Genomic DNA, 57671 nt, shown 5'->3' on the forward strand with positions numbered 1-57671 from the left:
TTCTCGATCCGGATCACCTGCGGCCGTCCGCTGATCACCTTGTCCTTCTGCACGGCGGCGAGCGCACGGCGCACGGCATCCTCGTGAGTGGCATAGGTGATCAGGATGACGGGCACCGGGACAGCCTTGCCGTCAGTGGGCGCAGCGCCGCCATTGGGATGACGCTGCACGATCGACTCGATCGAAATCTTCTGCTCGGCAAGCCGCGTCGCGATCGCGGCCGCAGTGCCGGGGAAATCGCGCGCGAGCAGGCGAATGTAATAGCCGCCCTCGTGGCGCTCCATCGGCGCCTTCTTGGTGTCGCGCAGCTGCCCGATCGGCCGGCCGAACGGATTGGCGCGGATGCCGCGCGCGACGTCGGCGATGTCGGCGACGACGGCGGATGCGGTCGCGGCACCGCCCGCGCCGGGGCCGACCAGCGTGATCGGCGGAATGCCTTCGCCATCGATCGTGACCGCATTGGTGACACCCATCACCTGCGCGATCGAGGAGGATTTCGGCACCATGGTCGGATGCACGCGCTGCTCGATGCCCTTGGCGGTGCGAACGGCAACACCGAGCAGTTTGAGCCGATAACCGAGATCGTCGGCGGCGCGAAGATCTTCCGGCGCGATGGAGGAGATGCCTTCGACATACACCGCACTTTGAGCAACTTTCGTGCCGAAAGCGAGGCTGGCGAGAATGGCGAGCTTTTGCGCGGTATCGTGGCCATCGACGTCAAAGGACGGATTGGCCTCGGCATAGCCGAGCCGCTGCGCGTCCTTGAGGCATTCGGCGAAGGACAGGCCCTCCTGCTCCATCCGGGTCAGGATGTAATTGCAGGTGCCGTTGAGGATGCCGTAGACGCGGTTGACGCCGGTTCCGGCAAGCCCTTCGCGCAACGTCTTGATGACGGGGATCGCGGCGCCGACCGCTGCCTCGAAATTCAGCGCACCGCCGTGCTTTTCAGCCGCCTTGGCCAGCTTGAGGCCGTGCTTGGCGAGCAGCGCCTTGTTTGCTGTGACGACCGACTTGCCGGCACCGAGCGCAGCGTCCACCGCCGACAGCGCGGGATCGCCGGCGCCGCCCATCAGCTCGACGAAGCAATCGACCTCCGGATGCGTGGCGAGCGCGATCGGGTCCTTCGCCCAATCGAAGCCGCGCAGGTCGATGCCGCGTTTCTTCGCCTTCGAACGCGCTGTGACCGCAACCACGCGGATGCCCCGGCCGCTGCGCCCTGCGAGCACGCGCGCCTGTGTTTCGATCAAACGGATAACCTCGGCACCCACGGTGCCGAGCCCCGCTATGCCCACTTTCAGCGGTGCGACCATGATACTTCAGAAAACCTGCAGAAGAGAATTACCGCCGATTGGCGAGAGGAACCACGTTGTGCAACGTTTCGATGCCGCTTTCAAGGAAGCGGCGGACGCCGCGCGCGGCCTGCCTGATCCGTTGCTCGTTTTCCACCATGGCGATGCGGACATATCCTTCACCATGCTCGCCGAAGCCGACGCCGGGCGAGACCGCGACGCCGGATTTCTCCACCAACAGGGTCGCGAACTGCATGCTGCCGACGCTGCGGAAGGCTTCCGGCAGCGGCACCCAGGCGAACATCGAGGCCTCCGGCGCCGGGATTTCCCACCCCGCCCGGCCGAACGATTCCACCAGCGCGTCGCGGCGCTTGCGGTAGGTGTCGCGCATCTCCTTGATGCAATCGTCGGGGCCGTTCAGCGCGGCGGTCGCCGCGACCTGCACCGGCGTGAACGCGCCGTAATCGAGATAGGATTTGACGCGGGCGAGCGCGGCGATCACGCGCTCATTGCCGACTGCAAAGCCCATGCGCCAGCCGGCCATCGAATAGGTCTTCGACATCGAGGTGAACTCGACGGTGCAGTCCATGGCGCCCGGCACCTGGAGCACCGAAGGCGGCGGGTTGCTCTCGTCGAAATAGACCTCGGCATAAGCGAGATCGGACAGGATCAGGATCTCGTGCTTCTTCGCGAAGGCGACGAGGTCCTTGTAGAAGTCCAGGCTCGCGACATAGGCGGTCGGGTTCGAGGGATAGCAGACGACGAGCGCGAGCGGCTTGGGGATCGAATGCACGATCGCCCGCTCCGCCGCCTCGAAGAACTGCGGCGTCGGCTCCGACGGCACCGAGCGGATGACGCCGCCCGCCATCAAGAAACCGAAGGCGTGAATCGGGTAGCTCGGGTTCGGACAGAGGATGACGTCGCCCGGCGCGGTGATCGCCTGCGCCACGTTGGCGAAACCCTCCTTCGAACCCAGCGTCGCCACGACCTGGGTGTCGGGGTTCAGCTTCACGCCGAAGCGGCGGGCGTAATAGGCGGCCTGGGCCCGGCGCAGCCCGGGGATGCCGCGCGAGGCCGAGTAGCGGTCGGTGCGCGGCTTGCCGAGCGTCTCCTTCAGCTTCTCCAGCACATGCGCCGGCGCCGGCAGGTCCGGATTGCCCATGCCGAGGTCAATGATGTCGGCGCCGGCATTGCGCGCAGCCGCCTTGGCCCGGTTGACCTGCTCGAACACGTAAGGCGGAAGGCGGCGAATGCGGTAAAATTCTTCCATGGCTCTCTGGGCTCCGGGCAACCGGTCAGGACCGAATCGACAGGCCGCGAGGGCCGGCACGAAAGCACTCAGGCTCCATCGCGAAAATTACTCAGAATCAAATACTTAGAGCAATCGTCGGCGACGAAGATTGAAGTCGTTCGCCCTGACTCCAGGCTGAACCGAGGTCTTTTAGCACGGCAAAGCGGAGGCGCCAGCGATTACGTTGGCAGTCTCGCGGCCACGGGCCTATTTGGCGTCCTTGGCGGCAGCGGCCTGGCGATCGCGCGCGGCGGCGAGCTCGGCCTCGATCTTGGCCCGCTGCTCCAGCGGGATGATCGCCTGATCGCGATCCGGCGGCAGATCGTGCACGGGCAGATAGCTCCCGGGCTCCCTGGCGCGCGGCGGCGCATCCGCGGGCGCCAGATCCGCGAGTTGACTCGAACACCCGCCCAGGGCGAGCGCCGCCATCAGCACCGCGCCGCAGATCGGCAGCGTCTTTTGCAGGTCCCATAACGCCAACACTTGGGAAATCCCCTACTCGTCCCAAAGCACGGCCCCGGGCAAGCTTACCCAAGACCGTGCCCAAGCTCAAACCATTGCTGCCCAAATGGTGCGAGCGAGAAAACAGCCGATGCCCAACAAGCCGAGCCGTGCGGCTCCATTGTGACGGAACCAAGAAGATTTGTCGCAGTGCAACACATCTTCGAGAGTGTTTAACGTCAAACATGCGAGCTTCGCGGTGACGAATACGGAATGAATCGTTACTGTTCTGCTCATGAGTATGGCCACGACCGATACGCCGAAACCCGAGACGAAGTTCGACGCCGAAGCCTTTGCGATGAACGTCGCGCGGGCGATGGAGAGCGGCGGCAAGGCGCTCGCCGCCTATCTCAAGCCGCGCGAGAGCGGCGAGGTGCAGGACCGCCCGCCGGCCGAGCTTGCCGAGGTCGTCAAGACGTTCACGTCGGTCGCCGAATATTGGCTGTCGGACACGTCCCGCTCGTCCGATCTCCAAACCAAGCTTGCCAAGGACTATCTCGACCTGTGGGGCTCGGCGGTGCGTCGCATGGCCGGTCAGGACGCCGAGCCCGCGATCGCGCCCTCGCCGCGCGACAAGCGCTTTGCCGATCCGGAATGGAAGTCGAACCAGTTCTTCGACTTCGTCATGCAGCTCTATCTGCTCACGACCAAATGGGCGCAGGAGCTGGTGCGCGACGCCGAAGGGCTCGATCCGCACACGCGCCGCAAGGCCGAGTTCTACGTCCAGCAGGTCACCAACGCGCTCTCCCCGTCGAACTTCGTGCTGACCAACCCCGAAGTGCTGCGCGAGACGGTGGCGTCCAGCGGCGAGAACCTCGCGCGCGGCCTGAAGATGCTGGCCGAGGACATCGCCGCCGGCAAGGGCATGCTGAAGATCCGCCAGTCCAACCCGGACAATCTCGTCGTCGGCGTCAACATGGCGACGACGCCGGGCAAGGTGATCTACCAGAACGAGATGATGCAGCTGATCCAGTATTCGCCGACGACGGAGAAGGTGCTGCGCACCCCGCTCCTGATCGTGCCGCCCTGGATCAACAAGTTCTACATCCTCGATCTCAAGCCGGAGAAATCCTACATCAAGTGGTGCGTCGATCAGGGCATCACCGTCTTCGTGATCTCATGGGTCAATCCCGACAAGCGGCTCGGCAACAAGGGCTGGGAAGACTACATGAAGGAAGGCCCGCTCACGGCGATGGACGTGATCGAGAAGATCACCGGCGAGATGAAGGTGCACACCGCCGGCTATTGCGTCGGCGGCACGATGCTCGCGACCACGCTGGCCTGGCTCGCCGAGAAGCGCCGCCAGCGCGTGTCGTCCGCGACGTTCTTCGCGGCCCAGGTCGACTTCACTCATGCCGGCGATCTGCTCGTGTTCGTCGACGAGGAGCAGATCGCGGCGCTCGAGCAGGACATGAAAACGGTTGGCGTGCTCGAAGGCTCGAAGATGGCCATGGCCTTCAACATGCTGCGGTCCAACGACCTGATCTGGTCCTACGTGGTCAGCAACTATCTGAAGGGCCAGCAGCCGAGCGCATTCGACCTGTTGCATTGGAACTCCGATGCGACACGGATGACCCAGGCCAACCATTCCTATTACCTGCGCAATTGCTACCTGGAGAACCGGCTCTCCACCGGCACGATGGCGCTCGACAACACCCTGCTCGATCTCTCCAAGGTGAAGGTGCCGGTCTACAATCTCGCCACCCGCGAGGACCACATCGCGCCCGCGGAATCGGTGCTCTACGGCTCGCAGTTCTTCGGCGGCCCGGTGAAGTACGTCTTGTCCGGCTCGGGCCACATCGCCGGCGTGGTCAATCCGCCGGCCGCGAACAAGTACCAGTATTGGACCAACGACAACATCAAGAACGTCAACGTCGCGCAGTGGATGAAAGGCGCCGTGGAGCACAAGGGCTCGTGGTGGCCGGACTGGCGGCAGTGGCTGGGCGAGCTCGATCCCGAGGAAGTCCCGGCGCGCGCGGTCGGCAGCGAAGCCTTCCCGCCTATCGAGGACGCGCCCGGCAGCTATGTCAGAGTTCGCGCGTAACGGAATCCGGCGCGCTTTCGTATAGACTTGTTTGAGCATGATCTTTTCGGAAAACCGCTACGCACTTTTTCGGATCATGCTCTAGCCTCAATCCAGCGACGACACAGGGGACCGGCACTATGACACGCGAATTGTTCTGGCTGACACTGACGGTGATCCTGACGGGAGTTCTGTGGGTTCCCTACATCATCAACCGCTGCCAGGTTCGCGGTTTGAACGGTGCCATGGCCAACCCCTCGCGCGGCGACAAGCCCCAGGCGGAGTGGGCCAACCGGCTGATGTTCGCCCATGACAACGCGGTCGAAAACCTCGTCATCTTCGCCCCGCTGGTGCTGATCCTGAACGCGATCGACTATTCCACGAAATGGACGGTACTTGCCTGCGCCGTCTATTTCTGGTCGCGCATCGCGCACATCATCGTCTATGCGCTCGGAATTCCGGTGTTCCGCACCCTCGCCTTCACCGTCGGCTTCTTCGCCCAGGCCGTGCTGGCGCTGGCGATCTTCGGATTGGTTTGAAGCACTTTCCACGTCATTGCGAGGAGCCCTTGCGACGAAGCAATCCAGACTATTTCCGCGGTGGAAGCTCTGGATTGCTTCGCTTCGCTCGCAATGACTGAGGATAGAGGCCTGCCTCACTCCTCCGGCAGGCCGAGCATCAGCCGCATGTTCTGCACGGCTGCGCCGGATGCCCCCTTGCCGAGATTGTCGAGCCGGGCGACCAATAGCGCCTGGTAATATTTGTCGCTGGCGAAGACGTAGAGCTCGAGCATGTTGGTCTCGTTGAGCGCCTCCGGCTCGAGCCGGCCGCCCTTGCTCGCCTCGTTTTGCAGGGGCATCACCTTGACGTATTTCGAGCCGGCGTAACGTTTTGCCATCGCCGCCTGCAGGTCGGCGCCGCCGGGCTTGCCCGGCAGCGTGTCGAGCTGGAGCGGCACCGAGACCAGCATGCCCTGCCGGTAGTTGCCGACCGAGGGGATGAAGATCGGCCGCCGTGTCAGGTTCGAATAGAGCTGCATCTCCGGCAGATGCTTGTGCTCGAAGCCGAGGCCGTAGAGCTCGAAGGACGGCGCACTGCCATCCTCGAAGCTTGCGATCATCGACTTGCCACCGCCGGAATAGCCGCTCACCGCGTTGACGGTGACGGGATAATCAGGCGGCAGTAGGCCGGCATCGACGATCGGCCGCAGCAGCGCGATCGCGCCGGTCGGATAACAGCCGGGATTGGAGACCTTCTTCGCCGCCCTGATCTTGCCGGCCTGATCAGGCGTCAGTTCCGCAAAGCCGTAAGCCCAGTCCGGCGCGACCCGGTAGGCGGTCGAGGCATCCAGCACCTTCGGCGCGTGAGCCCCCATGCTGTCGACCAGGGCAACGGTTTCCTTGGCGGCATCGTCGGGAAGGCAGAGGATGACGAGATCCACCTCCTCCATCAGCGCCTTCTTGGCCGCGGGATCCTTGCGCTTGTCGTCGGCGATGGTCTTCACCGCAACGTCGCTTTGGAGCTTCAGCCGCTCATTGATGCCGAGCCCGGTGGTGCCGGAGCCGCCATCGACGAAGACGGTGGCCGGCTTCTTGGCCGCGCTGGTGGCCGGAGCTTTGGTGGTGTCAGCGAGGCTCATGATGCGCTCCCTTCGAGCATGTTCGTGTCGTCTGCGAAAATCTGCGGCCTTGCCTGCCGCATCAATTGTGAGATCCGCTTGGCATCGGCATCGCCGCCGTCAAGCGCATTCGCGATCGCTGCATAGTCGGCATCCGACTTGTGCTGGTTCAGCTTGAAGCTGCCTTCGACCTCCTCAACGGTCATGACCAGCCCAACGATCCCTTTCTTCATCGTCTCCAGCCGACCCGCCGCCATCTTGGCCGACGTCCACGGCTTTTTCGGCAGCAGCCAGGCCTCGAACTTGGCGCTGAGCGTGTCGATCTGCACCGCCAGCTCCTCGTCCGACAACAGCCGCACCGGCCCGCTCAGATGCACCGATTGGTAGAGCCAGGTCGGAACCTGATCCGGCGAGACGTACCAGTCCGGCGACACATAGGCATCCGGGCCGTTGACCGCGAGCAGCCACGACGCCTCGCCGCCCGCCAGCTTTAGCAGCGGATTGTGACGGGCGAGATGAAAGGCAGCCTGCGGCGTGCCGTCCGCGGCATAGGTCAAATAGAACGGCAACGGCGAGGCGATCGGCCGCTTGCCGTCGAAGGCGCACATCGTGCCGAAGCCGCGCTCCTCGGCGAATTTCAGGCTCGCGGCGCGGTCCTGCTTGAAAAAGGGTGGCGTGTACATCGTGGTCTCCTGCTGGGCCTCCTAAGGGGCCGCCGGATCAGATCGCGCTGACAGGAGAGAGGATGCCGCGGATCGGGTCCAGCGGCAAAGACGATGATCTCAAACGCGATCGACCGCCCAAACCGCTAAGCTGCGGCGGCGGCGACGGGCGAACAGAATGGTCGCGGCGTTGATCATGGCGCGCGGCTATAATGCCCGCTGGTTCCATGGTCAAGAGCAAATCGGTTCAGTGGGACGGCAGGATGCACACAGATGTCATCGGACCGCCGTGGAATTTCTACTAGAAGTAGGGGTTTTCGAGAACGACCGGCGGGACCAACCTCTTCGCCGGCCCCGAGCCGTTCGCACCCAGCCTCAGGACATCACCATGACCGAGATTACTCGTCGCGCAACGCTAGCCGGCGCCGCCGCATCGGCGCTCCTGCCTTTCGTGAAGATTTCGCCCGCGGGCGCCGCCGCGCCGCTGGCCGAGAAGCAGAATGCGAGCTTCTATCGCTACAATGTCGGCACCCACCAGGTCACGGTGGTCTGCGATGGCGTTGCGACCGTCAACCTGACCGACAATTACGCCGCCGGCGCCAGCAAGGATGACATCAACAAAGTGTTCGCCGAGCACCACCTGCCGGCCGACAAGGTCACCCACACCTTCAACCCGGTCGTGGTCAACACCGGACCGAAGCTCGTCGTCATCGATACCGGGCTCGGTCCCGACCAGTTCACGCAGTCGAAGGGCAAGGTCGGCCAATTTCAGAACAATCTCGCCGCCGCCGGCATCGACAGCGCGGCGGTCGATACCGTCATCATCTCGCACTTCCATGGCGACCACATCAACGGCCTGCTGGCGGCCGAGAACAAGCCCGCCTTCCCCAATGCCGAGATCATGGTTCCGGCGGTGGAATGGAAGTTCTGGATGGATGACGGCGAGATGAGCAAGGGCATGGGCAATCCGATCCTCGAGAACAATTTCAAGAACATCCGCCGCGTGTTCGATGCCCTGGGCCGTAAGGTCACGCAATATGAGGCCGGCAAGGAAGTCGCGCCCGGGATCACCTCGGTGGCGAGCCCCGGCCACACGCCAGGCCACAATTCCTTCATCGTCGCCTCCGGCGCCGAGAAGGTGCTGGTGCAGGTGGATATCACCGCGGGCGCAGCGTTCCTGTTCGTGAAGCATCCCGAATGGAACATCGCATCCGACGTCGACAAACCGCTGGCCCAGCAGACGCGCCGCAAGCTCTACGACATGGCGATTGCCGAGAAGATGCCGATCCAGGCCTTCCACGCCGCGTTCCCCGGTCTCGTCCGGGTCGACAAGGAAAAGGACGGCTCCGGTTATCGCTGGATCCCCGCGATCTGGAACGCATCGCTGTAGGCTTCGCTGACGCCCTGACCGGGCGGCCCCGTTGCCCGGTCAGATCACCCGCCAGATCCATTCCATGATCTTGGCGAGCACGTCGCCGAACAGCAGGAGCACGGCCGACCAGATCAGGGCCGAGACGAAGTTTGCAGCCTGGAAGGTCCAATAGGGCATCTCGAAGATGCCGGCCGCGAGCGGCACCGAGGCGCGCAGGGGTCCGAAGAAGCGCCCGATGAAGATGCTGGGGACGCCCCAGCTGCGCACGAAAGCCTCGCCTCTGGGCAGCAGTCCCGGATAGCGCGAGAGCGGCCACATCTCGGCGACCTTCTCCTTATAGCGATAGCCGAACCAGTAGGAGACCCAGTCGCCCAGCGCCGCGCCGAGGGCGCCGGCAATCCAGACCGGAAAAAAGTTGATGCCGCTGACCCCGATCAGCGCACCGATTGCCACCAGAGCGCCCCAGGCCGGGACCAGCAGCGAGATGAAGGCGAGCGACTCTCCGAAGGCCAGCAGGAACACGATTGGCGCTGCCCAAGCCTGGTGAACGCGCACGAAGTCAGTAAGGGCGTGCGCAAACTGCTCCATCCAAAATAGCCTTCCCGCCCCGTCTCAAGGTGCTGCTCGATGAAAAGGACTGGTAAGCCAAGGACTTGTGTGACATCAAGTCACAAAACCCAGACATCACCAAGCCGGCACGTCAAATTGCCGGGAAATGGTGAGGCTGCGGCGTAAAATCGCCCGGATTCGCTCCCAACCCACAGCGCCCGGCCCGCCCTACGGTAACCTTTCCAAGTCAGAAGTGGCATAGTCGGCTGAACCGATTCGCCGCTTCTGCGGCCCTCAAAACGCATCAAGATATATGTCCAAACAGTTGAAGCCAAAAGCAAAAGACGATTTCTTCGGCGGTGACGAGCCGAAGCCCCGCACAGCCGTCAAGGCGGCGCCGCGCAGTGGCGGGGAAGCCGATTACACGGCAGCCGACATCGAGGTGCTCGAGGGGCTGGAACCGGTGCGGCGCCGGCCCGGCATGTATATTGGCGGCACCGACGAGAAGGCGCTGCATCATCTGTTCGCCGAAGTCATCGACAACTCGATGGACGAGGCGCTGGCCGGGCATGCGACCTTCATTGGAGTCGAGCTGAGTGCGGACGGTTTCCTGACCGTCACCGACAACGGCCGCGGCATCCCCATCGATCCGCATCCGAAATTCCCGAAGAAGTCGGCGCTCGAAGTCATCATGTGCACGCTGCATTCGGGCGGCAAGTTCGACAGCAAGGTCTACGAGACCTCGGGCGGTCTGCACGGCGTCGGCATCTCCGTGGTGAACGCCCTCTCCTCGCGTCTCGAAGTCGAGGTCGCGCGCAGCCAGAAGCTCTACCGCATGACCTTCGAGCGCGGCCATCCCAAGGGCAAGCTCGAGGACCTCGGCAAGGTCAACAACCGCCGCGGCACGCGCGTGCGCTTCAAGCCCGACACCGACATCTTCGGGCAGAAGGCCGCGTTCAAGCCGCAGCGCCTGTTCAAGATGACGCGCTCGAAGGCCTACCTGTTCGGCGGCGTCGAGATCCGCTGGAACTGCGCGCCCGAGCTGCTCAAAGGCGTAGAGGACGTGCCGGCGGAAGCGACGTTCCACTTCCCGGGCGGCCTCAAGGACTATCTCGCTGCCGCGATCCACGCCGACACGCTGGTGCATCCGGACATCTTCTCCGGCAAGTCGGGACGCAACGGCGCGCACGGCGCCTGCGAATGGGCGGTGGCCTGGACCGCGGATGCCGACGGCTTCCTTTCCTCCTATACCAACACCGTGCCGACGCCCGACGGCGGCACCCACGAATCCGGCCTGCGCAGCGCGCTGCTGCGCGGCTTGAAGGATCACGCCGAGCGCGTCGGCCAGGGCAAGCGCGCCGCCTCCGTCACCTCGGAAGACGTGATGGTGGGCGCCGCCGTGATGCTTTCGGTGTTCGTGCGCGAGCCCGAATTCCAGGGCCAGACCAAGGATCGCCTCGCCACCGCCGAAGCGCAACGCATCGTCGAGCAGGCGATGAAGGACCCGTTCGACCATTGGCTGTCGGGCAATCCGAACATGGCCAACCGGCTGCTCGACTTCGTCATCGACCGCGCCGAGGAACGGCTGCGGCGGCGGCAGGAGAAGGAGACCGCGCGCAAGACCGCCGGCAAGAAGCTGCGCCTGCCCGGCAAGCTCGCCGACTGCACCGATGCCGGCACCGAGGGCTCGGAGCTGTTCATCGTCGAGGGCGACTCGGCCGGCGGCAGCGCCAAGCAGGCGCGCGACCGCAAGACCCAGGCCGTGCTGCCGCTGCGCGGCAAGATCCTCAACGTCGCCTCCGCCGGCAAGGACAAGCTGACGGCGAATGCGCAGCTCTCCGACCTCGTGCAGGCGATCGGCTGCGGCACGCTCGCGCAATATCGCGAGGAGGATCTGCGCTATCAGCGCATCATCATCATGACCGACGCCGACGTCGACGGCGCCCACATCGCCTCGCTCCTGATCACCTTCTTCTACCGCCAGATGCCGCGGCTGATCGACGAAGGCCATCTCTTCCTCGCGGTGCCACCGCTCTACAAGCTGACCCACGGCTCCAAGTCGGTCTACGCCCGCGACGACGCCCACAAGGAGGCGCTGCTCAAGAGCGCGTTCAACGCGAACGCCAAGGTCGAGGTGAACCGCTTCAAAGGGCTCGGCGAGATGATGCCGGCGCAGCTCAAGGAGACCACCATGGACCCAACCAGGCGGACGCTGCTCAAGGTGGTGCTGCTGGCCGACGACCGCGACACCACGGCGGATTCGGTCGAGCGGCTGATGGGCACCAAGGCCGAGGCGCGCTTTGCCTTCATCTCGGACAAGGCCGAGTTTGCCAGCGACGAGCTGCTGGACGTTTGAGGCGGCAACCAGACCGGCCACACGCCACCACAGCCCCGGCCTAAAGCCGGGGCTGTGTCTTTTGGGCAGCGGCCGCCGTTTCGGACCAGCTTGCCTTGTGTGCTGCCGGGATCTTCGTTGCTTTCCGGTTTCGTCTCGCGGCGACTCGGCCAGCGACTCAGCGGATGCAGCGGCCGGGAGCAGGATTGCCTCCGTCTCGGACAAAACCGAATTTGCTAACGAAACCTTACTAAAAATCGAGTCGTAAAAATTCGCTCAAGTCATTGAAATATAATAGTTTTTATAGATCTAGGCGACGCCGCCGCAAAATACCCCCGCACCGGCGTTTTCCGGCGACTGTGCCTGTCCGGCAACAGCATTTCGGCGAGAACCGTCTATAGTCCGGACATCAGATGACACGACTTCAGTGCGCTCGCGCCGACAAGGTTTGGGGATTTAAAATGAAGAAGACATTGCTCGCTCTGACCGCGATCGCGGCGATGACCGGCTCGGCCTCGGCTGCCGACCTGGGCGCCCGTCCCTACGCGAAGGCCCCGATGCCGGCGCCCGTCGCCAACTGGACCGGCTTCTACATCTTCGGCGGCGGCGGCGGCGGCCTTTCCAATGCCGACCAGAGCATTGTCGACACCGGCACCGGTACGCCGCTGACGATCACGCAGCGCCAGGGCGGCTCCGGCTGGTTCGGCACGGTTGGCGCCGGTTACGACTGGCAGTTCAGCGGCACCTGGGTCGCCGGTATCTTCGGTGACGCTCAGTTCGGCAGCATCCGTTCGACCATCCAGGATCCGACCTTCGGCATCACCGGCAACCAGAAGCTGGAGACCTCTTGGGCTGCGGGCGTGCGCCTCGGCTGGCTGGTCGCTCCGAACGTTCTCTCCTACGTCAATGGCGGTTACTCCGGCGCTCACTTCGGCCGCACCAACTTCACGACGCTGGGTGGCACTCCGGTCGGTCTCCATCTCAACGGATACGACCGCCACGGCTGGTTCATCGGCGGCGGCGTCGAGAACAGCCTGAACATCTTCGGCATCACCTCGCCCGGCTGGTTCATGAAGACCGAGTATCGTTCGGCTTTCTACGATACCAAGACCGAGGCCATTCGATTTGATGGCACCGACGTCCCGACCATCAACAGCGTCCGCGCCAACAGCTGGAACCAGACGATCTCGACCTCGCTGGTCTATCGCTTCAACTGGACCGGCCCGGTCGTCGCGAAGTACTGATCCGATCTCACGATCAAGCGTCAAAGCCCCGGCATCGCCGGGGCTTTTTCGTTTTGGGCCTAGTGTCCTTGCGGCCACGGCCCATTGTGTCCGTACCAGAGCTACGGCTAGTCTGTCGGCAAGTTTTCGTGGCTGCGGCACTCGTTGATGCCGTGGAGCGCGACAGAAGCGGACCGATGGGAGGAAGGCATGCGCAGACTTCTGCTGGTGGCAGGCCTGTTTGCAACCGCTCTCGGGCTGCTCTGGATCGGACAGGGCACGGGCACGGTTCCGTGGCCGCGATCGAGCTTCATGGTCAACCAGCTGCACTGGGCCGGCTATGGCGCAGCCATGGCCGGGTTCGGGCTGGTGCTGATCTGGCAGAGCAACCAATAGAAGAAACCAGGGAATCCAAGCATGACATCCAGCCGGTTCGATCTCCGCGGCAAGGTCGCGATCGTCACGGGAGGCAATGGCGGCATCGGGCTCGGCATGGCGCGCGGCCTCGCCGATGCCGGCGCCGATATCGCCGTGGTCGGACGCAACGAGAGCAAGTCCGCCGCCGCCGTGGCCGATCTCAGGCAGCGCGGCGTGAAGGCGATCACTGTGGCCACCGACGTGACCGACAAGGCGGCAGTCGCAGCCATGATCGACCGTGTCGTCAAGGAGCTCGGCCGCATCGACGTCCTCGTCAACAATGCCGGCATGAGCATCCGCAAGCCGCCGCACGAGCTCGAGCTCGACGAGTGGAACAAGGTGATCGACACCAACCTCACCAGCGCCTTCGTGTGCTCGAAGCTGGCCTATCCGGCGCTGAAGGCGTCCGGCAACGGCAAGGTGATCAACATCGGCTCGATGATGTCGATCTTCGGCGCGAGCTTCGCGACCGCCTATGCGGCCAGCAAGGGCGGCATCGTGCAGTATACGCGCGCCTGCGCCAATGCCTGGGCGCCGGACAACATCCAGGTCAACGCCATCCTGCCGGGCTGGATCGACACCGATCTCACCCGCGGCGCGCGACAGCAGGTCTCGGGGCTGCACGAACGCGTGCTGGCGCGCACGCCTGCCGGACGCTGGGGCGACATCGACGACTTCGCCGGCATCGCCGTGTTCCTGGCATCGCCCGCGTCGAATTTCGTCACGGGTACGGCGATCCCGGTCGACGGCGGATTCTCGGTGATGGCCTGAAGCCGGCCTGCCCGCCATCCAACAACGCAAAAAAGAAGCCCCGGACGACGCCGGGGCTTTTGAATTGAGCAGTGCTTTTCTTGATCGTTGGTCGCGTTGCGTCGACGTGCTCAGTAGCGGGCAATGGTGGGTGCGTCGAACTTGTAGCTCGCGCGCACCACGGCCCATTGGATGTCGCGCGGCTTGGCATCGAAGGTGTAGTTTCCGGAGGTGCCGCCGAGCTGATAGGTCTGGCTGGTGAACGCCGCGTAATTGTATTCGAGGCCGACGATCCAGTTGCGGGTGACGCCGTATTCCCAGCCGGCGCCGACGGTCCAGCCGTTGGCCCAATGGGTTTGTCCGCCCGAGCCCGTCGCCACACCGACGGTGTCGGTGACCGAGAGGCGGTTGTTCGCGCCGGCATAGCCGCCCTTGAAATAGAACAGGTTATTCTGCACGGCGAAGCCGGCGCGCCCGACCACGGTCGCGAGCACGTTGGTACGCCAGGAGAACACGTCATCCGCGGCGCCAAACACGGTGTTCGTGAACGAGCCCTTGTTGTCGAGACCCGAAATCGTGCCTTCCACGCCGAACACGTAATTGTTGGCCTGCCAATTGTAGCCGATCTGCGCGCCGCCCATGACGCCCGCGTTGCGCTGGCGATAGCCCTCTCCCGGCAGCAGATCGCCGAACGCCGCGCCGGTGCCGTTGTTGATGAACTGCTGGTTGGTCCATGCGCCACCGATGTGGCCGCCGACATAGAAGCCGGTCCAGTTGAACAGCGGCTCGACATAGGCGGGCGCCTTCGTGTAACGCGCACCGAGATCGGCGGCGGAGGCCGCACCGGTCGAAACCAGAGCCGTCGTGCAGGCAAAGGCGGCAATCAACTTATTACGCATGGTACACCCCGTGTCCTTGATGGACGCACGGTCACAGACGGCTCTTACTAAAATTGAAATCAACACGGTTAACGTGGCGGTTGGGCCCGCATCGCGCCGTGAATCCGATGGCGATGTTGCAAGCGTGCAACGCATCGCGCGCGAATGCACGCCGCGTTATCCCTACTGAAGTCCTACGCTAGGATTGCGGTACGGCGCGCGAATGCACGTGCTCGGGCCGCACGCCGAGCGCAAGCAGGCGCGCCGGAATGCCCTGCAGCCATGGCAGCGCGGTGATGAGGCGCACGACCAGCGGCACCTTCAGTAGCCGGTCGCCGCCCTGCAAGGCGCCACTGATGATGTTGTTCTGCACGACCACCTGCATAGCTTGCGTCATCTTCACCGGGAACGCGCGACGGCGCCTGATGGCATCGAGCTCGTGCTCGGACGGGCAGCCATGCTGCAGCTTGTCCGCCAGGAGGTTCGCGGTCGCAACCGCATCCTGGACGGCGAGATTGACGCCGACGCCGCCGATTGGCGACATCGCATGGGCGGCATCGCCGATGCACAACAGGCCTGGCTGCGTCCAGCGCGTCAGGCGGTTGATCGCGACGGTGAGCAGCTTGACGTCGTCGAAGCTCTTCACCTCGGCGATGCCGGAGCGAAGGATCGGCGCCATGCGCACGACGTCGTCGAGCAGCGCCGAAAGTCCCCTCGCCTTCACCGCATCGCACTGTCCCTTGGCGATGACATAGGCGCACTGCCAATATTCGCCGCGGTCGAAGGTGATCATCATCTTGCCGGGCTCGACCCGCGCGAACACGTTCTCGGTTTCGTCGGGTTTGCGGCCGGCGCGAAACCACAGCACGTCCATCGGCGCGCCGATCTCCTCGACGCTAAGGCCGGCGCGCTCGCGCACCGTCGAATGCCGGCCGTCGCAGGCGATGGTGAGATCGGCTTCGATGTCGATGATGCCTTCAGGCGTCTTCGCCCGCACGCCGGCGATCGTCTCGCCGCGGCGGATCAGTTCGATCGCCTCCGTGCTCATCATCACCTCGAGCGAGGGAAAGCGGCGACCGGCCTCGCGCAGAAAATTCAAGAAGTCCCATTGCGGCATGAAGGCGATGAAGGGGTATTTAGTGTGGAGCCGGCTGAGATCGGCAATGCGCACCGGCGTGCCGCCGAACAGGCCGTCCATCTTCTGCAGGCGCTGGTGCGGCAGCTTCAGGAAGCCGTCGATCAGGCCGAGCTCATCCATCACTTCAAGCGTCGACGGATGTACGGTATCGCCGCGGAAGTCGCGGAAGAAATCCGCATGCTTCTCCAGCACCACAACGTCGATGCCGGCGCGTCCCAGAAGGTAGCCGAGCATCATGCCGGCAGGTCCCCCGCCGACGATGCAGCAGCGGACTTTCATGGTCCTGTCAGATTGTGGGTTGGGTGTCACTGCAGACGCGAACCGCGAGGTGAGTATCGATGAAGAGATGTCCGCCGATACTAGCGCGATTCAGGTCAAAAACAGTCCTAATTATGCAGGGCGCAGTTGGATCAATGCCGGTTGGGAGCAGCAGACCGGCGCCAAATGAAAGGCCCGCTTCGTGCGGGCCTTCCGTGACGATCGCGTTCGACTATTTCTGATCCTCGTTGCTGGTCCCGGACCCCGGACTGCCGATCGGCACCCCATTCGGAGCACGCCCGGCACCCATGTTTCGCTCGGCCTGAGCTGCCGTTGGCGACTTGCCGGCGGCAGTCGGCGCTTGAACATTGGGATTGGTCGGGCTGTTATTGGTGTTGATGTTGGCGCCTGTGGTGGTGCCCTGCGTTCCCATGCCGGAGGGAGCCGACGGCCCGGAATTGGCACTGCTGGATGACGTCCCTATTCCGGCACCCGATGAGGCCGCAGATCCGCCGCTGGCCCCGCCTGTACCCGTACCTGCTGCAGCACCTGCACCTGCGCCACCGCCGCCCGCGCCACCACTACCACCGCCTCCTTGAGCAACGGCAGCCGTCGAAAGCGCAGCACAAGCGATCGTGACGAGGATGGATTTACGGATCATGGATCGTCTCCCTGGTTTGGCAGACAATCCAGCCCGGCAGGAGTTGTTCCTTCCGCGGGGGAAGCTAGCTTCTCGTCTCAGGACTTTGGCGACTTGCGGTCCCACGGCCGCTTGCCATCGGCGTCGCGATCCCATGGTCGCGTGGCCGGAGCCCCCTTCTCATCCTCGGCGACCTTCGCGCGGTCCGCTTGGACGCGTTCGCGATCAGTGAGAGGTGGGGCTGTTGGAACTGGATTCGTTTGAGCCAGAACCGGAAGCGTCGTCAGGAGCGCGACAATAAGGAATTTTGTCATTCCCGGCTCTAGCACTTTCACCTTGGCTTGTCCGATTTAAGTTCGGCCGCTGCGCGAGATCATCCGTCACAATCGAACAGCGCATCAATTATTACTCCGGTTCGCGCTCCTGAAGCTCTTGATCTCCGACACGCTGCCGTCGCGATAGGTCAGCTCCACCGAGATGGATTTCGTGCTTGGCGCGAGCTTCATGTAGAGCGGCATGCCGGCGCTGACCGCGCTGGGGTCGCGCATGTCGCAGGGCGGCATCTTCAGCACCTGGTTGGGCACGGCGCTGTCGATGCCGATGCGTACCTCGCGGATGGCGCAGCGGTAGGAGACGAGATGGGTGTAGTAGACGAGCAGCCCGTTGAACTCGCGGAACGACAGCCAGCTCGTCGAGGTCATGTCGAGGATCTTGCGCTGGTCGCGGATCAGCGCGGCCTCGGGATCGAACCTGATCGGGAACGGGCCCTGCATGTCGCCGGACTGATCGACATAACGGACCTCGATGGTGCCAGCCTGCGCATCCGGCGGCAGCTCGATCGACGGGTTCGGCATCCGCTTGCGGGTGCGCGGATCGAGCGTGTCGATGAACCCGGTCTCGCGGAAATCGCCCGTGCCGGCAATGCGCCAGGAAATGCCGAGCGTCGGATCGGCGAAAGAGAAGGTCACGCTCCAGCCGCCATTGTGACGCGAGAAGCTCGCGATCGGCGCGTTGAGGGTCTCCTCCTTGGGCATCTGCGGCACCGACACCGGCGGTAGCGCCGCAAGCTTCGTGGGCGGCGGATCGTCCGAACGCGCGGCGGTGTCCTTGGCGAGGCCGCTGAGGAAGACATCGTCGACCATCTGGTCGAAATAGACCGGCACCTGCCTGTGCTTCACGGTGTCGGCGAGCTCGCTGACGGCACGGCGGGTACGCTGCGCCACCTGCACCAGATTCTCGCCGGGCTTGAGCAGTTCCTTGGCGAAGGTGCGCGTAAACACTGAGTTTGGATTAGCGTCGTCATTGGAGAGCCGATCGAGCGCGGTCTGGCGGGGACCTGCGGAGAACACCGAGAACACGCCCTCGGGCAGCTGGGTCATCGGTGCGAGACCGCCGGCGCCGGCAACCGCACGGGTGCCCTTGCGCTCGAACGGATTGTTGCGGCAGGCATCGAACACCAGGATCGAGGTCCGCGCCTTCTTGTTCTGAAGCCGCTCGACGATGCGATCGGCCAGGATCGAGGCGTCGCGCACCAATTCCTCCTGCCCTTCGGTCGCCGCCGGCACGTCGGTCGGCAGCAGATAGTTCTGGCCCGCGATCTCGAAGCCGTGGCCGGCATAGAAGAAGAACGCGGTGTCGCCCGGCTCGATGGCCTTGTCGAAGGCGAGCAGCGTCTCGGAGAATTGCTGCCGGCTCTGGTTCTCGGCGACCATCACCGAGAAGCCGAGCTGCTTCAGCGTGTCGCCCATGGTGCGGGCGTCGTTGACCGCCTTGAGCAGCTTCGGCACGTTCTTGTAGTCGTTGTTGCCGACGACGAGCGCGACGCGCTTCTCGGCACAGGCGGGCGCTGCGAAACCGCTCAGGCCCGCCGCGAGGCCAAGGGCCGCCAGAATTCTGAAAAGCCGACGCGTCATCGCAAAATTTCCCGTTGCAGAACCGGCCCTGCCGCCGATCTTCGAACGGCAGTTCATGGGACCCCCTGCCGCTGTGTGATAGTCGGCCCAGACCTGACGACGGTTCAAGGACCCCGGGGCTCCGATTGCACGATCCGACTATGGCCGATTCCGCTGGAATCTGTTTCCTTTTGGACAATTTCGCCGGAAGCGAGGGGCTGCCGTGTTGCACTGGTGTACGGACGAGGTCGACCCGAAGGATCGCTTCGACTATTGGCGCGAGGTGCGCGCGAAGGGGTTGTTCGGTGTCACCGCCGAGCTCGCGCGCGAGCGGCGCGCGGACTTCTTCGGCGAATTCTCGCTGCGTAAGCTGGGCGGCGCCGGCCTCGTCGAGCTGAAGGCCTCGCCCTACGCGGTCGAGCGCAGCGCGTCGGACATCGCCTCTGCCCCGGGTGAGGCGATCTGCGTCTACGAACAGCTCGGCAGCGGCGGCTGGTTCGGCGGCATGCGCGCAAGCGACTTTGCCATTGCCAATGGCAGCTTCGCCACCAGCCATACCGACCTGCCGTACCGCACCGCCCCGCTGGGCACCGGGGGCTTCCACCTGCGGATCCTCAAGATCCCCGTGAGCCACATCCCGGTGCAGGACAAGCGCATGCGCGATCTAGCGCCCCGGACCTTCAACGATCCGGCCCTGGTGCCCCTGCTCGCGGCCTGCTTTGCCGATCTCAACGAAATCGCCACGGACGATACGGCCTCTGCCGTCCAGGCGTCCTTGGTCCAGGCGTTGGCCCATCTGGCGCTGATCGAGCGCGGCGTCGTGCGGCCCGGCAGCCGGCGGGGACAGCAGGCACTGCGGACCGCCCGCCTCTCGCAGTCCCAGCGGCTGATCGCGCGCCACCTTCAGGACCCCAATCTTGCGCCGGCCATGGTGGCCGACCTGCTCGGCGTCTCCGTTCGTCACCTGCACATACTGTTCGAGATGGCAGAGAAGAGCTTTTCCCAGACGGTGACCGACGAGCGCCTGAAACAGAGCCGCCGCCTGCTGCGCGAGGCGCCGGAACGGCTGATCGCCGACATCGCGTCGTCGTGCGGCTTCGAGAGCCTGGCGACCTATTACCGGGTGTTCAACGCCGCCTATGGCATGGCCCCAGGTGATTTCCGGGCCAAAGGCTCGGACGGGCGTTAGCTGCCGTGTTGGCGGTTGCGGCCAGGCGGAGGGGGCTCGGGGGAAAACCCCAGCCGCGCCCGTGATTTGGGCAAAAACCTCAGGCTTTTTAGGCTCTTCCCGCGCCCGCTCCATTGACTTTGGCTGATTCCCCCCTATGTTCCGGGTCGACGCGGCTCAGATCGACGAGCGATTCCTGAGCCTTGCGCTTTGTCCGCGTGAGTCAGCACCCCCAGCTTCTTCGAGAGCGCGCCGTTTCGGGGTGGAACGCGACAGCCTTATTACCCTCGATTCCGAACGGCGGTTTCGACCAGAGGCTCAATGTCCTTTTCAGATCTCGGACTGTCCGAAAAAGTCCTCGCCGCAGTGGCGGCCACCGGTTACACCACCCCCACCCCCATTCAGGAACAGGCGATCCCCCACGTCCTCGCACGCAAGGACGTGCTCGGCATCGCCCAGACCGGCACCGGCAAGACCGCGGCCTTCGTGCTGCCGATGCTCACCATCCTCGAAAAGGGCCGCGCCCGGGCGCGCATGCCGCGCACGCTGATCCTCGAGCCGACCCGCGAGCTCGCGGCCCAGGTGAAGGAAAATTTCGACCGCTACGGCGCCGGCCAGAAGCTCAACGTCGCCCTCCTGATCGGCGGCGTCTCCTTCGGCGACCAGGATGCCAAGCTGATGCGCGGTGTCGACGTGCTGATCGCCACCCCCGGCCGCCTGCTCGACCACACTGAGCGCGGCGGCCTGTTGCTCACCGGCGTCGAGCTGCTCGTCATCGACGAAGCCGACCGCATGCTGGACATGGGCTTCATCCCCGACATCGAGCGCATCTGCAAGCTCGTTCCCTTCACGCGGCAGACCCTGTTCTTCACCGCGACAATGCCGCCGGAAATCCGGCGCATCACCGAAGCTTTCCTGCACAATCCGCAGAAGGTGGAAGTCTCCAAGCCCGCCACGACCGCCGTCACCGTGACGCAAGCCCAGGTGCCCGCCGGCCGCGAGGCGCACGAGAAGCGCGAATTGCTCCGCCGTTTGCTGCGCGAGGCCAAGGATCTCAAGAACGCGATCATCTTCTGCAATCGCAAGCGCGAGGTCGCGATCGTTCACAAATCGCTGCAGAAGCACGGCTTCAGCGTCGGTGCCCTGCATGGCGACATGGACCAGCCGGCCCGCATGGCCGCGCTCGACCAGTTCCGCAAGGGTGAGCTGCCCCTCCTTGTCGCCTCCGACGTCGCCGCCCGCGGCCTCGACATTCCCGAGGTCAGCCACGTCTTCAATTTCGACGTTCCCCACCACGCCGACGATTACGTCCACCGCATCGGCCGCACCGGCCGCGCCGGCCGAACCGGCACCGCGATCTCGATCGTGACACCGCTCGACCAGAAGTCGATGGCCGCGATCGAGAAGCTGATCGGCCAGAGCATTCCGCGCGCCGAAGGCGACTATGACGTCCACGCCGAAGCGAGCGAACAAGGCGAGCGTCCGCGCGAGCAGCGCGGCCGCGAGCGTTCACGCGGCGGACGCGGCAAGCCGCAGCGCGGCGAGCGGCGCGGTCATGACCGCGAACGCAGCCACGAGCCGCGCGAGGCGCGTGGCGAGGCACGGGCGGCTCCCGAGGCGAGGCCGGCACGCGAGGCACGGCCTCCGCGCGAAGCCAGGCAATCATCCGAGCCCCGCAATGGTGCTCGCCCGCAAGCGAATCCGTCGCATGTGCCCTCGATCGGCCGTCCCGAGCCGCGCCGCCAGCGTGAGATCGACAGCGAGCCGGGCGATCACTCGCATCTGCCGGCGTTTCTTCTGCGGCCGGTGCGCTCCCCCGCCGGCGCGTGAAGCGCGCTGGCGCGCCAGATTTCGGTTGAAAATCCTCGATCTGCAATTTTCTGGATGCCCCGTAAAACGTATATTTACGGGGCGTTCACGATCGTCCGTTAGCCTACGAACATAATTTAAGGATTGCTGCGGTCGATGGCGCGTCGGCCGCTGTGGGGATGTTCAGTGATCAAGGTGCTCGACGAACACGAACGCACGCTGGCGTTCGCCGAGGTGGCGCTCGGTCAGATCCGATCGCTTCGACAGACGGCCATTCCCCGCAATTACGAGATCTGGTACGTCTACGCCACCGGCTACAACGCACCGCTCAACAAGATCATCAATGAGACGCTGGCGCGCAGCGGCAAGCTGACCGAGGCCGATCTCGAGCAGATCTACGAGACCTATCTCTCCCACATCAAGACCACCGACCGCATCGACAAGGTCGGCGCGCGCGTCGTCGGCGAGATCGACGACGTGGTGAAGGTGTTGGGCGAGGCGCTCGGCATGACCGGGGCCTACGATACCAGTCTGTCGGATGCGACCGAGAAACTGTCGTCGGCCGAGAACCGCGACCAGGTCAAGGCGATCGTCGAGGCGCTGCTGCGCTCCACCAGCGAGATGCGCGAGACCAACAAGGCGCTGGAGGACCGGCTGACGCTGTCGAAGAACGAGATCAGCAATCTCCAGCAGAGCCTGGAGGCGATCCGCGCCGAGAGCCTGACCGATCCGCTTACGGGCCTGGGAAATCGCAAATATTTCGACCGCATGATCGGCATGGCGGTGCAGAGCGCGCTCGTCTCGGGCGAGCCCCTGTCGCTGCTGCTGTTCGACATCGATCACTTCAAGTCGTTCAACGATTCCTACGGCCATCTCACCGGCGACCAGGTGCTGCGGCTCGTCGGCCTTTCGCTGAAGCAGACCATCAAGGGCCAGGACATCACGGCGCGCTACGGCGGCGAGGAATTCGCGGTCGTTCTTCCCAATACCGCGATGCGCCAGGCACTGACGGTGGCCGATCACATTCGCCGCGCCGTGATGGCGAAGGAATTGAAGAAGAAATCGACCGGCGAGATCCTCGGCCGCGTCACCATCTCCGTCGGCGTTTCCATGCTCAGGGAGGGCGACGACACCGACGCGCTGATCGAGCGCGCCGACGCCTGCCTCTACGCCGCCAAGCGCAACGGCCGCAACCGGGTGATCTGCGAAGCCGATCCGGAATTCGCGATCGAGAGCCACAGCCGCGTGGCGTAGGCTAAATCAATTCACCGCCGTCATTCCGGGGCGCGCCTCTTGGCGCGAGCCCGGAGTCCATACTCCCGATGGTGGTTATGGATTCCGGGCCCGCGGCGATACCCGCGCCCCGGAATGACCGCGACCTGAGAGCGAGACCTCCGCCTCGGTAATGCGCGCGATTCAGCCGTCGCTTTATGAGCTACGGCGACCCGCCTTACGCGCTGTTTTCTTGGCCGGTCGCTTCTTTGCAAGGAGCTTCTTCGCCGCCGCCTTCTTCGCCTTCGGTCGCTTCTTCACCTTGGCGCGCTGGGCGGCAGTGAGCGCCGCCCTCGCCCATTGCGCAAGCTCGGCGGAATCGTCGAACAGGCGCGCCGGCAGCTCCCAGTAGGAATTCACAACCACGGTCTTGGCGCGGGTCGAATACTGGAACGGCTTCGAGCCTTCGGCCTCGAAGTCGGGAATGGTCGTCTCGTCGGCGCGAAAAAACAGGCCGGCGCGCAGCGACAGCGCGAAATTGACGCCGTCGGCGGAGATGCCGTAGCCGGAGAACATTTTCCGGATGGTGACCGGGCCGAAATCGGCGAACAGGTCGATCAGGAATTCGCGGTCCATCGGAGGCTTCCCTGCGCAAGCAAGTGAGCCTTCATAGCATTTCCGTCATTGCGAGCGAAGCGAAGCAATCCAGACTTCCGCCGCGGAGGCAGGCTGGATTATTTTGTCGCCAGCGCAAAACTGCTCGCAATCTTGTCGCGGGCTCCTCGCAGTGACGCTGGAGAGTCTACCCGTCGATCTTTGCCGGCCGCAGCTCGACCGATTCGCCGCAACCGCAGGCGGAGACCTGGTTGGGATTGTTGAAGACGAACTGGGCCTGCATCTTGTCGGCCTTGTAGTCCATCTCGGTGCCGAGCAGGAACAGCACGGCCTTGGGATCGACCAGGATCTTGACGCCCTTGTCCTCGACGACCTCGTCGGTCGGGCGGATGTCGTGGGCGTATTCGACCGTGTAGGACTGGCCGGCGCAGCCGCCGTTCTTCACGCCGACGCGCAAGCCCACGATCTCCGAGTCCGCACGCTGGGTCAGCTCGGTGATGCGCTGGGCAGCGGCATCCGTCAGCCGCATCACCTGCGGGCGCGGCCGCCGCGGCTTCGGAGTGGATGCTGGTGTCGAGCCTGACGAAATCTGGGTCATGTTGTCTATGTGGTCCGTTGCGGAGCGAATTCAATGCGGCCCGAGGGCGTCACCACATGTTCAGCACGAGGCGGGCCTCGTCGCTCATGCGTTCCGGCGACCACGGCGGCTCCCAGACAACCTTGACGTCGACCACGCCGACGCCGGGCACGCTCGCGACCGCGTTCTCGACCATGGTCGGCAGCTCGCCGGCGGCCGGACAGTTCGGCGTCGTCAGCGTCATCTGCACGTCGACGGAGCGGTCGTCCTTGATCTCGACCTTGTAGATCAGGCCGAGTTCGTAGATGTCGGCCGGGATTTCCGGGTCGAACACGGTCTTGAGCCCGGCGATGATCTCGCGGGTCAGCCGCTCGGTCTCCTCCGGCGGCAATGCCGAATGGGTCTCCATCGGATTGGCTTTGATTTCGGCCGTGTCACTCATGCAAACAAATCCCGCGCCTTCAGCAGCGCCTGTGCCAGATGATCGACTTCTTCCCGCGTATTATACATGCCGAACGAGGCCCGGCATGTCGCCGTCACGTTGAACCGCTCTAAAAGCGGCATGACGCAATGGGTGCCGGCGCGCACCGCGATGCCCTGGCGGTCGATCACGGTGGCGACATCGTGGGCGTGCGCGCCCTTGAGCTCGAAGGAGATCACGGGGCCCTTGCCCCGCGCCGTGCCGATCAGCCGCAGCGAGTTGATCTCGCGCAGGCGCTCCTGGGCGTAGGCGGTGAGGTCGGCCTCGTAGGCGGCGATGCGTTCCTTGCCGATCGAGTTGACGTAGTCGATGGCGGCGCCAAGGCCGACGGCCTCCACGATCGCCGGCGTGCCCGCCTCGAACTTGTGCGGTGGATCGCCGTAGGTGACGACGTCGCGCGAGACCTCGCGGATCATCTCGCCGCCGCCGTTGAAGGGGCGCATCGCGACGAGGTGGTCGTACTTGGCCCAGAGCACGCCGATGCCGGTCGGACCATAGACCTTGTGACCAGTGAAGACGTAGAAGTCGCAGCCGATATCCTGGACGTCGACCGGCAGATGCACGGCGCCCTGGCTGCCGTCGACCAGCACCGGAATGCCGCGGGCATGGGCGATCCTGACGACGTCCTTGACCGGCACGATGGTGCCGAGCGCGTTCGACATCTGCGTGATCGCGACCAGCTTGGTCTTCGACGTCAGCAGCTTCTCGAACTCGTCGACGAGGAAATTGCCCTCATCGTCGACCGGTGCCCATTTGATCACCGCACCCTGGCGTTCCCTCAGGAAATGCCACGGCACGATGTTGGAGTGGTGCTCCATGATCGAGATGACGATCTCGTCGCCTTCTCCGATATTCGGACCACCCCACGAAGACGCGACCAGGTTGATCGCCTCGGTCGCATTGCGGGTGAAAATCACTTCTTCGGTGCGCGCCGCGTTGATGAACTGCGCCACCTTGGTGCGGCCGCCCTCATAGGCTTCGGTCGCGGCATTGGCGAGGTAGTGCAGGCCGCGATGCACATTGGCGTATTCGGACCTATAGGCCTGCGTCATGCGGTCGAGCACAGCACTCGGCTTCTGCGCCGAGGCGGCGTTGTCGAGATAGACGAGCGGCTTGCCGTAGACCTGCATGGCGAGCGCCGGAAAATCCTGGCGCACGCGCGTAACGTCATAGGCGCCGTTCTTGACTGCCGGATGCATGCTCATGACCGCCGCTCCAGCCAGCGCTCGGCGATGCCGATCACGTGCTCGCGCAAAGTATCATCGGCGATCTGCTCGATCGCCTCGCCGACAAAAGCCTGGATCAGCAGCGCCTGGGCCTGCTTCTCCGGCAGGCCACGGGCCTTAAGATAGAACAGCAGGCTGTCGTCGAGCGCGCCGGCGGTGGCGCCGTGGCCGCAGGAGACGTCGTCGGCAAAAATCTCGAGCTCGGGCTTGTTGTCGGCCTCGGCCTCGTCCGAGAGCAGCAGCGCGCGCGTCATCATCTTGCCGTCGGTCTTCTGCGCGTCGGGACGGACGATGATGCGGCCCTGGAACACCGAATGGGCGCGGTCGTCGATCACCGCACGGAAGATCTCGCGGCTGACGCAGTTCGGCACGGCATGGTCGACCACCAGTGTGGTGTCGCCGTGCTCGGTCTTCTTCAACAGGTTGACGCCGTTGACCGAGAGCTCGCTGCCCTCGCCCGCCAGCGTAATGAAGCCCTGCAAGCGGCTGACCGCAGCGCCGCTGGTCATGTTGAAGACGTTCAGCTTGGTGTTGGCGCCGACGGTAACGAACTGCGAGGTGATGTTCACCGCATCGGCCGCATCGTCCATCAGGCGGATATGCGCGACGTCGGCGTCGTCACCGATTGAGACGATGACGGCGTCGTTGACCTGGTAGGCTGCAGCGCCGGCGGCGACGAAGCTTTCGATGATGGTGGCGCGGGCGCCCTTCCCGATCGCCACCTGCGAGCGGGTGAAAGCCGAGGCCGATGCGGCGATCGCAACATGGATGATCTGGACCGGCGCAGAGAGCTGCGTTCCATCCGCGATCGACAGCACCACGCCGTCGGTCGCCAGCGCCGCGTTGACCGCGATCACGGCATCGGTGGACGCGGTCTTGAGGAGACCGGCATCCTTATCCAGCGTCTCGCGCAGAGTCTTGAAGCCGACCTCGGACGCAAGCGCCTTCACGTCTGAAAGCTCAGCCGCGAACACGCCGTCGACCAGCACCAGCTTGCGGGCGCCCGCGATCGCATGCGCCTTGACCGCGTCCGCGGCGCGCTTCAGCGCGGTCGCATCGGGCACGGCGGCCAGCGGCAGCACCTCGCCGACTAGCGCGCGCAGGTCGGTGTATTTCCATTCCTCGATCCGGCGGTGCGGCAGACCGAGACGCTCATAGGTCTCGAACGCCTCGCGGCGCACTGCTGCCACATCAGGCGAACCCGGCAGGCGGCCTTCGGCGCTGGCGAAGAGATCGCTCACCGCGCGGCCGCTCCCGGTCTTTGCCACAGCAACGTTCATCTTAAAAATTCCTTACGCGGCATCCTCGAACTGGGCATAGCCGGAGGCTTCCAGCTCCAGCGCCAGCTCCTTGCCGCCGCTCTTCACGACGCGCCCCCTGGACATCACGTGCACGACGTCCGGCACGATGTAGTTCAGCAGCCGCTGATAATGGGTGATGACGACCATCGCGCGCCCCGGCGAGCGCAGTGCGTTGACGCCGTCGGCCGCGATGCGCAGCGCGTCGATGTCGAGGCCCGAATCCATCTCGTCGAGGATGCACAGGCTCGGCTCGAACAGCGCCATCTGCAGCACCTCGTTGCGCTTCTTCTCGCCGCCGGAGAAGCCGACATTGACGCCGCGCTTGAGCATGTCCTGCGGGATGTTCAGCGACTTCGAGACTTCGCGGACCTTCTTCAGGAAGTCAGGCACCATCAGTTCGCTCTCGCCGCGCGCCTTGCGCTGCGCGTTCAGCGCCGTGCGCAGGAAATTCATGGTGGTGACGCCGGGGATCTCGACCGGATACTGGAACGCCAAGAACACACCCTTCGCGGCGCGCTCGTCCGGCTCCATTTCCAGGAGGTCCTCGCCCCTGAACAGGATCTGGCCGTCGGTGACCTCATAGCCGGGCTTGCCGGCGATGACGTGGGAGAGCGTCGACTTGCCGGAGCCGTTCGGCCCCATGATCGCGTGCACCTCGCCCTCGTTCACGGTCAGCGTCAGCCCGTGGAGGATCTCACGCTCCTCGACACGAACCTTGAGGTCTTTCACTTCAAGCAAAGCCATAATGTTTTTCCATCTATCCCCTCATCCCAGGGAGCGCCGCAGGCGCGTCTCGAAGGATTGAGGCCACCAATCTTTCTGGTATCCATCCTTCGAGACGGCCGCTTGCGCAGCCTCCTCAGGATGAGGTCCGAGCTAGCCGACCGATCCTTCGAGCGAGATCGAGATCAGCTTCTGCGCTTCCACCGCGAATTCCATCGGCAGCTGCTGCAGCACGTCCTTGACGAAGCCGTTGACGACGAGGCCAACCGCTTCTTCCTGGCTGAGCCCGCGCTGGATGCAGTAGAACAGCACGTCCTCGGAGATCTTCGAGGTCGTCGCCTCGTGCTCGAACGTCGCGGACGAGTTCTTCGCCTCGATGTACGGCACGGTGTGCGCACCGCATTTGTCGCCGATCAGGAGCGAGTCGCAGGCGGTGAAGTTGCGCGCGCCAGTCGCCTTGCGATGCGCTGTGACGAGACCGCGATAGGTGTTCTGCGACTTGCCGGCGGCGATGCCCTTGGAGATGATCCGGCTCGACGTGTTCTTGCCGAGATGGATCATCTTGGTGCCGCTATCGACCTGCTGATAGCCGTTCGAGATCGCGATCGAGTAGAATTCACCACGGGAATTGTCGCCGCGCAGAATGCAGCTCGGATATTTCCAGGTGATCGCCGAACCCGTCTCGACCTGGGTCCAGGAAATCTTCGAGTTAGCGCCCCGGCAGTCGCCACGCTTGGTGACGAAATTGTAGATGCCGCCCTTGCCTTCGGAATTGCCGGGATACCAGTTCTGCACCGTCGAATATTTGATCTCGGCGTCGTCGAGGGCGACGAGCTCGACCACGGCGGCATGCAGCTGGTTCTCGTCGCGCTGCGGCGCGGTGCAGCCTTCGAGATAGGAGACGTAGGAGCCCTTGTCGGCGATGATCAGGGTGCGCTCGAACTGGCCGGTGTTGCGCTCGTTGATGCGGAAATAGGTCGACAGCTCCATCGGGCAGCGCACGCCCGGCGGCACGTAGACGAACGAGCCGTCGGAGAACACCGCCGAGTTCAGCGTCGCGTAGAAATTGTCCGAGGTCGGAACCACCGAGCCGAGATACTTCTGCACCAGTTCGGGATGCTCGCGGATGGCTTCCGAGATCGGCATGAAGATCACGCCGGCCTTCTTCAGCTCGGCCTTGAACGTGGTCGCAACCGAGACCGAGTCGAAGACAGCATCGACCGCGATCTTGCGGCGCGCGGGATCCTCCTCGCCGGGCTTCGGCTCGACGCCTTCGAGCATGGCGACTTCCCGCAAGGGAATGCCAAGCTTCTCGTAGGTCTTCAGGATCTCCGGATCGATCTCATCGAGCGAGGAGACCGTCTTCTTCGGCTTCGGCGCCGCGTAGTAATAGAGGTCCTGGAAGTCGATCTTGGGATAGTCGACACGGGCCCAGGTCGGCTCCGTCATGGTCAACCAGCGGCGATAGGCCTCCAGCCGCCACTGCAGCATCCAGGCGGGCTCGTTCTTCTTCTGTGAGATGAACTTTACGATCTCTTCCGACAGCCCCTTGGGGGCCTTCTCGGAGTCGATCAGGGTTTCAAACCCATAACGATACTGGTCGACGTCGATGCGCTTCACGCGCTCGACCGTCTCTTGTACGGCTGGCATTCCATCCTCCGCTCGCGGTTTCAAGGACCGCGGTGGATCAAACTCGGACGAGTATTACGATATTTCTCTGCGGAAAGCACGGGCTTAGAACCGTTCGAGCCGTGTTTCGTCGCTTAGCCCTTAAGTAGGGTATTACCAAGCTTTCGCCAAGCCTCTAACGCCCTATTGATGTCCGCCGGTTCCGTGGACCAGCCCAGACTGAGACGCACCGCTCCCTGGGCCACCGCGGGATCATAGCCCATCGCGGCCAGGACGTGAGACGGCTGGACCTTTCCGGAGGAACAGGCGGAGCCGGAGGAGACCGCGATGCCTTCCAGATCGAAGCCGATCACGGCGGTTTCGGCCTTCAAGCCGAGTGCGGTGAAAAGGACGGTATTCGGCAACCGCGCCACGTCTTTCGCAAAAACGGTCGTCCCGGGAACCTCGCGAAGGCCATTTTCCAAGCGATCTCTGAGACTTGCCATATGCTTCACATCCTCCGGCAGAGCCTGAAGCGCAGCCTTCACCGCGGCCCCAAAGGCGGCGATCCCGGCTACGTTCTCGGTTCCGGCCCGGCGGTTGAGCTCCTGCCCCCCGCCCCGCAGCACCGGCTCCAGCCCGCCGATTCCTTCGCTCATCACCAATGCGCCGACCCCCTTGGGCCCGCCAATCTTGTGCGCAGAAAAGGTGGCAAGGTCGGCGCCTACCGTGTTGATATCAAATGGCATTTTGCCCAGCGCCTGGATCGCATCGACATGGAGCAAGCCGACGGCCTCGTGGACGATCCTTGCAGCCTCCGTGACGGGCTGAAGGGCACCGGTCTCGTTGTTGGCGGCCATGATCGAGACCAGGGCGGGCGAACCGTCCTTCAGCAGCGCCTCCAAATGATCGAGGTCGACCACGCCGGAGCGCGTGACCTGGATCAGCCCGATCTTGTCCGCCGGGAACCGGCCGCCGGCCAGCACCGAGGCGTGCTCAACCGCCGAGACCAGCAGCCGCTCTACAGGTGCGCCGGAGGGCCCCCGCAAACCCGGCGAGAGCGCCAGCGCATTGGCCTCGGTTCCAGCGGAGGTGAAGACGACGTTGCGCGGCTGCGCCCCCACCGCGGCGGCGAGTGTCGCGCGGGCTTCTTCGACCAGCCGCCGCGATTCCCGCCCCTCGGCATGGACCGAGGATGGATTGCCGACCAGGTCGAAGGCTGCGACCATCGCCGCTCGCGCCTCGGGGCGCAGCGGCGTGGTCGCATTCCAGTCGAGGTAGACACGGTTCGGCATCTGGCCCTCTTAGCACCTTTTGTCGTCCGGCCAATCGGAGGGCATGCGCTCGTCAGGCCGGCTGCTGCTCCATCCTCGCAACACTTCGCGGCACCGCCCGCAATCCGAACAGCGGCCGCAGCCAGGCAACGCGCCGGACGATCTCGTAGCTCGCCACACATGTGAGCGCGGTCCCGACGATGACAATGGACGCTTCGATCCCAGCCGACAGACCGCTGCCGTGCAATTGATGCGCGATCACGATGATCGCGGTCTGATGCACGATGTAGTACGGGAAGATCGCATCGGTCAGATAGCGCCGCGCCAGGCTGTCGGCTGTGAAGGCGCGCCGCGCAAAGCCCAGCACGGCGGCGATCGCGAGCCATTGATAACAGCCATAGGCCGACGCGGCGAACCACTTCAGCGTGGGCGACGGCGCAAACAGGCCGGCGCGTACCAGGATGAAGGCAACGAAGCAGGCGGCGGCCGCCAGCAGGGCTGCCCAGCGCTGGCGCTCGAGTTCGCGCCAGATCCCCTCCTGCTTGGCCAGCAGGAAACCGATCAGGAAGGCCGTGGCGTGGTCCGCGTGGTTGTACCAGTCCCCGAACAACGCGTGTGTCGATGGGAAAGCCGGGAACAGCACCAGGCGCCAGGCCGCATACAGCAGGCAGGGCGCGATCAGGAGCCATGGGCCGGCGAGCACACGAGCTAGCTTTCGGCCAAGCCAGTCAGCGCCGGCCGGCCATAGCGCGAGCACGCCGATCAAGGCTATCGTGTAGACCCACAGATAGACCACGAACCAGAGATGGTTCCAGGTCGGCAATACGATGCACGGCTTCGGACAGAATTGCGCGCCAAAGGCAAAGTAGTGCCGGGTGTAGAAATCGAAGAAGCCAGCGGGATAGCCGAGGCTTTCGACGATCTGGAGATAGGCCTGCGGCGGCACGATCACGAGCATGCCGAAGATCAGCGGGATCAGGAGCCGCCCCGATCGCGCCCCGGCAAGCGAGGCGAGGCTGGACGTACCGAGCATGAAGCGGGTGGCAACCCCTGACACCAGGAACAGCAGCGACAGCCGCCACGGGTTGAGGAAGAGCATCACCGGTTCCAGCCACGTCACCCGGTGCGCGCTCTTGATGTGAAATCCCCAGGACACGTAGAGCATGCCGACGTGGTAGAAGATGAGCAGCGCGAAGGCTAAAATCCGCACCCAATCCAGGTCGATGCGCCTTTCAGAGCTTTGGGATTGCTGTGGTGTTGTCATGGTTTTCTGCTCCTTGACGGGACGACAAACGCGGTTTTGGGGCCAGGACTGACACGAAAATGGCTGACACCGAAAATGCTCCGCCTGCGGCGCGCGTCGAGCCGGTTTGGGATCAGAATCGGACACGAGGGGATGAGCCGCCGGCAGCTGGGACGAGTCGCGGCTATTTCGGGATCAGCAGCGGCGACCGGATGATGTTCGCAGCGATCGCGGCCGTCGCGCTCGTGATCGGAATCGTCAATGCGTTTTCGTTCGCCCAGGACGCGGCCTGGCGCGGCGACAGCTACGACATCGGCCGGCGGCTGTTCTGGGAGATGTCGAGCATCGCCGTCATCCTGCTGTTGCTGCCGATCCTGGTCTTGGCGGTCCGCCGCATGCGCCGGACAGCCGGCCTCGCCGCCCAGGCGGCCATCGGGGCGATCGCCCTGCTCGGCTTCTCCACCCTCCACATCACCGGCATGGTCTGGGTGCGAAAGCTCGCGCTCTGGCTCGCCGGCGGCGCCTACGATTTCCGTTTCTCGCTCGCGACGGTCCTGTATGAATTCCGCAAAGACGCCGTGGCCTTTGTTCTGATCGCCGCCACGATCTGGCTGCTCGAAAGCCGGCGTGAGCTGAAGAGCGCGGCAGTCGCATCGTCGGCGCCGCCCACCCCGAAGCAGCCATCGTCCCCCGATCTGATCTGGCTGCGCGACGGCACCAGCCGCATTCGCGTGGTGCCGCGCGATATCCTCTGGGTCGCGTCAGCCGGCAATTACATCGAATACAGCCTCGCCGACGGCACCCAGCACCTCATTCGGGGCACGCTGGCGGCGGCGGAAAGCGAGCTGGCGCGCTTTTCCATCGTTCGCGTCCACCGGACCAAGCTTGCCAATCTCGACCGGGTGCGCGGTGTGGACCTCAAGCCATCAGGGGATTTCGAGCTCGCCTTCGACAACGGCCAGACGCTCGGCGGCAGCCGGCGCTACCGGCCGGCGGTCGCATCGCTCGGAAGTCGAACCGCGCCAGCGGGAATCGCCCCAGGCGCCCCCTAAACAATCGTGATTTCAATAAGTTGGATAGCGCCCTTCGGCAGGACGGCCGGCTCTTGCCGTGCTTCGGTTGATTCAGGCAGGTCCAGGTCGCGGCAGGCAAGCCAGAGATGACAATGCAATGACTGGCTAAGCTCTTGAGCTGATTGAGAGATGTCGAAGAAGCTTGCTTTTTGACCCTGGCCTTGTGTTAGAAGCGCGCGTCAGTTCACCTGCGCGCCACTCGCGCATCATCCGAGGGCGCGCCTCTCCACCCTTCATCCGTGCTCTCGCCGGCGGCAACGCTGCGAGAGTCACAATCGGACGATTGCGCAGGGATCACCTTCAAGGGACTTAGATCAGAGATCATCGATGCCTGAAGTCATTTTCACCGGCCCCGCCGGCCGCCTCGAGGGCCGCTATCACCCGGCCAAGCAGAAGAACGCGCCGATCGCGATGATCCTGCATCCGCATCCGCAGTTCCACGGCACGATGAACCATCAGATCGTGTACCAGTGCTACTACGCCTTCGCCCATCGCGGCTTCTCGGTGCTGCGCTTCAACTTCCGTGGCGTCGGCCGCAGCCAGGGCTCGTTCGACCACGGCACCGGCGAATTGTCGGATGCCGCCGCCGCGCTCGATTGGGCGCAGACCATCAATCCCGAGGCGCGCGCCTGCTGGGTCGCCGGCTTCTCCTTCGGCGCCTGGATCGGCATGCAGCTCTTGATGCGCCGCCCCGAGGTCGAGGGCTTCATCTCGATCGCGCCGCCGGCCAACCTCTACGACTTCTCTTTCCTCGCGCCCTGCCCGTCCTCAGGCCTGATCGTGCACGGCGAGAAGGATGCGGTGGTGCCCCCTAAGGACGTCAACACGCTGGTCGAGAAGCTGAAGACGCAGAAGGGCATCGTGATCGATCAGCAGATCATCCCCGGCGCCAACCACTTCTTCGACTCCAAGCTCGAGCCGCTGATGGAAACGATCACGGCGTATCTCGACATGCGCCTCGCCAACGTGCGGTGATATCTTCCGACGTGGATGGGTTCGCGGCATGGCTGCGAACCCATCACGCTGGAGATTGCGAGCGATGAAGGCGTATCTGGTTCTTGATCTCTCGGTGAACGACTACGCCGGATTCAAGACTTACATCGCTGAAGTTCCTGCGTTCATCGCCAAGCACGCAGGGCGATACATCGTCCGCGGCGTCGAGCCGACAACGATTGAGGGCGACTGGGCGCCCGAGCGTCTCGTCATCATCGAATTTGCGGACCGCGAGAAGGCTCAGGCCTTCTTGGATGATCCTGACATTCAACCCCTGTTCAAACTGCGTCAGGCGACGACGACCAGCAGGCTGCTGCTCGCGGATGGGTGCATCTGATCGCAGCAACTGACTACGCCAGCTTAAGCGCGACAATCCCCATCAAGACGAGCGCGATGCCGGCAAGCTTCATCGCGCTCAAGGTCTCGCCGAACAGCACCGCGCCCATCAGGAACGTGCCAGCCGCGCCAATGCCGGTCCACACCGAATAGGCGACGCTGACCTCGAGCACCTTCAAGGCGCGCCCGAGCAGGAATACGAAGGCGGCGAGCAGCACGAGCGAGGCGATGCTCCAGCCGGCGCGCGTGTAGCCTTCGGCATATTTCATGGTGATCGCCCAGCCGACGTCGAGCAGGCCCGCGATCACCAGCATGAGCCAAGCAAGGGATTGCGACATCGGACGGGCTCACGCCGCGAGCTTGAGCAGATGCGCGTCGTGGCGGATGAGGAAGGCGCGCAACAATTGCGGATAATCCGCCCCGACCGCGCTGCGCACGCTCGGGCGCTTTGCGAGCTCGGCGCGCCAGGCGCGCACCTTCGGCACGTCGTTGAAAATGCCGTGCGCGGTCAGTTCGTCGAACAGATCGAAGTAACGGAAGACAGGCGCGAACACCGCATCGACCAGACTGAACGCCTCGCCGGCGAAGTACGGGCCCGCGCCGAGCGCGGCCTCGACCCGCGCGAATTTTGCCGCGAGTGCCTGGCGCTTGCTCTCGAAGATCGCCGGATCGGTCGTGGTTTCCAAGCCCCAGAGGTCGCCGAGGATCGCCGAGCCGAACTCCATCCAGGCGCGGTGCTCGGCGCGCTTCAGCGCGTCAACCGGATGCCGCTTCGCGCCGCCTTGGGTTTCCTCGATGTATTCGCAAATCACGTTGCTCTCGAACAGCGCGACCTCGCCCTGCTCCGTCGTCACCACCAGCACCGGCACCTTGCCGAGCGGCGAGAGCTTCAAGAACCAGTCCGGCTTGTTGGCGAGATCGATGTCGATGCGCTCGAACGGCACGCCCTTTTCCTTCAGCGCGATCACCGCGCGCTGCACGTAGGGACAAAGCTTGTGGCTGATCAGTTTCAGTGAAGCGGGCGTATTAAGCGAAGATGTCATGGCAACGATCCCGGCGGTTAGATGCAATTGCATCAAATATAGATGCATCTGCATTCACTCGTCAAGATCGATGCATTCGCATCAACCGAGCGTGATCCTCAGGGTCTGGCGATCACTCCGCCGGTCATCGGCATCGGCACGCCGGTGGTCGCGGGATAAGACAGCGGCAGGCCCTTCATGCCGCGGACCGCAAGAAAGCCGAAGGCCTGCGCCTCGATGGCGTCCGAGGACCAGCCGAGGGTCTCGGCGGCCTCGACCGTAGCCGAGCCCACCCGCTCCCGCAGCATCCGCAGCAGGGTGAGGTTGCGGGCGCCGCCACCACAGACGATCCAGCTCCGCGGCCGCCGCGGCAGAAGCGGAATGATTCGGGCGATCGCGGCGGCGGTGAAGGCGGTCAGCGTCGCCGCGCCGTCGGAAGGCAGCACGTCGCCGAGCCGCAGGGCCGCGAAATCGTTGCGGTCGAGCGATTTCGGCGGCGGGCTTGCGAAGAAGGGCAGCTCCAGCGCCCGCGCAATCCAGGCCTCGTCCACCTTGCCGAGCGCGGCAAACTTTCCTTCGGCATCGAACGCCTGGTTCATGGTGCGATACATGAAATCGTCCAGCAGTGCGTTGCCGGGACCGGTGTCGCAGGCGATCAACGTCTCGTTGCCATCGATATAGGTGATGTTGGAGACGCCGCCGATATTGACCACGACGATCGGCCCTTCGCGCTCCAGCGAATGGGCGAGCGCGCGGTGGTAGACCGGCACGAGCGGCGCGCCCTGCCCGCCGGCTTCGACGTCGGCGGCGCGGAAGTCGTGCATCACGGGTATATGGATGGCCCGTGCCAGCGCCGGCCCATCGCCGATCTGCACCGTCAGCCGCCTCTCGGGCCGGTGCAGCACGGTCTGGCCGTGGAAGCCGACAATGTCGATGTCCTCCGCCCTCATCCGATTCTGGGCGAGGAAGGCCGCGACCGCCTCGGCATGGGCCTGCGTCACCGCACGCTCGGCACCGCCCAGAATGCCCGGGCGAGCGTCGCGCTGCTGCAGGTGCACGGCCTCGCTCAAGGCCTGGCGCAGCAGGTTGCGCTCGGCCGGGCCGTAGGGCCGGTAACCCGTCGGCCCGAACGCCTTCACCTGCTTTCCGTCGGTTTCGATCAGCGCGACATCCACCCCGTCCAGCGAGGTGCCACTCATCAAACCGAGTGCTGTCAACATCATGGACCAGCATCCTCAAGAGACCCGCGCTGGCATGCCGACCTTGTGCCAGAGGGGCACATCTTATAATGCCAACGCGCCAAGTGGCGGGCGGCCAACCGGGTTCCCGCGGAAGACCCTTAAATTGCCCCCAAAACGGTAAACCAAGAATTGTCAGGCACGCCGACAGATGACTGCATTTAAATCGGATTTCCTCAACACCCTGCAGGAACGTGGATTCATCCACCAATGCTCCGATTTCGAGGGGCTGGACGCGCTCGCCGCCAAGGGCGAGGCCACCACCTATGTCGGCTACGATTGCACCGCCCGCTCGCTGCACATCGGCAATTACCTGACCATGATGATGCTGCACTGGCTGCAGCAGTCCGGCAACAAGCCGATTACGCTGATGGGCGGCGGCACCACCATGGTGGGCGATCCCTCCGGCAAAGACGAGACGCGCGCGATGCGCACCATCGCCGAGATCGAGGCCAACAAGGAATCGATCCGCGGCGTGTTTGCCAAGGTGCTGCGCTACGGCGAGGGCAAGAGCGACGCGGTCATGCTCGACAATGCGGAATGGCTAACCAAGCTGAACTGGATCGAGATGCTGCGCGACGTCGGCCGGCACTTCTCGGTCAACCGCATGCTGACCATGGATTCCGTGCGGCTGCGCCTCGAGCGCGAGCAGGAGATGAGCTTCATCGAGTTCAACTACATGGTCTGCCAGGCCTATGACTTCGTCGAGCTGGCCAAGCGCACCGGCTGCCGCCTCCAGATGGGCGGCTCGGACCAGTGGGGCAACATCATCATGGGCGTCGATCTCGGCCGCCGCATGGGCACCCACCAGCTGTTCGCGCTGACGACGCCGCTGCTGACGACCGCCTCGGGCGCCAAGATGGGCAAGACCGCGCAAGGCGCGGTGTGGCTCAACGCCGACCAGTTCAGCCCTTACGACTTCTGGCAATACTGGCGCAACACCGAGGACGCCGACGTCGGCAAGTTCCTGAAACTGTTCACGACACTGCCGATGGCCGAGATCAGAAGGCTCGAGGCGCTCGGCGGCTCGGAGATCAACGAGGCCAAGAAGGTGCTCGCAACCGAAGCGACCGCGCTGCTGCACGGCCGCGACGCCGCGAACGAAGCCGCCGAGACCGCGCGCCGCACCTTCGAGGAAGGCGCGCTTGCCGAGAGCCTGCCGACCGTGGAAATTCCGCGCGGCGAACTCGACGCCGGCCTCGGCGTGCTCAACGCCTTCGTCAAGGCGGGCCTCGTCGGCTCCAACGGCGAAGCGAGGCGCCAGATCAAAGGCGGCGGCCTGCGCGTCAACGACGTATCAGTCACCGACGAGAAGATGGCGCTGTCGGCAGGCCACCTGACGCCGGAAGGCGTGATCAAGCTGTCCTTCGGCAAGAAGAAGCACGTGCTCATCAGGCCTGCATAGGCGTATGAGCTTTTCACTGCTTGTCAGGGCGCACGGATGCGCGCTCCCTGACGGCAATGAAGCAGGACAGGCCCAGGGAAACGAAAGCGGAAACGACAGCGGAAACGAGCAAGGAACGGATCGGTAGCACCCGGCGGGACGCGGTGCGCACCGCACTCGTCGTGCTCGGCCTCTGTTTCACGCTGGCTGTTCTTGGCCGGGGCTTGAGCGAGAGCTTCACGGTCTTCCTCAAGCCGATCTCGGAAAGCCTGGGCTGGGATCGCGCCCAGGCCGTCTCGATCTACTCCCTCACCTGGCTCGTCAGCGGGCTGACCGCACCCTTGGTCGGGCGCCTGTTCGATCATTCCGGGCCACGGCTCGTCTATGCGCTCGGCTTGCTCCTGCTCGGTTCGGCGTTTCTGATCGCGAGCCATGCGCAAGCGCTCTGGCAATTCCAGCTTTCGATCGGCATCTGCGTCGGCATCGGCGTTGGCTTCATCGGCAATGTGCCGAACTCGATCCTGCTCGGTCGCTGGTTCGGACCAAAGCTGCCGACCGCCATGGCGGTGGTCTATTCGGCGATGGGCGGCGGCGTGCTGGCCTTGCTGCCGGCCTCGCAGCTCCTGATCGATCATCTCGGCTGGCGCGAGACCTACCAGCTGTTCGGCTTTGCAGCGCTCGGGCTGCTGGCGCCGCTGCTGCTGCTACCCTGGCGCATGTTCGCGGCCGGCTCGCCGCACGTCGCCAAGAAGAGCGATCCTGACTTCGTCGACAGCGGCTGGACGCTTGCGAGCGCGATGCGCCACCACGCATTCTGGGCGCTGTTCTCGACCTTCTTCTTCACCGCGGTCGGCATGTATGCGATCGCGGCGCAGATCGTGGCCTATCTGATCGACGCCGGCTTTCCGCCGCTTCAGGCTGCGACCGCCTGGGGCTTCTCCGGAATCGTGCTGGTGTTCGGCATGCTCGGCGTCTCCGCGCTCGACGGCCTGATCGGACGGCGGCCGTCGGTGCTGCTCAGCTACGCGATCTCGATTCTCGGCATCGTTCTGCTCTGGCTGCTGCAGTACTATCCGAACGTCATTCTGCTCACCGGTTTCGTCGTCTGCTTCGGCAGCATGATGGGCTCCCGCGGGCCGCTGATCAGCGCCACCGCCATGAAGATCTTTCGCGGCAAACGCGTCGGCACCATCTTCGGCACGATCTCGATCGGCAGCGGCCTCGGCTCGGCCTTCGGTTCATGGAGCGGCGGCCTGATCCACGATGCCACACACGGCTACGATCTCCTGCTCGCCTTCGCACTTGCGAGCGTGATCCTCGGCATGATTCCGTTCCTGGTCGTCCCCGCTTTGCGGGAGTAGGTCTCCTCGACGTAACCTGCACACCCTGGTTTCACCGGAATCCTACGGACGAGCGCAAGGCGAACATGCGCTTAAAAGAGGGTCGCGTGCCGCTGGTGGCGGCGCCTTGCGGTGTTTTGTCCGACATGACGAAAATGTCAGCGCTGAATTGTCCTGGGTGGCTTGCGAGGCGGAAGCGAATGCGGTCCAAGTCGCAGCATTGGGTCCAGCATTGGATGGAGGGCAAACCAATGGACTTTCCTTATCTCACTCGCTTTCAACCGGTTCTCCTGAGCCTGTTTCGCTTCATCACCGGCCTGCTGCTGTTCCAGTACGGCGTCGCCAAGCTGTTCAAGTTTCCGGCTCTTCCGATGTTCGCCAAAGTCGAGCTGCTGTCGCTTTACGGCGTGGCTGGGACGCTCGAGTTGGTGCTTGGCGGACTGTTGATGATCGGCTTGTTCTCGCGACTGTCGGCCTTCATCTTGTCCGGTGAAATGGCCTTCGCCTACTTCATCGGCCACATGTTCAGGGGCGACACGCCGGTGTTCCTGCCACTGCTCAACCGCGGGACCGAAGCGATCCTGTTCTGCTTCGCCTGCCTCTACCTCGCTGCAGCCGGTGGCGGCCCGGTCAGTGCCGACGCAGCGATGGGCAAGAAATAACCGGCGGCGCATCCGCGCCTCGCTGACACACTTTTCCGCCAAGCACGACGGCACCGGCAGATCTCCGGTGCCGTCTCAGCGCGCCCCCAGCACGTTCCAGATCAGAACGAGGGCCGCGACGAGCAGCAGAGACATGATGATGCGATGAACGAATCGATTCATTGCAGGTCCGTCCAGACGGTCTAGCTTCCAAAACCCAAGTTCGATTCCGTTGTCCCGGAAGGGCTGGAGCCCATCGGCAAGGCGATTTGCCTGCACGATTGCGCACGCGCCTGCAAACGCTGTCCGCGCAGCAGGCCGCCGCATGCCTCCATTCATGATTGGTAAGAACTTCATGCTACCGGTGCGAGCAATAACAACCATTCCGTAGGGGCTGTGATGAAACTGCTGAGTCATTTGAAGATCCGCACCAAGCTTGCCAGCATGGTCTGCCTCGCGGCTCTCACGATCACAGCCATCATCGGCGTATCGGCCGTGCTCAGCAAGAGCCGGATGATGGAGGACCGCGTCCAGCAGATGCGGACCGCCGTCGAGCTCCTCTACAACTATGCCCAAGCGCTCCAGGACGAAGTGACTGCCGGCAAGCTGACGGCGGCCGAGGCCAAGAGCCTGTTCCACCAGCGCGGCCGCCGCATGAACTTCAACGGCAACCAGGGCTATCCGGTGGTTTACAATCCGGACGGCTCCCTGGTCGTGAACGGCGCCAATCAGCAGCTCGAAGGCAAGATCACCGGCGCCAAGGATTCCAACGGTGTGCTGATCGCCGACGCCATCATCAAGGCCGGCAGCGAGACTGCGCAGGGCGGCGTCACCTCCTATCTCTATCCCCGTCCGGGCCAGACCGAGCCGCTCCGCAAGACCGTGTTCGCGCGCAAGTTCGCGCCCTGGAACGTGGTCATCAGCTACGGCCTCTATGTCGACGACATCGACGCCGACGTGCGCGCCCTGACGCTGGAGCTTGGCGCTATCGGCATCGGCCTGATGCTGCTGATGGCGGCGCTGTCCTGGCTGATCGCGCGCGACGTGCTCGGCGCGCTCGACCGTCAGAAGAGCCGCATGCAGGCGATTTCCGAAGGCGCCATCGACAAGCCGGTCGAGGAGACCGACCGCGGCGACGAGATCGGCCGCATGGCCGAGACGCTCGAAATCCTCAGGCAGACCGCGCTCACGGCCCGCATGCTGGAGGCCGAGCAGGTCGCGGCCAAGGCCCGCAGCGAGCAGGAGAAGCGCGAGGCCCTGATCGCCCTTGCCGACCGCTTCGATGCCTCCGTCGGCCAGCTCGTCGGCCTGATGGCTTCCGGCTCTGGTGAATTGGAGACCACGGCCAAGTCGATGTCGTCGACCGCCGAGGGCACCAATCGCCGCGCCGCCGTGGTCGGCTCGGCCGCCAATGAGGCCAGCCAGCGCGTCCAGACCGTCGCCTCCGCCGCCGAGGAGCTCTCCTCCTCCATCACCGAGATCAGCCGCCAGGTCGCCCAATCCGCCGAGGTCACGGGACGTGCCGTGGACAGCGCCCGCCGCACCGACACCATCGTGCGCGCACTCTCGGACGGCGCCCAGCAGATCGAGCATGTCGCCGAGCTGATCTCCAACATCGCGGCGCAGACCAACCTGCTCGCGCTCAACGCCACCATCGAGGCCGCCCGCGCCGGCGAAGCCGGCCGCGGCTTTGCCGTGGTCGCTTCCGAGGTGAAGTCGCTGGCGAGCCAGACCGCGGAAGCCACCCGCGAGATCGGCGACAAGATCGCCCAGATCCAGGGCGCCACCAAGGAAGCTGTCGATGCGATCGGCGGCATCACCGCCACCATCGAGGAGGTTAGCCGCATCGCCACCTCGATCGGCGCGGCCATCGAGGAGCAAGGCGCCGCCACCGCCGAGATCGCCCGCAGCGTCTCGCAGACCGCGGAGGCGACCAAAGAGGTCACCACCAATATCGGCGGCGTCTCCACGGCGGCCAACGAGACCGGCAACGCTGCCGGCATGGTGCTCGCAGCAGCCAGCAACCTCTCCAAGCAGGCCGAGCAGCTCTCCGGCGAAGTCGGAACATTCCTGAAGGGTGTGCGCGCGGCCTGACGCCCCGCTCCAGCCTCAAAACGTTTGGCGCGAAAGCATCGCCACATTCGTCATGGCCGGGCTTGTCCCGGCCATCCACGTTTTTGGCCGCGCCGCACGAAGAACGTGGATGCCCGGGACAAGCCTGGACAAGCCCGGGCATGACGAGCACACCTGGGAATGTGGGGATTACCGCCGCGCGAGGGTGCAACCGCTCGACAGCTGGCGCGTCGATCCGGTCGAGCCGTCGTTCGAATGCGATGGGAATTCCTCGAACGGCGAGTTCTGCTTGCCGGTGTTGAACTCGAAGATCTTGCGGAACAGGCCCGGCGCCATCGCCGAGATCGGATTGACGCGCATCACGGGCGCGGCTGGCGTGCCGACGACCTCGTAGGTCACGCCGATCAGCCCCTCATTGTTGCCGCCACCGAGGAAGATGCCGAACAGCGGAATCTGGCCGAAGATGTTGTTGACGCCGTACATCGGCACGAAGGTGCCGCTCATGCAGACCTGGTTGCCGGGATAGTCGATCGAGCCCTCGATGGTGGCACCGATCATCGGCCCCTTGACCACGCCGTCACGGACCGTGAGCGCACCGTTCTGCCGCGTGAACTCGGCGCGAAGTGCGCTGAAGGAGACGCCATTCCCGGTCCCGTTCGGCGCGCCGGCGGCAACGCGTTCGAGCTGCGCCTCGCCCTTCACGGTGAAGTCGCGGACATTGATCAGGCCCTCGCGCGCGACGTTCGGCTCGGCAGACGGCGGCTCCATTGCCACCACCATCTGGCCGCCGACCGCCTTGGTGTAGGTGTCGGTGAAGCGCAGCAGCGCGCCGGCGTCGTTCGTCTGCAGGTAGATCACCTCGCGGTTGCCCTGGGCACGGCCGCCGCGCAGGTCGGCAGCGACAGGCGTGTCGCGGCCGATCTTGCCGCTCAGCGTGAACGCCTTGATAGCCCCATTGCGCTTCGACATCTTGGCATCGAGGCTGCGCATGGCCTCGCCGTTGAAGCCGGCGACGGCACCGAGCTTCACGTCGATGTCGAAATCGACGTTCTTCAGCTTGTTCTTGTCGTCCTTGGAATTGCCTGAGATCGCCGACTTCAGGAAGCCGCGGCCGTCGAACACGTCGCCACGCATGGTGCCGCGCAGCACACCGTCCTGGCTGCGCTCCACCCTGAGCGAGGCCTTGTCGCCGTCGGACGGCGCGTAGGTCGGGAAGTTCGCGTTCACGAGATCGCTGTTCGCGTCGAGCTCGAGCGAGCCCTTGATCGAGGCGCCGCCGCCTTCGATGACGATGTCCTCGAAACGCGTCGATTGCGCCGTCGGCACCACCTTGAAGCTGGCCTTGCCGGACTTGCCCGGCAGCTTGACCCAGCCGGGCAGGATGTTGTCGAGCCTGACGGCGGTCAGATCGGCTTCGACGCCGAGCCTCGTGGTCTGTTCCGCGCCGCCCGCGATCTTGCCCGACAGCCTGATCGGCAGCGATCCGCTGACCGCGGGGCTGAGGTCGAAGCCGAGCCGCGCGCGGCTGGCATCGTCCAGCGTCGCCTGCAATCTGACGTCCGCGTCGCCCTCGGCCGGCTTGCGATAGTCGAGCGAGGCCGCCTGGCCGTTGATCTTGACGTCGCCCTTGACCTGATAGCCCTGGTTGTTGGCTGATATCTTGAGGTTATTGGCTTCCAGCTTCTGGTTCATCACCAGCTTGTCGGCGGCAAAGCCGTTGAGGTCGGCGGTGACGACGTAGGTGGTGTCGGCCTTGGTCAGCTCGCCCTTGACCGGCATTCCGAGCTGGATGTTCGCCGAGAACGTTCCCTTGCTGGTGTTGGGATCGACGACGGTCGCCGACAGGTCGCTCAGCCGATCGTTGGCGAGCATTTCAGCGGCCGCGGGCACCGGCCCTTCCACACGGAATCTGCTCCGCGACGGCGACGGCTTGGGCGCCATGTCGGGCACCTCGAACACGAAGTCGGAGATCGTGACCTTGCGGCCCGCGGGCGTATCAGCAACGCCCTGCCCGATGTTGACGGTCGCGGTCCGCCCGGTCACGCGTGCCTTCAGGTCGGCATCGCGCACCACCGGCATGCCGTCCACGGGCCGGACCGCAACGCCGCTCGCCACGATGTTGACCGACAGGCCGTCGTCCGGAATGGGCGGGCCCTTGCGCGGCAGGTTCCTGGTCGGCGAGTTGACGCCGATCTCGATGCGCTGGAGCGTGCCGCGCTCGATCCGTTCGATCACCCATTCACGCAATTCGGGGACGATCAGCGTCGGCCACATCCGCTTCAAGGCGGAGGCCGACATCGGCGTGCCCGCAAAGCCGAGGGTGAGCCGCGGCTCGCCCGAATAGTCGATGGCGCCGGTGCCGGCGACGCCGATCTCGCCGTTGGAGACGTCGGCCTGTGTCAGCAGGATGCGCTTGTGGTCGGTGTCGAAGCGGAAGCCGATCGCGATGCGGTTGAAGACGAGCGGCGGCTCGTTGTCGATGCCGCCGAGCAGGATCGAACCGCCGCTGAAGCCGAGCTGCCAGTCGTTGATGTTGCCGTTGGGTGGCTCGAGATGGGCCAGCAGCGTCAGGCGGTTCGCGCCGGAGAGAACCTTGAACGGCGCGACCAGCACTCGCCGGTTCGCATCCCACTCGACGTTGATCTCGGCCGAGTCGATTGCCATCGGGTAGTCGGGCGTGTCGGTATCGATGATATTGCCGGCGCCGGCCGCGATCTTGCCGCGGAAGAAAGTCGGCACGCCGTCGCGGCCGAGCTCGCCCTTGAGCTCGCCCGTCAGCGGCAGGTCGGCGGTGTAGGTGAGGTCCTTCACCCGCAGCGCCAGCAGGATGTTGGAGGTCGAGACCTTGTCCGCCTTGATGTCGACCGAGCGCACGCCGTTCTCGGCCGGTCCGATCGTGGCGCGCAGCATCCACGGACGCGCGCCCTGCTCGCCGAGGCTGAGCGCGACGCCGCCGCGGCTCGGCCGCCTCAGGCTGAGCGTGATGTTCTCGAACGACCATTTGCTGCCGCGCTGCTGATCGTCGACGATCAGGACGCCGTTCTTCAGACCGATCTCGTTGAGGTTCTGACCGTCGAGGCCCGTCATGCTCAGGCTGTCGAGCCAGTCGAGGCCCTGAAGGATGCCGCTCTGCGCGGTCGCCTGCGGTGCGGCCTGCGATGCGTCCGGGCTCGCAGGCGCGGTCGCGAATGGCGGCGGGGGGACACCGCTGCGCGGGAATGTCGGCGGCAGGCCCGCGTCCTTCTTGGACGCGACACCGGTCGCGAGCGGCTTTGCGGTGTCGCCGGCGGACACGGTTACGGTGCCGTCGGGCGCAATGCGGATGGCGAGCTCGGCATCGACCAGGTTGAGACTCTCGGCACGCAGGTGCCCCATCAGGAGGGCCGCACCCGACAGCCTCACCTCGGCCTTCGGCGCGCTGGCGACGATGGCGTGATCGCGGTCGCGAACGATGATGTCTCGGATGCGGACGGCGACGCGGACCCGGCCGGCCCGCTCGATCTGAGTGCCGCCGACCTCAACGGTGTTGCCGTGGCCGATATTGTCCTCGATCGCGGCTGCGAGCCACGGCGTTGCGATGTCCAGACTGATGGGACCGGCACCGAGCCGCCACCACAGCGCACCGAAACAGCCGATGAAAATGACGATGACGGTGGCGACGGCCACCGCCAGGCGCTTCAGCCAACGTCCCCCACCCGTCCAGCGGCGCAGCGCGCCAAATCCACCACCGAAGCGAAGAAAGCCCGAACCGGAACGCGCCAGCAACCGGCGTGCGCGATTGCGCGCAGCCGCTTCCTGATCCGGATCCCAGTCGGCGTCGTCCCATTCCTGCGGCTCGAATTGGCCGCCGCGCCGATCAAAATCCCGGTTGTAGTCCTGGGGCGACGTATTCCTTGCCATTGCCTCTCGATACAGGCGCCCGTCATAGGATTGAGCGCCGCCGGGACCGCAGCCGTTCGCGGGAAGTGACGCTCCCTGCGCCGGCACTGCCGCCATACCTCGAATATTCCTGCTGTTCGTCATTTCGCCCCGGGAGCGCGTTCAACGAGCAGTGGGGTGGTGCGTGGAATTCCTTGTAACCATACTCCGGCGTCGCCAGACTTGCCCAGCCGAGGGCACGATTCCGGCTCGCCGGACACGAGCTGCAATACCGCTTCGGTTGACCTGCCGAAAGCGTCGAAAGGAAGGCGTATGTCCAAGAAATCCCGAAAGAAATCGTCCAAAACGCCCTCCGGCAGTCCGACCGCTGAAAAGAAGTCCGCAAAAACGCGGGCATCGACTCAAACAAGATCCGCGAAAACGCAGCGGACACCGGCACGCAAATCAGCTGCGACCATAGCAAAAGCAGGATCACATAAGGCCGCATCGAAACAGTTAAAATCCTCCAAATCCGCCTCCTCTCCGGCTGCCGCCAAGTCGGGCTTGAAGTCCGGCTTGGCCGAGGGCCAAAAGGCCCCGGCCTTCCGCCTGCCGCGCGATGGCGGCGACGTGGTCACGCTCGCCGACTATGCCGGCCGAAAGCTCGTCCTGTTCTTCTACCCCCGAGCCGACACCCCCGGCTGCACGCGGGAGGCGATCGACTTCACGCGCCTCGCCGACGCCTTCGCTGCCGCCGGCACCGCCGTGATCGGCATCTCCGCCGATCCGTTAAGGGCCCAGGAGAAGTTTCGCGACAAGCACAAGCTCGGCGTCCCCCTCATCTCGGACGAGACGCATGAGATGCTGGAGGCGTATGGGGCCTGGGGCGAAAAGTCCATGTACGGCAAGAGCTTCCTGGGGATTCTTCGCACCACAATCCTGGTCGGGGCCGACGGTAAGGTGGCGCGGATCTGGCGCAATGTCCGGGTCGACGGCCATGCCGACGAGGTGCTGGAAGCGGCAAGGAGCCTTTAACCAATCCTTTAAATTCGAGCGTTCCCATTTGCGGAAAATTAACCATGCGCGGCCCAGATTGCGGCGGCAATTGAGCCGCAAGGAACCCATCCGACCGGCGCGGGAGTGCCGATGTCGAAAAGTTCTGCCCAATACTCGCAGTACCCCCAACATCATCCTCACGATCACGGACGAGCCTTCCGGCGCCCTCTGGGTGCCCCGGCGGCGGTGACCGCGATTCCCCTGCCCGCCACCGACGATGCCTACACCATCGTGCATGCCGGCAAGCAGGTCCGCTTCGGGCCCGTGGTGTTCTGGATCGTGGTCGGCACCGTGGTGCTGCTCGGGCTGTGGTCGGCCGCCACCGCCACCTATTTCGCGTTCCGTGACGACGTCCTGACCCGGCTGATCGCCCGCCAGGCCGAGATGCAATACGCCTATGAGGACCGCATCGCGGAGCTGCGCGCCAAGATCGATCGCACCACCAGCCGTCAATTGCTCGACCAGGAACAGTTCGACCAGAAGCTCGACCAGATCATGAAGCGTCAGACGGCGCTGGAATCCAGGGCCACGGCGCTTGGCGCCATGCCCGACGTGACCGGCTCGATTCCCCGCGCCGCCCCGCAGCGGAGTGATGCGAGTCCGACCACGCCAAAACCGTCGCCGATCAGCGACACCGTGATCTTCGTGGCGCCGCCGGATCGCGAAGCGCGCCTCGAATCGCGCGCGCCGAGCGTATTGGCAGCGCCGACCAACAAGTTCGCCAAGAACCAGGGTTTCGACAACGTGCTGGTCCGGCTCACGACCTCGCTTGATCAGGTCGAGCGGCGCCAGATGGCGGCGCTCAACGCCGTCGAGGAAAGCATGGATTCGCGCATGCGCCGGATGCGCAGCGTGGTCAGCGACCTCGGCCTGAACCTTTCCCATCTCGAAGCCGCCGTGCCGCGCAGTGCGATGGGCGGACCGTTCGTCCCCGTCAAGTTGACGGCGAATGCCGGACCGTTCGAGAAGCAGCTCCACCGCATCCACACCACGCGCGCCGAGATGGACCGTCTCAACCGCACGCTGGCGCTGGTGCCGTATCGCAAGCCTGTCATCGGCGAGGTCGAGTTCACGTCCGGCTTCGGCGTGCGCAGCGATCCTTTCCTGGGTCGGCCCGCAATGCACACCGGCCTCGATTTCCGTGCCGCCAGCGGTGACCCCGTCCGCGTCACCGCCTACGGCAAGGTGGTTTCCGCCGGCTGGTCCGGCGGCTATGGCCGCATGGTCGAGGTGGACCACGGCAACGGGCTTTCGACCCGCTACGGCCATCTCTCCGAGATCAACGTCAGGGTCGGCGAGGTCGTAAAGATCGGCCAGGTCATCGGCCTCGTCGGCTCGACCGGCCGCTCCACCGGTCCGCACCTGCACTATGAGACACGCATCGAAGGCGAAGCGGTCGATCCACAGAAATTCCTGCGCGCCGGCGTGCGGCTCAGCGCGGGTTAGGCTCGCGCGCTGCCCACTTACTGGCTGCGTTCGTGGCCGACCTCGCCGGTGATGAAGTCGCCGAACAGCTCCCACGCCTGCCCGTTGAACCGCATCAGCTGCATCTGCTCGATTGGTTTCGTTGGTATTTCATACTGTCAAGAACAACTATAAAACTAGGATTGTAGTTGTATCTCGTCCGAACTTGCGATAAGTGCAAGTGATGAATCGCAAGCTCGCCGCGCGCTGCCTAGCCGAGTTGGGCAATTTGACGCGACTAGACATCTATCGGCTTCTGGTTCGGGCCGGACCGCCGGGTCTCAACATCACCGATATCCAGACCCGTCTCGACGTGCCGGCCTCCACGCTCGCCTTTCATCTGCGCGGGCTGGTTGGCGCTGGCCTCGTCGCCCAAGAAAAAATCGGGCGCACGGTAATCTGTCGCGCTCAGTACGATCGCATGGACGCGATCATGGAGTTCTTGCGCGAGCATTGCTGCGAAGGGTTTGAGAGTGATTTGCGGGCCGCGGCGACGCGCCGGGCGAGTTGAATCGCATGTTGGCGGTGGGCCCACGGTCTTCGGCTGTCCACTATGGCTGGATCATACTGGGTGCGGGCACTTTCGGCTCGTTCATGACACTGCCCGGCCAGACGGCAGGTGTCTCGGTTTTCTTCGATCCGATCACTGCCGATCTCGGCATCTCGCGCACTTCGGCCTCGATCGCTTATGCAGTTGGAACGCTAGCAGGGATTCTGCCTGCGCCCGTGATCGGCCGCTGGATCGACCGGCGTGGGCCTCGCCTGACGGCGACCATAATCGCCGGTGGCCTCGCCCTGGCCTGCGTTTTCATGGCGACCGTTCAATCCGCAGTGATGCTGCTCGTGGGCTTCGCGCTGTTGCGTGGCACCGCGATCGGCGGCCTTAGCCTTGTCAGCCAGCAGGTCGTCAATCTGTGGTTTGTACGTCGGCGGGGGATTGCCGCTGCGGCAGCAAGTCTCGGGCTCGCGGCCGGTTCTTTGGTCTTCCCGAAGCTGTTCGATGGATTCATCTCGCACTACGGCTGGCGGGGCGCCTATCTTGCCGTTGCCGGTCTTGTCGCCCTCACCATTCTGCCGGTCGCTGCCGCGCTGTTTCGTGATCAGCCGGAAAAGTTCGGCCTCAGCACGGACGCCGGGTTGGCGCCTGCCGCAAAAGAGCTACGGGACGAGCCATCGTTTACACGCGAGCAAGCGCTGCGTACCGGCGTCTTCTGGCTGCTCTGCGCTACAGGCTTTCTGACCAACGCCATCGGCACCGCGCTCTTGCTCAATCACTTTTCAATCATGCAGACGGCCGGGATCGCATACGGCGACGCGTTGCTGTTGCTATCGCTGCTTGCCGGCGTTCAGGCCGTTGCTACGCTCGGCACCGGATTTCTGGTGGATCGGTATGAACCCCGGCACCTGGTCCCGCTTGCGATGTTCATGCTTGCGCTGGCGTCAGCTCTCCCGGCGTTTGGAAGTGGAATCGCCGTCAGCGTGCTGTATGCGCTGAGTCTGGGCGGAGCGTACGGCTCGCAGCAAGCTATCAACGCCGCCGGCTACGCGCAGTATTTCGGGCGCGACCATCTTGGCGCGATCAGGGGAGTGTCGTTCGTCTTCGGCATTTCCGGCGCCGCATTCGGGCCGCTGCCTTTCGCGGCAACCCTCGATTGGACGGGGAGCTATGCCGCCGTCCTCGCTGGCTGCTGTGTGCTTTGCGTCGTGTGCGCCGCCGCAGCATCTGCCGTCAAACGCCCGTCCTCGTCAGCGAAGTCGATGGTCAATTGCAAGCTGGAAGTGGCGCCATGACCGGCGGTGAAACAACCATTGTGGCGGGCATTGAAATTCCATCGACCGATCCCGTGTTTCTCGCGGTGGTTCTCGGAGTGCATATCCCATTGGGTATCGCCTGTGTTGCGATCGGAGCGATCGCAATGCTAAGCGAGAAGCGTCGCGGACGCCATTCGAAGTTCGGAACGAACTATTTCTGGTGCCTGCTGGCGCTCAGCGCTTCCGCGACGTTCCTGTCGCTTATGCGCTGGGACGAAAACTATCACTTGTTCATTCTCGGGGCGTTGTCGTTCGCTTGCGCCTGGCTCGGGCGCTCAGCGCTCCGGCATCGATGGCGGAACTGGGTCAGGCTTCATATCGCGGGGATGGGCCTGTCGTATGTCCTAATGCTGGTTGCCTTTTACGTCGACAATGGAAAGCAGTTGCCGCTTTGGAAGGAGCTGCCTCATTTTATGTACTGGCTGATACCTTTGGCGGTTGGTATCCCGCTCATCGTTCGCGCACTTCTGAGGCCGCCGTTGGCCAGTCCGTCATGATTTCCACTTGATGCGATAGTCTTCGATTGCACGCCGTCGAGTCCTACCGCAGCGGTTCGTGACTGCGGCTTATTGGGGTCTTTCAAGTCCGCGTCGGGTCACAAGCCGAACACCTTTCATGGTCGAAGACTTCCGCTCTACCGCTTCTTCGGCCGCGACACCAGCTCGATCATCCTGCCTTCATCATCGTCCGGCATCACCGCTTTCGCCTGCGCGTACGCCTCGACCGCAGCGCGCGCGACCAGCGGCTTGTTGGCCAACAGGCTTTCCGCGAGCTTCACGGCGTAGGCGGCATCCTTGTGCCGTAGCGCCGCGGTGAAGGTCGCGCCGCCGAAATCGCGGGCGACCATGCGCTTGGAGTGACGCGCTACCTGCGGGCTGGCGGCGACGCCCGCCTGGATCGATTCCAGCACCAGGTTCATGTCGAGCCCGGCCTGCTCGGCAATCGCAAGGCCCTCGGCGACACCGGCGATCTGGATCGCGCCCATGAGATTGTTGATGAGCTTGTAGACAGTGCCGGAGCCGACCGCGCCGAAATGGCGGATGGTCGAGCCGATCGGCGTCAGATAGGGCCGCGCACGCTCGAGATCGGCCGCGTCGGCGCCAACCAAGAGCGTCAACTGCCCGGCCGCCGCCGCGTCCGGCAATCCCGTCACGGGGCAATCGATGTAGATCAGCCCGCGCGCGTTGAGCTCGCGGCCCATCTCGCGGGCGTGGTCATAGGAGACAGTGGAGCATTCGATCGCGATGGTGCCCGCCTTCGCCGTCTTGGCGGCGCCGTCAGGCCCGAGCCAGACCGCGCGCGAGGCCTCATCGTCGGCGACCATGGTCACGACCGCGTCGGCATCGATCGCGGCGTCCTCCGGCGAGGTCGCCCAAATCGCGCCGCGCGCGATCAGGTCCTCGGCCTTTGCCTTGCTGCGATTCCAGATCGTTACCGTGAAGCCGGCATCGAGATAGCGGCCGGCCATGCCATGGCCCATCCGCCCAAGCCCGATGAAGGCGATTCGGGACATGGCTAGTCCACGTCCTCAACGTCGCCGGCGGTGGTGCCGAAGGCGCGCTGCGCGAGCGTCGCGGCCATGAACTCGTCGAGCTCGCCATTGAGCACACCCGACGTATCGGAGGTCTGCACGCCCGTGCGCAGATCCTTCACCATCTGATAGGGCTGCAGCACGTAGGAGCGGATCTGGTGGCCCCAGCCGATGTCGGTCTTGGCGGCCTGGTCGGCGGCCGCCTTCTCCTCGCGCTTCTTCAGCTCGATCTCGTACAGACGCGCGCGCAGCATATCCCAGGCTTGCGCCCGGTTCTTGTGCTGGGAGCGGCCGGCCTGACAGACCACGGCGACCCCGGTCGGGATATGCGTCAGGCGCACCGCGGATTCGGTCTTGTTGACGTGCTGGCCGCCGGCACCGCCCGAGCGCATCGTGTCGACGCGGACGTCGGATTCCTTGATGTCGATCTTGATGCTGTCGTCGATGACGGGGAACACCTGCACGCTCGAGAACGACGTGTGCCGCCGCGCGTTGGAATCGAACGGCGAGATGCGCACCAGGCGATGCACGCCGGCTTCGGTCTTCAGCCAGCCATAGGCGTTGTGCCCGGACACCTGGATGGTCGCCGACTTGATGCCGGCCTCTTCGCCCTCGGATTCTTCGAGGTACTCGACCTTGAATCCGTGAGTCTCGGCCCAGCGCGTGTACATGCGCAAAAGCATCTGCGCCCAGTCCTGGCTCTCGGTGCCGCCGGCGCCGGCATGTACTTCGAGATAGGAATCGAAGCGGTCGGCTTCGCCCGACAGCAGCGCCTCGAGCTCGCGCCGCGCCACTTCCTTCTTCAGGTTCTTCAGCGCAGCTTCGGCTTCCGCGACGACGCCGTCATCGCCCTCGGCCTCGCCGAGCTCGATCATGCCGATGTCGTCTTCGAGCTCCTGCTCGACCTTGCCGATGCCTGAGAGCGCATCCTCCAGCGAGGTGCGCTCCTGCATCAGCTTCTGGGCTTTCTGGGGGTCGTTCCAGAGGTTGGGATCTTCTGCGAGCTTGTTCAGCTCAGCGAGGCGCGCCGTCGATTTCTCGACGTCAAAGATGCCTCCTCAGCAGCCCGACTGACTGCTTGATCTCTTCTACCAATCGTTCGATTTCGGCGCGCATGTCGTTCTCTGTCTTGCGGAATCCCGCGTGCAGTTTGAGAGGGGATGTAGCGGCGGCGGCCGCAAAGCGCAACCGCCTGAACCGTGATCGCCCGGTCTTATCCGCGGCCTACCACAACCCGCCAGTGCCCGGCCGGAAGAGGAAGCCGGAATCCGGCTGCTGCTGCACCGGCATGCCGCGTCCGTCGGCGTCGGCAACGCCGATCACCGAATAATTGTCCGGCGGCGCCGTGCCGGGCTTGAAGGCTTCGAGGATGGTTCCGCCGGTCTCGCCGGGGCCGGCGCGCATGCCGGTCTTGGCAACGACGCGCACGAGCTTGATGCCGGCCGGCACCTTGAACGGGACCGCGGGCTTGTCGGCGAGCGCGAGCTTGAGGAAGTCACGCACGATCGGAGCGGCGAGATGGCCGCCGGTCGCGGCATTGCCCTTACCGAGCGGGCGCGGCTTGTCGTAGCCCATGTAGACCGCGACTGCGATGTCCGGCGAGAAGCCGACGAACCAGGCGTCCTTGGCCTCGTTGGTGGTGCCGGTCTTGCCGGCGACGGGCTTGCCGACCTCCTTGATCACCGTGGCCGTACCGGACTGCACCACACCCTCCATCAGCTCGGTGATCTGATAGGCGGTCATGGAATCCAGCACCTGCTCGCGGCGGTCGATCAGCTGCGGCTCGGGCTGGTTCTTCCAGCCGCCCGGCGCGTCGCAGCCGCGGCATTCGCGCTGGTCGTGCTTGAAGATGGTGCGGCCGTAACGGTCCTGGATGCGGTCGATCAGCGTCGGCTTCACGCGGCGGCCGCCATTGGCGAGCATCGAGTACGCCGTGACCATGCGCATCGCCGTGGTCTCGCCGGCGCCGAGCGCGTAGGAGAGATAGTTCGGCAGTTCGTCATAGACGCCGAAGCGGCGGGAATATTCGCCGATCAGGGGCATGCCGATGTCCTGCGCGAGGCGCACCGTCACGGTGTTGAGCGATTGCCGCAGCGCATTGCGCAGCGTCACCGGTCCCTGGAACTTGCCCGAGGAGAAGTTTTCAGGCCGCCACACGCCGGCGCCCTGCCCCTGGTCGATCTCGATGGGCGCGTCGAGCACGACGGTCGAGGGCGTGTAGCCGTTGTCGAGCGCGGCCGAATAGACGATCGGCTTGAACGACGAACCGGGCTGCCGGTAGGCCTGCGTGGCGCGATTGAACTGGCTCTGGTCGAACGAGAAACCGCCGACCATCGCGAGCACGCGGCCGGTCCAGGGATCCATCGCCACCATCGCGCCGGAGACTTCCGGAATCTGGCGAAGCCGGTACTGGCCCTCGACGGGGTGGCCGTCCTTGTAGAGGGGATCGGCATAGATGACGTCGCCGGGCTGGAGCACCTGCGACACCGCTGTCGGCGTCTTGCCTCTCGTGCCGCCCTGCAGCGCCCGCGCCCAGCGCACGCCGTCGACCGTCACGATGCCGGTCTCGCGCTGCTTGCTCACCGCGCCGCCGAGCTCACGGCCAGGCTGAAAGCCGATCCGTGCCGACTGATCGCTGGTCTCCAGCACCACCGCCATGCGCCAAGGCGAGATGTCGGACAGCGACTTGATCTCGGCGAGCTTCACGCCCCAGTCGCCCGAAATGTCGAGTTTGCTGATGGCGCCGCGATAGCCCTGCTGCTCGTCATAGTTCACGAGGCCGGCGACCATGGCCTTGCGCGCCATGACCTGGATCTTCGGATCGAGCGTGGTGCGAACCGACAGGCCGCCCTCGTAGAGCTTCTTCTCGCCGTAGCGCTCGAAAATGTCGCGGCGGACTTCCTCGGCGAAATATTCGCCGGCAAAGGTGTGGGCGCCGTTGGAACGGCTGGTGACGGCGAGCGGCTCCTTGCGCGACTTGTCGGCGTCGGCCTGCTTGATCCAGCCGTTTTCCACGAGACGGTCGATCACGTAATTGCGGCGCTCGATGGCGCGGTCGCGGTTGCGGACCGGATGCAGTGTCGCCGGCATCTTCGGCAGCGCCGCCAGATAGGACGCTTCCGCCACTGTCAGCTCGTTCACCGACTTGTCGAAATAGACCAGCGAGGCCGCCGCGATGCCGTAGGCGCCGAGGCCGAGATAGATCTCGTTGAGATACAGTTCGAGGATCTTGTCCTTCGAATAGGTCTTCTCGATGCGCATCGCCAGCAAGGCTTCCTTGATCTTGCGGGAGAAGGAGACCTCGTTGGTGAGCAGGAAGTTCTTGGCGACCTGCTGCGTGATCGTGGACGCACCCTGCGGACGGCGGTTGGAGCCGTAGTTCTGCAGATAGAGCAGGCCTGCGCGCGCCATGCCGGTGTAGTCGATGCCGCCATGCTCGTAGAAATTCTTGTCCTCGGCCGCGAGGAACGCGTTGATCACGAGCTTCGGCACCGCCTGGATCGGCAGATACAACCGCCGCTCCTTGGCGTATTCGCCGACCAGCGAACCGTCGACCGCGTGCACACGCGTCATCACCGGCGGCTCGTAATCCTGAAGCTGAGAGTAGTCCGGCAAGTCCTTGGAGAAATGCCAGATCAGGCCTGCCACGGCCCCGACGCCAACAAGGAACACCACTGTTCCCGCGGCGAACAGGAAGCCCATGAACCGCACCAGCAAGCGCATTATCTGTTTATCCGTTCAAACTCTGGATCAGCCCAGTATCAGCCCTTTGGCACACAAAACGGCACCAACCTCACGTCGCGAATTCACCGGCTTACGCAATCACATCGAGGCCGGACTTAAGACGCTTGCCGAACAGGTTCTCGCCGATTCCGGAACCCTCTACCGGTTTCTATAAAGCGTCCGCTGTGGCCAAACTAGGGCCTTTGGGCCGGGAGGAACAAACCGGCTCAGTTCGACGTCCCCGCCGTGGCCATCCGCTTGGTCAAAAATCCGTCGATCGCCTGGGCCATCGAGCCCACGGCGCGGGAGCGCCAGCCCTCGGAGACCAGCTGCTCGAGATCGCCCTTGTTGGAGACGTAGCCGATCTCGACCAGCACCGATGGCACGTCGGGCGCCTTCAGAACCCGGAAGCCGGCGGATTTCAGGGGATGCTTGTGCATCCGCACCGTCTGCTTCATTTCGCTCATCAAATGGCGGGCGAAACGGTTTGAAAAGGTGCGGGTTTCGCGCTGTGTGAGGTCGATCAGGATGTCGGCGACGTCGGTCGGCTCCTCCGCGAGGTTGAAGCCGGCGATCGCATCGGCGCGGTTCTCCGCATCCGCCAGCCGCTGGGCCTCGGCGTCGGACGCCTTGTCGGACAGCGTATAGATGGTCGCGCCCTGCGCATCCCCTTCCGCCCGTGGCAGCGCATCGGCGTGGATCGAGACGAACAAGGCCGCCTTGAGATTGCGGGCGATCTTGGTGCGGTCATTGAGCGGAACGAAGGTATCGTCGTCCCGCGTCATGACCACGCGGTACTTGCCGGCTTTTTCCAGCTTATCGCGGAGCGCCAGGCCAAAGGCCAGCACCAGGTTTTTCTCGCTCTCGCCGCTCGACTGCGTCCCGTTGTCGATGCCGCCGTGGCCGGGATCGATCACCACCACCGGGCGAGTATCAGCCTTCTGCTGCGCGCCATCCGGGGCCGCGGCACTGGGAACCGTGGCAGGCGGCGCTTCAGCGATCGCGGGCCGCAGCTCGGGACGGTTTTCGGGGGCACGTGACGACACGAAGGCGGTGCGGTCGACCTCCTCCAGCTCGAGCACCAGCCGGGCCGGTTGGCCGTTGGCCGCCTCCAGCACGTAGGATTTGGCGATCTTCGCCGGTCCGGTCAGGTCGAACACGATTCGAGAGCCGCCGGGCATGACGAGCCCGTAGCGGAAGGCCTTGACCAGCCCCCGCCCCCCACTTCCGGTCCCGGCGGGCAGCTGAAAATTGACCTGCGGCACGTCCACTACGACGCGATAGGGGTCGCCCAGCGTGACGGCGCGGAAGGTGATGGTCTGGTCGAGGTCGAGGATGAAGCGGGTCTGCTTGCCGTCGCCGGCCAGGCGGGCGGCCGAGGCAACCGGAAAATTCGCCGCAACGGCAGCAGGTTGCAGCCGGCTTTCCGCAGCGATCAGGCGCGCGGAATCAGCACAGGGCAATGCCGCAGTGCACAGCAACACGCCCCCCAGCAAAATCCGTCGATTTGTGCGGCTCGCCACCGATTCCGTGCCTCCGAGCAGCTCTCTTAACGCAATAGAACCACAGGGTTAATCGATCCTTAATGACGGAAGCGCGAAACTCGCCGACTGTGACCGCCGTGCGACGCTCCCTTGCACGGATGGCTCATTCCTCGTATGTACGGAATGCTGACGGCCGATATTTCCGGTTGTGTCGCATTCAGCCTCCCGGTGCAGCGCCGGAACTCTCAAGGTTTGAGAATTCCAGCGTTTTCCGCTTCCCTCTATGACCAGCGCGGTGCGCGGCAGCGAGGTGGAGCGGGTCAAGCCCCGGAGGCGGACGGTCTCGGGCTACCACTCATGTTGCCGGGACGGTTCTGACAGCGGCGTAACCCATTACCCGGTCCCTTGATCCCAAGGGGGCGGTTCGTGATCCCCAAGGCGAGCGCGCTCGCGCCGTGCCTGGCCAGCAGCAACTGATTGAAGGGCGGCCTCGCCGCCCAGTGTTTCATACGGGCCGACGCTTGATGCGCCAGACTGTGCCGACGAAATCTGAAGGAGCATTCGCGACGC

Annotated in this window: 50 protein-coding genes (1 of these 50 only partly in view); 23 read left to right on the forward strand and 27 right to left on the reverse strand. The window is 64.5% G+C overall.

Annotated elements, in window-relative coordinates; all coding sequences use genetic code 11:
* The 3 genes from I6F17_RS04220 to I6F17_RS04230 all read right to left on the reverse strand — a co-directional run.
* Positions 1-1310: the 5' portion of a homoserine dehydrogenase gene (locus I6F17_RS04220; RefSeq protein ID WP_036022941.1), read on the reverse strand. Its footprint begins 7 nt before the window's first position; 1310 of the gene's 1317 nt are visible here — the first part of the coding sequence; its start codon is at positions 1308-1310; the stop codon falls past the left edge of the window.
* Between the two features lie 28 nt (positions 1311-1338).
* A complete protein-coding gene (locus I6F17_RS04225) occupies positions 1339-2559 on the reverse strand; it encodes an LL-diaminopimelate aminotransferase (protein ID WP_225130368.1) in 1221 nt (406 codons plus the stop codon).
* Between the two features lie 228 nt (positions 2560-2787).
* A complete protein-coding gene (locus I6F17_RS04230; protein WP_036033514.1) occupies positions 2788-3063 on the reverse strand; it encodes a hypothetical protein in 276 nt (91 codons plus the stop codon).
* A gap of 253 nt (positions 3064-3316) precedes the next feature.
* On the opposite strand from I6F17_RS04230, the gene phaC reads away from it, so the two are divergent.
* Positions 3317-5125 carry a class I poly(R)-hydroxyalkanoic acid synthase gene (gene phaC, locus I6F17_RS04235; protein WP_036033516.1) on the forward strand — a complete coding sequence of 603 codons (1809 nt, stop codon included), beginning with the start codon at positions 3317-3319 and terminating at the stop codon, positions 5123-5125.
* A 119-nt stretch (positions 5126-5244) separates the two neighbouring features.
* A complete protein-coding gene (locus I6F17_RS04240; RefSeq protein WP_225130366.1) occupies positions 5245-5643 on the forward strand; it encodes an MAPEG family protein in 399 nt (132 codons plus the stop codon).
* Positions 5644-5759: 116 nt separating this feature from the next.
* Here I6F17_RS04240 and argC read toward each other — a convergent pair whose 3' ends face one another.
* Both argC and I6F17_RS04250 read right to left on the reverse strand, forming a co-directional pair.
* Entirely contained in the window at positions 5760-6743 is a 984-nt protein-coding gene (gene argC, locus I6F17_RS04245) for an N-acetyl-gamma-glutamyl-phosphate reductase (RefSeq protein WP_036033519.1), read from the reverse strand.
* Entirely contained in the window at positions 6740-7405 is a 666-nt protein-coding gene (locus tag I6F17_RS04250) for an FMN-binding negative transcriptional regulator (protein WP_036033521.1), read from the reverse strand. Before I6F17_RS04250 ends, argC begins: the two co-directional genes overlap by 4 nt.
* Positions 7406-7772: 367 nt before the next feature.
* On the opposite strand from I6F17_RS04250, the gene I6F17_RS04255 reads away from it, so the two are divergent.
* Positions 7773-8774: an MBL fold metallo-hydrolase gene (locus tag I6F17_RS04255; protein WP_225130364.1), complete on the forward strand. Its 1002-nt coding sequence runs from the start codon at positions 7773-7775 to the stop codon at positions 8772-8774.
* 39 nt (positions 8775-8813) lie between these two features.
* Here I6F17_RS04255 and I6F17_RS04260 read toward each other — a convergent pair whose 3' ends face one another.
* Entirely contained in the window at positions 8814-9344 is a 531-nt protein-coding gene (locus I6F17_RS04260; protein ID WP_036033525.1) for a DedA family protein, read from the reverse strand.
* A 274-nt stretch (positions 9345-9618) separates the two neighbouring features.
* On the opposite strand from I6F17_RS04260, the gene parE reads away from it, so the two are divergent.
* From parE to I6F17_RS04280, 4 genes are all read left to right on the forward strand, one after another.
* Positions 9619-11661 (forward strand): DNA topoisomerase IV subunit B, encoded by a 2043-nt coding sequence (gene parE / locus I6F17_RS04265; protein ID WP_225130362.1) that lies wholly within the window; start codon positions 9619-9621, stop codon positions 11659-11661.
* A 440-nt stretch (positions 11662-12101) separates the two neighbouring features.
* Positions 12102-12884 carry a porin family protein gene (locus tag I6F17_RS04270; RefSeq protein WP_225130360.1) on the forward strand — a complete coding sequence of 261 codons (783 nt, stop codon included), beginning with the start codon at positions 12102-12104 and terminating at the stop codon, positions 12882-12884.
* A 189-nt stretch (positions 12885-13073) separates the two neighbouring features.
* Positions 13074-13259 (forward strand): hypothetical protein, encoded by a 186-nt coding sequence (locus I6F17_RS04275; RefSeq protein WP_036033547.1) that lies wholly within the window; start codon positions 13074-13076, stop codon positions 13257-13259.
* A gap of 21 nt (positions 13260-13280) precedes the next feature.
* Positions 13281-14051, forward strand: coding sequence for a glucose 1-dehydrogenase (locus I6F17_RS04280; protein WP_036033541.1), 771 nt, complete (start codon positions 13281-13283; stop codon positions 14049-14051).
* A gap of 110 nt (positions 14052-14161) precedes the next feature.
* Here the strand turns inward: I6F17_RS04280 and I6F17_RS04285 are convergent, their stop codons facing one another.
* Complete coding sequence (locus tag I6F17_RS04285) at positions 14162-14929, reverse strand: outer membrane beta-barrel protein (RefSeq protein WP_036033544.1); 768 nt, start codon at positions 14927-14929, stop codon at positions 14162-14164.
* A 178-nt stretch (positions 14930-15107) separates the two neighbouring features.
* Positions 15108-16325, reverse strand: coding sequence for an FAD-dependent oxidoreductase (locus tag I6F17_RS04290; protein ID WP_081493631.1), 1218 nt, complete (start codon positions 16323-16325; stop codon positions 15108-15110).
* Between I6F17_RS04290 and I6F17_RS04295 the strand changes: the two genes are divergently transcribed.
* Positions 16324-16494 (forward strand): hypothetical protein, encoded by a 171-nt coding sequence (locus tag I6F17_RS04295; protein WP_157785061.1) that lies wholly within the window; start codon positions 16324-16326, stop codon positions 16492-16494. The genes I6F17_RS04290 and I6F17_RS04295 overlap by 2 nt on opposite strands.
* Positions 16495-17342: 848 nt before the next feature.
* Here I6F17_RS04295 and I6F17_RS04300 read toward each other — a convergent pair.
* Entirely contained in the window at positions 17343-18857 is a 1515-nt protein-coding gene (locus I6F17_RS04300; RefSeq protein WP_036033611.1) for a caspase family protein, read from the reverse strand.
* A gap of 202 nt (positions 18858-19059) precedes the next feature.
* Here I6F17_RS04300 and I6F17_RS04305 point away from each other — a divergent pair, with 202 nt between their 5' ends.
* The 3 genes from I6F17_RS04305 (at position 19060) to I6F17_RS04315 (ending at position 23067) form a co-directional block, all read left to right on the forward strand.
* Positions 19060-20025: a helix-turn-helix domain-containing protein gene (locus I6F17_RS04305; protein WP_225130358.1), complete on the forward strand. Its 966-nt coding sequence runs from the start codon at positions 19060-19062 to the stop codon at positions 20023-20025.
* Positions 20026-20325: 300 nt separating this feature from the next.
* Positions 20326-21834: a DEAD/DEAH box helicase gene (locus I6F17_RS04310; protein ID WP_225190403.1), complete on the forward strand. Its 1509-nt coding sequence runs from the start codon at positions 20326-20328 to the stop codon at positions 21832-21834.
* 165 nt (positions 21835-21999) lie between these two features.
* Positions 22000-23067 (forward strand): GGDEF domain-containing protein, encoded by a 1068-nt coding sequence (locus I6F17_RS04315; protein ID WP_036033560.1) that lies wholly within the window; start codon positions 22000-22002, stop codon positions 23065-23067.
* A 174-nt stretch (positions 23068-23241) separates the two neighbouring features.
* Here the strand turns inward: I6F17_RS04315 and I6F17_RS04320 are convergent, their stop codons facing one another.
* From I6F17_RS04320 to I6F17_RS04360, 9 genes are all read right to left on the reverse strand, one after another.
* Positions 23242-23661, reverse strand: coding sequence for a TfoX/Sxy family protein (locus I6F17_RS04320; protein WP_036033562.1), 420 nt, complete (start codon positions 23659-23661; stop codon positions 23242-23244).
* A 166-nt stretch (positions 23662-23827) separates the two neighbouring features.
* Positions 23828-24238 carry an iron-sulfur cluster assembly accessory protein gene (locus tag I6F17_RS04325; protein ID WP_074447904.1) on the reverse strand — a complete coding sequence of 137 codons (411 nt, stop codon included), beginning with the start codon at positions 24236-24238 and terminating at the stop codon, positions 23828-23830.
* 49 nt (positions 24239-24287) lie between these two features.
* Positions 24288-24659, reverse strand: a complete 372-nt coding sequence (locus I6F17_RS04330) for an SUF system Fe-S cluster assembly protein (protein WP_018641712.1) — start codon at positions 24657-24659, stop codon at positions 24288-24290.
* Entirely contained in the window at positions 24656-25903 is a 1248-nt protein-coding gene (locus tag I6F17_RS04335) for a cysteine desulfurase (protein WP_225130961.1), read from the reverse strand. The genes I6F17_RS04330 and I6F17_RS04335 overlap by 4 nt, the downstream gene beginning before the upstream one ends.
* Entirely contained in the window at positions 25900-27204 is a 1305-nt protein-coding gene (gene sufD / locus I6F17_RS04340) for a Fe-S cluster assembly protein SufD (RefSeq protein WP_225130960.1), read from the reverse strand. Before sufD ends, I6F17_RS04335 begins: the two co-directional genes overlap by 4 nt.
* Before the next feature lie 12 nt (positions 27205-27216).
* Positions 27217-27969: a Fe-S cluster assembly ATPase SufC gene (gene sufC, locus I6F17_RS04345; protein WP_225130959.1), complete on the reverse strand. Its 753-nt coding sequence runs from the start codon at positions 27967-27969 to the stop codon at positions 27217-27219.
* A 132-nt stretch (positions 27970-28101) separates the two neighbouring features.
* Positions 28102-29598: a Fe-S cluster assembly protein SufB gene (gene sufB / locus I6F17_RS04350; RefSeq protein WP_225130958.1), complete on the reverse strand. Its 1497-nt coding sequence runs from the start codon at positions 29596-29598 to the stop codon at positions 28102-28104.
* Positions 29599-29711: 113 nt separating this feature from the next.
* Positions 29712-30851 carry a cysteine desulfurase family protein gene (locus I6F17_RS04355; protein ID WP_225130957.1) on the reverse strand — a complete coding sequence of 380 codons (1140 nt, stop codon included), beginning with the start codon at positions 30849-30851 and terminating at the stop codon, positions 29712-29714.
* Between the two features lie 52 nt (positions 30852-30903).
* On the reverse strand, positions 30904-32094 hold the full coding sequence (locus I6F17_RS04360; protein WP_225130956.1) for an acyltransferase family protein: 1191 nt from the start codon (positions 32092-32094) through the stop codon (positions 30904-30906).
* Positions 32095-32285: 191 nt separating this feature from the next.
* Between I6F17_RS04360 and I6F17_RS04365 the strand changes: the two genes are divergently transcribed.
* The 3 genes from I6F17_RS04365 (at position 32286) to I6F17_RS04375 (ending at position 34476) form a co-directional block, all read left to right on the forward strand.
* A complete protein-coding gene (locus tag I6F17_RS04365) occupies positions 32286-33125 on the forward strand; it encodes a LytTR family DNA-binding domain-containing protein (RefSeq protein WP_225130955.1) in 840 nt (279 codons plus the stop codon).
* Positions 33126-33473: 348 nt separating this feature from the next.
* Positions 33474-34121, forward strand: a complete 648-nt coding sequence (locus I6F17_RS04370) for an alpha/beta hydrolase (protein WP_025036034.1) — start codon at positions 33474-33476, stop codon at positions 34119-34121.
* 64 nt (positions 34122-34185) lie between these two features.
* Entirely contained in the window at positions 34186-34476 is a 291-nt protein-coding gene (locus tag I6F17_RS04375; protein ID WP_225130954.1) for a DUF1330 domain-containing protein, read from the forward strand.
* Between the two features lie 13 nt (positions 34477-34489).
* Here the strand turns inward: I6F17_RS04375 and I6F17_RS04380 are convergent, their stop codons facing one another.
* The 3 genes from I6F17_RS04380 to I6F17_RS04390 all read right to left on the reverse strand — a co-directional run bounded on the left by I6F17_RS04380 (position 34490) and on the right by I6F17_RS04390 (position 36720).
* A complete protein-coding gene (locus tag I6F17_RS04380; RefSeq protein ID WP_225130953.1) occupies positions 34490-34813 on the reverse strand; it encodes a multidrug efflux SMR transporter in 324 nt (107 codons plus the stop codon).
* 9 nt (positions 34814-34822) lie between these two features.
* Positions 34823-35518, reverse strand: a complete 696-nt coding sequence (locus I6F17_RS04385; RefSeq protein ID WP_225130951.1) for a glutathione S-transferase family protein — start codon at positions 35516-35518, stop codon at positions 34823-34825.
* Between the two features lie 98 nt (positions 35519-35616).
* Positions 35617-36720: an anhydro-N-acetylmuramic acid kinase gene (locus tag I6F17_RS04390; RefSeq protein ID WP_225130949.1), complete on the reverse strand. Its 1104-nt coding sequence runs from the start codon at positions 36718-36720 to the stop codon at positions 35617-35619.
* A 166-nt stretch (positions 36721-36886) separates the two neighbouring features.
* Here I6F17_RS04390 and tyrS point away from each other — a divergent pair, with 166 nt between their 5' ends.
* From tyrS to I6F17_RS04405, 3 genes are all read left to right on the forward strand, one after another.
* Positions 36887-38140: a tyrosine--tRNA ligase gene (gene tyrS / locus I6F17_RS04395; protein ID WP_225130946.1), complete on the forward strand. Its 1254-nt coding sequence runs from the start codon at positions 36887-36889 to the stop codon at positions 38138-38140.
* A gap of 56 nt (positions 38141-38196) precedes the next feature.
* Complete coding sequence (locus I6F17_RS04400; protein WP_225130944.1) at positions 38197-39480, forward strand: MFS transporter; 1284 nt, start codon at positions 38197-38199, stop codon at positions 39478-39480.
* Positions 39481-39710: 230 nt separating this feature from the next.
* On the forward strand, positions 39711-40121 hold the full coding sequence (locus I6F17_RS04405) for a DoxX family protein (protein ID WP_036033588.1): 411 nt from the start codon (positions 39711-39713) through the stop codon (positions 40119-40121).
* 75 nt (positions 40122-40196) lie between these two features.
* On the opposite strand, the gene I6F17_RS04410 is transcribed toward I6F17_RS04405, so the two are convergent.
* A complete protein-coding gene (locus I6F17_RS04410) occupies positions 40197-40517 on the reverse strand; it encodes a hypothetical protein (protein ID WP_225130942.1) in 321 nt (106 codons plus the stop codon).
* Here I6F17_RS04410 and I6F17_RS04415 point away from each other — a divergent pair.
* A complete protein-coding gene (locus tag I6F17_RS04415; RefSeq protein WP_225130941.1) occupies positions 40500-42194 on the forward strand; it encodes a methyl-accepting chemotaxis protein in 1695 nt (564 codons plus the stop codon). The two genes, I6F17_RS04410 and I6F17_RS04415, sit on opposite strands and share 18 nt — an antisense overlap.
* A gap of 168 nt (positions 42195-42362) precedes the next feature.
* Here the strand turns inward: I6F17_RS04415 and I6F17_RS04420 are convergent, their stop codons facing one another.
* A complete protein-coding gene (locus tag I6F17_RS04420) occupies positions 42363-46169 on the reverse strand; it encodes a DUF3971 domain-containing protein (RefSeq protein WP_225130940.1) in 3807 nt (1268 codons plus the stop codon).
* Between the two features lie 195 nt (positions 46170-46364).
* On the opposite strand from I6F17_RS04420, the gene I6F17_RS04425 reads away from it, so the two are divergent.
* The 5 genes from I6F17_RS04425 to I6F17_RS04445 all read left to right on the forward strand — a co-directional run bounded on the left by I6F17_RS04425 (position 46365) and on the right by I6F17_RS04445 (position 50860).
* A complete protein-coding gene (locus I6F17_RS04425) occupies positions 46365-47066 on the forward strand; it encodes a peroxiredoxin (protein ID WP_081493633.1) in 702 nt (233 codons plus the stop codon).
* 111 nt (positions 47067-47177) lie between these two features.
* A complete protein-coding gene (locus I6F17_RS04430) occupies positions 47178-48533 on the forward strand; it encodes a M23 family metallopeptidase (protein ID WP_193375036.1) in 1356 nt (451 codons plus the stop codon).
* A gap of 202 nt (positions 48534-48735) precedes the next feature.
* A complete protein-coding gene (locus I6F17_RS04435; protein WP_225130939.1) occupies positions 48736-49062 on the forward strand; it encodes a helix-turn-helix domain-containing protein in 327 nt (108 codons plus the stop codon).
* Positions 49063-49145: 83 nt separating this feature from the next.
* Positions 49146-50342, forward strand: a complete 1197-nt coding sequence (locus tag I6F17_RS04440; RefSeq protein WP_225190404.1) for an MFS transporter — start codon at positions 49146-49148, stop codon at positions 50340-50342.
* Complete coding sequence (locus tag I6F17_RS04445; RefSeq protein WP_225130937.1) at positions 50339-50860, forward strand: hypothetical protein; 522 nt, start codon at positions 50339-50341, stop codon at positions 50858-50860. Before I6F17_RS04440 ends, I6F17_RS04445 begins: the two co-directional genes overlap by 4 nt.
* 137 nt (positions 50861-50997) lie before the next feature.
* On the opposite strand, the gene I6F17_RS04450 is transcribed toward I6F17_RS04445, so the two are convergent.
* The 4 genes from I6F17_RS04450 to I6F17_RS04465 form a co-directional block, all read right to left on the reverse strand.
* The gene (locus tag I6F17_RS04450) at positions 50998-51876 is read right to left on the reverse strand and encodes an NAD(P)-dependent oxidoreductase (RefSeq protein ID WP_225130936.1); all 879 of its coding nucleotides are present in this window, start codon (positions 51874-51876) and stop codon (positions 50998-51000) included.
* A gap of 2 nt (positions 51877-51878) precedes the next feature.
* Positions 51879-53010, reverse strand: a protein-coding gene (gene prfB / locus I6F17_RS04455) for a peptide chain release factor 2 (RefSeq protein ID WP_100213427.1) whose coding sequence is annotated in 2 segments (ribosomal slippage) — positions 51879-52940 and positions 52942-53010 — 1131 coding nt in all. Because the reading frame shifts where the segments join, the coding sequence is not laid out codon by codon here.
* 108 nt (positions 53011-53118) lie between these two features.
* Positions 53119-55617, reverse strand: a complete 2499-nt coding sequence (locus tag I6F17_RS04460) for a penicillin-binding protein 1A (protein WP_225130935.1) — start codon at positions 55615-55617, stop codon at positions 53119-53121.
* A 227-nt stretch (positions 55618-55844) separates the two neighbouring features.
* Positions 55845-57140: an N-acetylmuramoyl-L-alanine amidase gene (locus tag I6F17_RS04465; RefSeq protein ID WP_225130934.1), complete on the reverse strand. Its 1296-nt coding sequence runs from the start codon at positions 57138-57140 to the stop codon at positions 55845-55847.
* Between the last annotated feature and the right edge of the window lie 531 nt (positions 57141-57671).

It is taken from the genome of Bradyrhizobium sp. NBAIM18 (genome assembly GCF_020193825.1).
GTDB classification, from domain to species: Bacteria; Pseudomonadota; Alphaproteobacteria; order Rhizobiales; family Xanthobacteraceae; genus Bradyrhizobium; species Bradyrhizobium yuanmingense.

Bases quoted from the DNA above. Each gene is read 5' to 3' on its own strand.
- I6F17_RS04225 (WP_225130368.1), bottom strand. From the start codon at position 2,559: ATGGAAGAATTTTACCGCATTCGCCGCCTTCCGCCTTACGTGTTCGAG.
- phaC (WP_036033516.1), top strand. From the start codon at position 3,317: ATGAGTATGGCCACGACCGATACGCCGAAACCCGAGACGAAGTTCGAC.
- I6F17_RS04240 (WP_225130366.1), top strand. From the start codon at position 5,245: ATGACACGCGAATTGTTCTGGCTGACACTGACGGTGATCCTGACGGGA.
- argC (WP_036033519.1), bottom strand. From the start codon at position 6,743: ATGAGCCTCGCTGACACCACCAAAGCTCCGGCCACCAGCGCGGCCAAG.
- I6F17_RS04250 (WP_036033521.1), bottom strand. From the start codon at position 7,405: ATGTACACGCCACCCTTTTTCAAGCAGGACCGCGCCGCGAGCCTGAAA.
- I6F17_RS04255 (WP_225130364.1), top strand. From the start codon at position 7,773: ATGACCGAGATTACTCGTCGCGCAACGCTAGCCGGCGCCGCCGCATCG.
- I6F17_RS04260 (WP_036033525.1), bottom strand. From the start codon at position 9,344: ATGGAGCAGTTTGCGCACGCCCTTACTGACTTCGTGCGCGTTCACCAG.
- parE (WP_225130362.1), top strand. From the start codon at position 9,619: ATGTCCAAACAGTTGAAGCCAAAAGCAAAAGACGATTTCTTCGGCGGT.
- I6F17_RS04270 (WP_225130360.1), top strand. From the start codon at position 12,102: ATGAAGAAGACATTGCTCGCTCTGACCGCGATCGCGGCGATGACCGGC.
- I6F17_RS04275 (WP_036033547.1), top strand. From the start codon at position 13,074: ATGCGCAGACTTCTGCTGGTGGCAGGCCTGTTTGCAACCGCTCTCGGG.
- I6F17_RS04280 (WP_036033541.1), top strand. From the start codon at position 13,281: ATGACATCCAGCCGGTTCGATCTCCGCGGCAAGGTCGCGATCGTCACG.
- I6F17_RS04285 (WP_036033544.1), bottom strand. From the start codon at position 14,929: ATGCGTAATAAGTTGATTGCCGCCTTTGCCTGCACGACGGCTCTGGTT.
- I6F17_RS04295 (WP_157785061.1), top strand. From the start codon at position 16,324: ATGGTCCTGTCAGATTGTGGGTTGGGTGTCACTGCAGACGCGAACCGC.
- I6F17_RS04290 (WP_081493631.1), bottom strand. From the start codon at position 16,325: ATGAAAGTCCGCTGCTGCATCGTCGGCGGGGGACCTGCCGGCATGATG.
- I6F17_RS04300 (WP_036033611.1), bottom strand. From the start codon at position 18,857: ATGACGCGTCGGCTTTTCAGAATTCTGGCGGCCCTTGGCCTCGCGGCG.
- I6F17_RS04310 (WP_225190403.1), top strand. From the start codon at position 20,326: ATGTCCTTTTCAGATCTCGGACTGTCCGAAAAAGTCCTCGCCGCAGTG.
- I6F17_RS04320 (WP_036033562.1), bottom strand. From the start codon at position 23,661: ATGGACCGCGAATTCCTGATCGACCTGTTCGCCGATTTCGGCCCGGTC.
- I6F17_RS04325 (WP_074447904.1), bottom strand. From the start codon at position 24,238: ATGACCCAGATTTCGTCAGGCTCGACACCAGCATCCACTCCGAAGCCG.
- I6F17_RS04330 (WP_018641712.1), bottom strand. From the start codon at position 24,659: ATGAGTGACACGGCCGAAATCAAAGCCAATCCGATGGAGACCCATTCG.
- I6F17_RS04335 (WP_225130961.1), bottom strand. From the start codon at position 25,903: ATGAGCATGCATCCGGCAGTCAAGAACGGCGCCTATGACGTTACGCGC.
- sufD (WP_225130960.1), bottom strand. From the start codon at position 27,204: ATGAACGTTGCTGTGGCAAAGACCGGGAGCGGCCGCGCGGTGAGCGAT.
- sufC (WP_225130959.1), bottom strand. From the start codon at position 27,969: ATGGCTTTGCTTGAAGTGAAAGACCTCAAGGTTCGTGTCGAGGAGCGT.
- sufB (WP_225130958.1), bottom strand. From the start codon at position 29,598: ATGCCAGCCGTACAAGAGACGGTCGAGCGCGTGAAGCGCATCGACGTC.
- I6F17_RS04355 (WP_225130957.1), bottom strand. From the start codon at position 30,851: ATGCCGAACCGTGTCTACCTCGACTGGAATGCGACCACGCCGCTGCGC.
- I6F17_RS04360 (WP_225130956.1), bottom strand. From the start codon at position 32,094: ATGACAACACCACAGCAATCCCAAAGCTCTGAAAGGCGCATCGACCTG.
- I6F17_RS04365 (WP_225130955.1), top strand. From the start codon at position 32,286: ATGATGTTCGCAGCGATCGCGGCCGTCGCGCTCGTGATCGGAATCGTC.
- I6F17_RS04370 (WP_025036034.1), top strand. From the start codon at position 33,474: ATGCCTGAAGTCATTTTCACCGGCCCCGCCGGCCGCCTCGAGGGCCGC.
- I6F17_RS04375 (WP_225130954.1), top strand. From the start codon at position 34,186: ATGAAGGCGTATCTGGTTCTTGATCTCTCGGTGAACGACTACGCCGGA.
- I6F17_RS04380 (WP_225130953.1), bottom strand. From the start codon at position 34,813: ATGTCGCAATCCCTTGCTTGGCTCATGCTGGTGATCGCGGGCCTGCTC.
- I6F17_RS04385 (WP_225130951.1), bottom strand. From the start codon at position 35,518: ATGACATCTTCGCTTAATACGCCCGCTTCACTGAAACTGATCAGCCAC.
- I6F17_RS04390 (WP_225130949.1), bottom strand. From the start codon at position 36,720: ATGATGTTGACAGCACTCGGTTTGATGAGTGGCACCTCGCTGGACGGG.
- tyrS (WP_225130946.1), top strand. From the start codon at position 36,887: ATGACTGCATTTAAATCGGATTTCCTCAACACCCTGCAGGAACGTGGA.
- I6F17_RS04400 (WP_225130944.1), top strand. From the start codon at position 38,197: ATGAAGCAGGACAGGCCCAGGGAAACGAAAGCGGAAACGACAGCGGAA.
- I6F17_RS04405 (WP_036033588.1), top strand. From the start codon at position 39,711: ATGGACTTTCCTTATCTCACTCGCTTTCAACCGGTTCTCCTGAGCCTG.
- I6F17_RS04415 (WP_225130941.1), top strand. From the start codon at position 40,500: ATGAAACTGCTGAGTCATTTGAAGATCCGCACCAAGCTTGCCAGCATG.
- I6F17_RS04410 (WP_225130942.1), bottom strand. From the start codon at position 40,517: ATGACTCAGCAGTTTCATCACAGCCCCTACGGAATGGTTGTTATTGCT.
- I6F17_RS04420 (WP_225130940.1), bottom strand. From the start codon at position 46,169: ATGGCGGCAGTGCCGGCGCAGGGAGCGTCACTTCCCGCGAACGGCTGC.
- I6F17_RS04425 (WP_081493633.1), top strand. From the start codon at position 46,365: ATGTCCAAGAAATCCCGAAAGAAATCGTCCAAAACGCCCTCCGGCAGT.
- I6F17_RS04430 (WP_193375036.1), top strand. From the start codon at position 47,178: ATGTCGAAAAGTTCTGCCCAATACTCGCAGTACCCCCAACATCATCCT.
- I6F17_RS04435 (WP_225130939.1), top strand. From the start codon at position 48,736: ATGAATCGCAAGCTCGCCGCGCGCTGCCTAGCCGAGTTGGGCAATTTG.
- I6F17_RS04440 (WP_225190404.1), top strand. From the start codon at position 49,146: ATGACACTGCCCGGCCAGACGGCAGGTGTCTCGGTTTTCTTCGATCCG.
- I6F17_RS04445 (WP_225130937.1), top strand. From the start codon at position 50,339: ATGACCGGCGGTGAAACAACCATTGTGGCGGGCATTGAAATTCCATCG.
- I6F17_RS04450 (WP_225130936.1), bottom strand. From the start codon at position 51,876: ATGTCCCGAATCGCCTTCATCGGGCTTGGGCGGATGGGCCATGGCATG.
- I6F17_RS04460 (WP_225130935.1), bottom strand. From the start codon at position 55,617: ATGCGCTTGCTGGTGCGGTTCATGGGCTTCCTGTTCGCCGCGGGAACA.